Below are 56,040 nucleotides of genomic sequence, written 5' to 3'. Positions count from 1 at the left end.
ACGCAAGGTTGGATCTGCCTGCAGTACCGGCCCACGCGTGGCCTGGCTTTCCGCGCTTAAACGAAAAATGCCGTCGTCACCGCGCTGCACTTCGCTGCCCGTGGCTTTCACCAGTTTCAGACGCCCCACTGGCGCAACCGTATTTGCCGGATCGCCCGGATTCAGCGCCGAGATTGTGCCATCGGCAGCAATAGTGATTTCCGCCCCTTCCGGCACAGCAATTGGCCCCGCCTCGCCTATCACCGGATGCCCCTGAATTATCAGTTGCCCGGTGGGATCAACCTGAATGCTGCCATTACGCGTATACCCTTCGCTACCGTCAGCGGTCTGCACGGCCAGCCAGCCATCCTGCTGCAACGCAACGTCCAGCGGGCGCGAGGTGTAATCCATCTTGCCGGGCGTCATGTCTGCACCCGGCGTTGACGCCGTTACCAGCGTGCGCGTAGGCAGTGAAAGCCCTTCCACCGGCACTGCGCGCAAGGCGTTTAACTGCGCGCGAAAACCGGGCGTTGAGGCATTGGCCAGATTACTGGCAGTTACCGCCTGTTGATTCAGCGTCTGGCTGGCTGCTCCCATCGCGGTATAAATTGCGTGATCCATTGAGCTATCCCGTCAGCGATTAGCGTAAGTTAACCAGCGTGTTGAGGATCTGGTCCTGGGTTTTGATGGTCTGGGCGTTAGACTGATAGTTACGCTGGGCAACGATCATATTGACCAGTTCTTTACTGAGATCGACGTTGGACGCTTCCAGCGCACCGTTGGTCAGGGTGCCAAAGTTGCCCGTCCCGGCTGTCCCCAACAGTGCCACGCCAGAAGATTGCGTCGCAGACCAGACGTTGTCGCCTTCGGATGCCAGACCTTCGTTGTTGGCAAAGTTCGCCAGTACAATCTGCCCCAGCAGTTGGGTTTGTTCGTTGGAATAGTTGCCGACAACCGTACCGTCATCATTGATTTGATAACTCACCAGATCGCCCGGTTTGTAGCCGTTCTGGGTGGTTGCCACAATGTTGTTAGCACCGGTATTTTGCTGCATGGAGTTGAGGAAACTCAGGCTAAACGTGGCGGGATCTGCGCCGTTAATTGCGCCAGTGGAAATATTCGCTGTTGGATCTGAGGTCAGAACGCCATTGGCATTAAACACCAGTGTTGTCGCTGTCTTCGCAATGCTGTTTGGATCACTACTATCCTGGGTGTAGACCTGCCAGTTATTATCCCCGGTCTTCACAAAGTAGACGCTCATGTCATGAGCATTACCCTGACTATCGAAAACAGTCACCGAACCTTTTTTGTTATAGCTATCCGCATTGCTGGCATCAAATGCGTTAACAGAGGGAAGCGGATCACTGGAATTCAGGTTGATCTGCATCGACGCCGTGGTGGTAGTTTTCGCTGCCATCAGGGTATTCGGGATCGAAATATTGGTCGGATTCGCCCCTTGCTGAATAGTCGGCGGCGTACCGGTTGCCGGGTAACCCGTCAGCTGTAAACCTTGCATATTCACCAGGTTACGGTTTTCATCCAGCTTAAATTGTCCGTTACGGCTGTAGAACACCGAACCGTTGCTGTCTACCAGACGGAAAAAACCGTTCTGGCTGATAGCAACGTCCAGACCACGCCCGGTGTTGGTGGTCGTGCCATCGGTAAAGTCCTGAGTGATACCGGCAACTTTTACCCCCAGTCCCACTTTCGAACCGGCAAACATATCGGCAAAAGAGGCCGTGCCTGATTTAAAGCCGTAGGTGGCGGAGTTGGCGATATTGTTGCCAATAACATCGAGGTTGGTGGCGGCAGCGTTTAATCCGCTAACCGCTTGAGAAAAGGCCATGACTGACTCCTGAAATGTGAAGGCTTAAATTATCTGCCGTACTTCGTCGAGGGTGGTGGTGCCGTAAGTGCCGAGATCCAGCGTATTACCGTTGTTGCCGCGGATCACACCCTGCACCAGAGCAAACTGCAACGGCTGGGCAACCAGTTGTGTACCACCGTTACTGGCGCTAATCGCTACGTTGTAAGAACCGTTCGGCGCAGTGCTGCCGTCAGTCAACGTACCGTCCCAGGTGAAACTGTGGACTCCGGCAGTCAGTTCACCGATATCAATGGTACGGACAACCGCACCGTTTTTATCGGTGATGGTGGCCGTAACTTTGTCTGCCGCCTGTTGCAGCTCAACACCAAACGGCGTGGTCGTGGTCATAGCCCCTTCTTCACTGCCGGTTCCCGCAAGAACAGTGGTGCCGGGGATCATCACGCCGTGACCGATCAGGTTACTGGCCTGTAACGACTGGCTGTTATCAATCTGTCCGGAAATAGATCCGAGCGTGGTATTGAGTTTTTCAATCCCGCTGACCGTGCTGATTTGAGCCAATTGCGACGTCAGCTCGTTGTTTTCCATTGGATTGGTCGGGTCCTGGTTTTTCAGCTGCGCCACCAGCAAAGTCAGAAAACTGCTTTGTAAATCTGCGGCGTTGCTGCCCGTGAGCGAACTACTACTGGTGGTGCTGACGCCGGTATTTGTCGGATCGGTGGTGGTTACCGCAATGGACATAGCTTTCTCCTTTATTGGCCGAGCGTAAGGGTTTTCAGCATCATGCTTTTCACCGTGTTGAGCACTTCAACATTGGCCTGATAGCTGCGTGACGCCGACATGGTGTTAACCATCTCCCCGACGACATCAACGTTTGGCATTTTCACGTAGCCCTTTGCATCCGCTAGCGGATTACCCGGTTCATAAACCAGTTTGTCCGGGGCCTGACTTTCTATAACATCGGCCACCTTTACGCCGCCTGTCGCAGCACCTGGCGCAGCGTTAACCTGGAATACCACCTGTTTTGCCCGATATGGCTGTCCATCGGGACCGGTCACGCTATCAGCATTCGCCAGATTACTGGCCGCCACGTTCAGGCGCTGGGATTGGGCAGTTAACGCCGACCCGGCGATATCAAAAATATTCAGCAGTGCCATCCGTTAATTTCCGCTCTGTAAAACGTTCATCATGCCTTTGATCTGCCCGCTCAACGCGCTAAGGCTCATCTGGTATTGCAGGCTGTTATCGGCAAACTGGGTGCGTTCACGATCCATATCGACAGTATTACCGTCAAGCGAAGGCTGGTCCGGAATACGGTATTGCAGTTCTGCGGTAGGAGGCGTCAGCGCCTGCGCCGGAATGTGTTGCGTTGAGGTCATCGTCAGTGCAACCACACTTGTTGCATCCCGTCCACGTTGCATGACTTTTTTAAGTTCACTGGCAAAATCGATATCGCGAGCCTGATAACCAGGGGTATCGGCATTGGCGATGTTTGCTGCCAGCACTTCCTGACGCTGGGCGCGCAGATTGAGCGCCTCTTGTTGAAAACGTAAGGCGGCGTCGAGCTTATCGAGCATATCTCCTCCGCAGGTATCAAAATTCTGCCATCAGCTTAAATGCCTTTACGCGCGCGTTATCGGCGGAATAAACGCAAAATGGGTCGCTATTTATGCCGTTGATGGTCATTGCGGACAGGTACAATTCACGTTGTAGAAATGGCTGGGGGGCGAAAATGCTGGCAATAAAACGTCGCGTGGCGATCATCGCGATACTGTTCAGTCCGTTAAGTGCGGCGAGCAATCTCACATCGCAATTGCACACCTTTTTTAGCGCCCAGCTCGCGGGGGTAAGTGATGAGGTTCGTGTTTCTATTCGTACAGCGCCCAATCTACTACCGCCGTGCGAGCAGCCATTGCTTTCGATGAGCAATAATTCCCGCCTGTGGGGCAATGTGAATGTGTTGGCTCGCTGCGGTAACGACAAACGATATTTACAAGTTAATGTGCAGGCTACAGGAAATTATGTGGTTGCCGCGATGCCCATTGTGCGGGGAGGAAAACTGGAAGCTGGCAATGTCAAACTGAAACGCGGCAGGCTGGATACCCTGCCACCGCGTACGGTGCTGGATATCAATCAACTTGTTGATGCCGTTAGCCTGCGCGATATATCACCCGATCAACCTATCCAGTTAACCCAGTTTCGCCAGGCATGGCGGGTAAAAGCGGGACAACGCGTCAACGTGATCGCCAGCGGTGATGGGTTTAGCGCCAACGCAGAAGGTCAGGCGCTGAACAATGCTGCCGTCGCACAGAATGCGCGGGTGCGCATGGTATCGGGACAGGTGGTCAGCGGCGTTGTTGATGCAGATGGGAATATTCTTATAAACCTGTAAGCTGTTAAAGATTACCCGTCCCTTGCCGATAAATAAGCAACACATGATAAAAGCGCCCTCAATGAGGAATAAACCATGAGTATTGACCGCACTTCACCTCTGAAGCCCGTAAGCACCGTTCAACCGCGTGAAACCACTGACGCGCCGGTAACGAATACCCGGGCGGCAAAAACAACCGCCGCCACCAGCACCAGTGTGACGTTAAGCGACGCGCAAGCAAAACTGATGCAACCCGGCAGCAGTGATATCAATCCTGAACGTGTCGAAGCGTTAAAGCTGGCGATTCGTAACGGTGAACTAAAAATGGACACCGGCAAAATTGCCGATGCGCTGATCAACGAAGCGCAGCAAGACTTGCAGAGTAACTGATCGTATGACGCGTCTTGCAGAGATCCTCGACCAGATGTCCGCTGTGCTTAACGATCTCAAAACGGTAATGGATCAAGAGCAGCAACATCTCTCAATGGGGCAGATCAACGGCAGCCAGTTGCAATGGATTACAGAACAAAAAAGCTCACTGCTGGCGACGCTGGATTACCTCGAACAGTTACGCAGGAAAGAACCCAATTCAGCAAATAGCGTTGATATTAGTCAACGCTGGCAGGAAATTACTGTGAAAACGCAGCAACTACGTCAAATGAATCAACATAACGGCTGGTTACTGGAAGGACAGATTGAGCGCAATCAACAGGCGCTGGAAATGTTGAAACCGCATCAGGAACCGACGCTATATGGGGCGAACGGTCAGACCTCAACAACCCATCGCGGCAGTAAAAAGATTTCGATCTGAAGATTATCTCCGGCCTGCACTGCAGGCCGGAATGCATTGTTACACCGTCCGGCGGGCAAATTCTTTAACTTTGAAGCCCAGTACCGCCAGTGCAGCGAAGTACGCGGCAATCCCCGCCAGCACGACCGCCATTAAACGCAGTAAGCGCCAGGGCATGGTACCCAATGACCACTCCGGCATGATATGTAACATACCTAAAAGCACGCCCGACATCACCAGTACCGCCACTACCAGACGCAACAGAAACGCCATCCAGCCAGGTTGCGGGGTAAAGATTTTCTGCTTACGCAACTGCCAGTAAAGCAGCGAAGCATTCAGACACGCCGCCAGACCAATAGAAAGTGACAGCCCGGCATGTTTCAACGGACCGATAAACGCCAGGTTCATCAATTGCGTTAAAATCAGCGTAACGATGGCAATTTTCACTGGCGTTTTAATGTCCTGGCGGGAATAAAAGCCAGGAGCCAACACTTTCACTACAATCAGGCCAATCAAACCCACCGAGTAGGCAATTAACGCCCGCTGGGTCATCAGCGCATCAAAGGCGGTAAATTTACCGTACTGGAACAGCGAAACGGTTAACGGACCGGAAAGAATGCCCAACGCAACCGCACTCGGCAGCGCCAACAGGAAACAAAGACGCAGCCCCCAGTCCATCAAACGGTTGTATTCATCATGATTGCCACTGGCAAAACTTTTCGACAGCGACGGCAGCAAAATGGTGCCAAGCGCCACGCCCAGTACACCGGACGGAAACTCCATTAAGCGGTCGGCGTAATACATCCAAGACACCGAACCGGAAGCAAGAAACGAGGCAAAAATGGTGTTGATGATTAAGGAGATCTGGCTCACAGAGACGCCAAGGATCGCCGGTCCCATCTGTTTCACCACGCGCATTGCTCCGGCATCGTGGAAGTTAATGCGTGGCAAAACCAGCATGCCGATCTTCTTCAGATGCGGTAGCTGATACACCAGCTGCAGGATGCCGCCGACCGTAACAGCCCAGGCCAGCGCCAGCACCGGTGGATTAAAGTACGGCGCGGCAAACAGCGCAAAGCCAATCATGCTGATATTGAGCAATGTCGGGGCAAACGCCGGAATTGAGAAGCGGTTCCAGGTATTCAGAATCGCTCCCACCAGCGACGCCAGGGAGATCAGCAAGATATAGGGAAAGGTTATCTTTAGTAGCTGGCTGGTCAGGGCAAATTTGTCGGCAGTGTCAGCGAAGCCAGGCGCGGTCACCATGATCACCCACGGTGCAGCGAGCATGCCAGCGACCGTCACAACCGCCAGCGCAAGTGTCAGCAGGCCAGAAACATAAGAGACAAAGACCCGCGTGGCGTCTTCACCCTGCTTGCTTTTATATTCCGCCAGAATCGGTACAAATGCCTGGGAAAATGCCCCTTCGGCAAAAATACGGCGCAACAAGTTAGGAAGTTTAAAAGCGACGAAAAAGGCGTCGGTTGCCATCCCTGCGCCAAAGATTCTGGCGACAATTGCGTCACGTGCGAAGCCAAGCACACGCGAAAACATGGTCATCGAGCTGACGGCGGCCAGCGATTTTAATAAATTCATCGGTGTTCTAATCCAGACCCACGGGCAAAACGCCTGCAAGGCAGGCGCTGAAAGAGGCGAATAGTCTACCTGGATTATGGTGAATTGCTACCGCCAGATGTTACAGGGTTTATTCACTCATCGCATCGCGCCAGATCTTGTCAATGATACGTTGCGCCAGCACGGCCTGTTCGCCGGCGGTTTGCGGAACTGTCTGATTTTGCACGCATTCAATGAAGTGCCGCGCACAGCCGACAAATCCACGTTGCTCAAGCGTACTCTGCCAACCAGGAATCGGTTTATGCACTACGCCCTGCCCGCGCTCCTCACGCCATTCGCGCATATCCGTAATGTCGATGAGCGCACCATCAGTCACGGCCTGCACGGTTTCACGCTGACTTCCGGCACGGCGATGCATACAGGTGGTGATCTGCAAAGGACCGGCCGAAAAATGGTGCTCGGCAAACAGCATTTCGCCAGCGTCATTAGTCAGTAGCGTACCGCCATCCAGAGAGGCTTTACCGCCCGACAACCACAGCGCGGTATCCACCACATGCAGATAATCATCCAGCAACGTGAAATAAAGATCGTGTGGCCCGACGCTATTGCTACGATGTTTATCCATTCTTAGCGAGGCTGCGGTGGCGAGTTGCTTTTTTAACTCACCGTAGAGTGGTGCGAAACGACGGTTAAAACCGACCATCAACGTCAGTTTTTTCCGCGCCGCCAGTTCCACCAGCCGTTCAGCATCGCGCAGATTTTCTGCCAGCGGTTTATCGACACAGACATGTACCCCCGCATTGAGTAACGTACTGACCACGTCAAAGTGGCTGGCGGTGCTGGAATGCACAAAAACCGCATCGCAACTGGCGGCAAGGCTGGATAACGAATCGGCATAAGGAATGCGCCAGCTGTCACAAATTGGCAGGGCTTTGGCGCGCGTAGGCGACCACGCACCTTGTAACGTCCAGTCAGACGCTGCCGCCAGCACCGGTAACCACGCTTTTTGCGCAATGCCGCCTAATCCCACTACACCGATACGTAATTTTTTCACTTTAATCTCCCAGGTGGGCCAGCAACGAATCAAGACGCTGTTTCAGTTCTGCCACTTCGATTTCCAGGGCTTCGACGCGGGCCTGTAAATCACCGTCAACCGCGTTCGACATATCCGTTACCGCCGGCTGATCCTCTACCTCACCACTGAAAAGATGCATGTAGCGGCTTTCACGTTTACCCGGTTCGCGGGCCAGACGCACCACAAAAGGACCATCTTCGCGATTTGCCAGTTGTTCCAGCGTCGACTCCACTTCCGCCATATCGCTGAATTCATACATTCGCGCGGCGCGGCTGCGCAGTTCACCCGGCGTCTGGGCACCACGCAATAACAACGTGGTGATTAACGCCACTTCTGCGGCGCTCAGTTTCAGATCGCCAAATTCTGAATTACAAAAACGTTGCTCATATTTGGTGACCCGATTACCAAAACCGCTCACCGTGCGTAGATAATGACGTTTGACCAGATTATCCAGCTGTTCCTGCACTTCAGATTCACTCAGATTCATAACCGGTTCACGGTTCGTTTTCTGATTACAGGCCGTGACTACACCATTGACTGAGAGCGGGTATTGCTCCGGCGTGGTCACCTGCTTTTCCAGCAAGCAGCCAATCACGCGAGCTTCCAGGGCAGTAAGTTGATATTTCATGAGATTCTCCTTAGCGGCCGGGCGTCCAGTCTGGGGTAGTTAATGCCGTCAGTACGTGATCGCGCCATTGTCCATCAATCAACAGATAGTCTTTCGCATAGCCTTCTTTTTCAAAACCCAGTCGCGCCAGTAAATCACCGCTGCGTTTATTGTGCGGCATATAATTAGCCATAATGCGATGAATATGTTGGGTGCGCTGCATATAACGAATGGCTGCGGTCAGGGCTTCAAACATGAGTCCTTTGCCCTGCCATTTTTGCCCAATCGAATAACCGAGATAGCAGGCATGAAAAGAGCCACGAACAACATTGGAAAAATTGGCAACGCCAATAATCTCTTTTTCGTCCGGGTCGAATAAGCCAAAGTAGAAAGCTGAACCTTGTTTATGAAATTCGTTAATCATCCCTAGCCTGGCCTGCCAGCCTGATGGATAACAGTGGCTTTCGTCGCGCACTGGCTCCCAGGGCTTGAGGAAATGGCGATTCTCTGCGTAATAATCCGCCAGACGCCAGGCATCACGATCATGCACCAGACGCACGACCAGTCGGTCTGTGGTTAAGCGCACTTTTGGCACGTTACTGCGATAGCCAAACATTCTATACCTACTCCTTCCCGTAACGTCTTTAATACGCTGTAAGTATTACTATACCTGCGCAACCAGACCCTGTGAAAAGTCCAGAATGCCATTTTCTGCATTATTCACATATTTGATAAAAACTCTCTATCAAAGCGACGTTTTGATAAAAAAATATTGTCCCCGAAGTGATGGGAAAAGTCTTAGCGGCAATGCAGAATAGAAAGTGCTCATCTTTTATTTCCCGGGAGGGGAAATGTCCCGCGTGTCGCAGGCGAGGAACCTGGGTAAATATTTCCTGCTCATCGATAATATGCTGGTCGTGCTGGGGTTCTTTGTTGTCTTCCCGCTGATCTCTATCCGCTTCGTTGATCAAATGGGCTGGGCCGCCGTCATGGTCGGTATTGCCCTCGGCCTACGCCAGTTTATTCAGCAAGGTCTGGGTATTTTCGGCGGAGCAATTGCCGACCGCTTTGGTGCCAAACCGATGATTGTTACCGGTATGCTGATGCGTGCCGCCGGATTCGCCACAATGGGTATCGCCCACGAACCGTGGCTACTGTGGTTTTCATGCCTGCTTTCGGGACTCGGCGGCACGTTGTTTGATCCTCCGCGTTCGGCGCTGGTGGTGAAATTAATCCGTCCACAGCAGCGTGGTCGTTTTTTCTCGCTGTTGATGATGCAGGACAGTGCCGGTGCGGTCATTGGCGCATTGTTGGGGAGCTGGCTGTTGCAATACGACTTTCGCCTGGTCTGCGCCACAGGGGCAGTTTTGTTTGTGCTGTGTGCAGCGTTCAATGCGTGGTTGTTACCGGCATGGAAACTCTCCACCGTACGCACGCCCGTTCGCGAAGGCATGACCCGCGTGATGCGCGACAAGCGTTTTGTCACCTATGTCCTGACGCTGGCGGGTTACTACATGCTGGCTGTACAAGTGATGCTGATGCTGCCAATTATGGTCAACGACGTGGCTGGCGCGCCCTCTGCCGTTAAATGGATGTATGCCATTGAAGCGTGTCTGTCGTTAACGTTGCTCTACCCTATCGCCCGCTGGAGTGAAAAGCATTTTCGTCTGGAACACCGGTTAATGGCTGGGCTGTTGATAATGTCATTAAGCATGATGCCAGTGGGCATGGTCAGCGGCCTGCAACAACTTTTCACCCTGATTTGTCTGTTTTATATCGGGTCGATCATTGCCGAGCCTGCGCGTGAAACCTTAAGTGCTTCGCTGGCAGACGCAAGAGCTCGCGGCAGCTATATGGGGTTTAGCCGTCTGGGTCTGGCGATTGGCGGCGCTATTGGTTATATCGGTGGCGGCTGGCTGTTTGACCTGGGCAAATCGGCGCACCAGCCAGAGCTTCCGTGGATGATGCTGGGCATTATTGGCATCTTCACTTTCCTTGCGCTGGGTTGGCAGTTTAGCCAGAAACGCACCGCGCGTCGTTTGCTTGAACGCGACGCCTGATTTGATACTCCCCCCTGACTCCTCCATACTGAAAGTGAACTGACAGCCAAATGGAGGAGTCACGTGAAGCTATACATTTACGATCACTGCCCTTACTGCCTCAAAGCCCGCATGATTTTCGGCCTGAAAAATATCCCCGTCGAATTACATGTTCTGCTCAACGACGACGCAGAAACACCCACCCGGATGGTCGGTCAAAAACAGGTTCCCATTCTGCAAAAAGATGACAGCCGCTATATGCCAGAAAGCATGGACATCGTTCACTATGTCGATAAACTCGACGGCAAACCGTTACTGACCGGCAAACGTTCCCCTGCCATTGAAGAGTGGCTGCGCAAGGTCAATGGCTACGCCAACAAACTGCTGTTGCCGCGTTTTGCCAAATCGGCATTTGATGAGTTTTCTACTCCTGCCGCGCGCAAATATTTCGTCGACAAGAAAGAGGCCAGCGCGGGTAATTTTGCCGACCTGCTGGCCCACTCTGACGGTCTGATTAAGAATATCAGCGATGATTTACGTGCGCTGGACAAACTGATCGTCAAACCGAACGCCGTGAATGGCGAACTTTCGGAAGATGATATTCAGCTATTTCCGCTGCTGCGTAATCTGACGCTGGTAGCCGGAATTAACTGGCCAAGCCGCGTTGCTGATTACCGCGATAATATGGCGAAACAGACACAAATCAATTTGTTATCATCAATGGCGATTTAATCCTGACCCGCCGCGGCAGCCTGTATTCGCGGGTTGCCGCCGTTTTCAGTTTTTTCTGCTGGCGCGTTTATCGCTGGTGACACATGCTGCGTTGTGTCAGGATATTGACGCGGATTTCATGTCGAGGACTACCATGAACAAGTTTTTATTTGCCGCTGCATTGATCGTCAGTGGCCTGCTCGTTGGCTGTAATCAACTCACCCAATACACCATCACCGAACAAGAAATTAACCAGTCGCTTGCGAAACATAATAATTTCTCAAAAGATATCGGTTTACCCGGCGTGGCTGACGCCCATATTGTTCTGACAAACCTGACCAGCCAAATTGGTCGCGAAGAGCCGAATAAGGTTACCCTAACCGGAGACGCCAATCTGGACATGAACTCCCTGTTCGGTAGCCAGAAAGCGACCATGAAACTGAAGCTGAAAGCGCTGCCCGTGTTTGATAAAGAAAAAGGCGCGATCTTCCTGAAAGAGATGGAAGTGGTCGATGCGACGGTACAACCGGAAAAAATGCAAACAGTGATGCAAACGTTGCTCCCCTATTTGAACCAGGCATTACGCAATTACTTTAACCAGCAACCTGCTTACGTCCTGCGCGAAGATGGCAGCCAGGGCGAAGCAATGGCGAAGAAACTGGCGAAAGGCATTGAAGTGAAGCCAGGCGAAATTGTCATTCCGTTTACTGATTAATCACGAGGGCGCATTCGCGCCCTTTATTTTTCGTGCAAAGGAAAACGTTTCCGCTTATCCTTTGTGTCCGGCAAAAACATCCCTTCAGCCGGAGCATAGAGATTAATGACTGCACCATCCCAGGTATTAAAGATCCGCCGCCCAGACGACTGGCACCTTCACCTCCGCGATGGCGACATGTTAAAAACTGTCGTGCCGTATACCAGCGAAATTTATGGACGGGCTATCGTAATGCCCAATCTGGCTCCGCCCGTGACCACCGTTGAGGCTGCCGTGGCGTATCGCCAGCGCATTCTTGACGCCGTACCTGCCGGGCACGATTTCACCCCGCTGATGACCTGTTATTTAACAGATTCGCTGGATCCTAATGAGCTGGAGCGCGGATTTAACGAAGGCGTGTTCACCGCTGCAAAACTTTATCCGGCAAACGCAACCACTAACTCCAGCCACGGCGTTACGTCAGTTGACGCAATCATGCCGGTACTTGAGCGCATGGAAAAAATCGGTATGCCGCTACTGGTGCATGGTGAAGTGACACATGCAGATATCGACATTTTTGATCGTGAAGCGCGCTTTATAGAAAGCGTGATGGAACCGCTGCGCCAGCGCCTGACCGCGCTGAAAGTCGTTTTTGAGCATATCACCACCAAAGACGCTGCCGACTATGTCCGTGACGGAAATGAACGGCTGGCTGCCACCATCACTCCGCAGCATCTGATGTTTAACCGCAACCATATGCTGGTTGGTGGCGTGCGTCCGCACCTGTATTGTCTACCCATCCTCAAACGCAATATCCACCAACAGGCATTGCGTGAACTGGTCGCCAGCGGTTTTAATCGTGTATTCCTCGGAACGGATTCTGCGCCACATGCACGTCATCGCAAAGAGAGCAGCTGCGGCTGCGCGGGCTGTTTCAACGCCCCAACCGCGCTGGGCAGTTACGCTACCGTCTTTGAAGAGATGAATGCTTTGCAGCACTTTGAAGCATTCTGTTCTGTAAACGGCCCGCAGTTCTATGGCTTGCCGGTCAACGACACATTCATCGAACTGGTACGTGAAGAGCAACAGGTTGCTGAAAGCATCGCACTGACTGATGACACCCTGGTGCCATTCCTCGCTGGGGAAACGGTACGCTGGTCCGTTAAACAATAAAAATCGTAGCTTCCTGTTGTCATTAGGTTATTTTGCCTGTATAAATAACCAGTATATTCAACAGGGGGCTATTATGCGAATTGAAGTCACCATAGCGAAAACTTCTCCATTGCCAGCTGGGGCTATTGACGCCCTGGCTGGCGAACTTTCCCGCCGTATTCAGTATGCGTTTCCTGATAATGAAGGCCACGTATCGGTACGTTATGCCGCAGCGAATAATTTATCGGTTATTGGCGCAACAAAAGAAGATAAACAGCGCATTAGCGAAATTCTCCAGGAAACGTGGGAAAGCGCCGATGACTGGTTTGTCAGCGAATAATATGCAGTGATTTTTGTTTTTGCCGGGTCGCCCCGGCTTTTTTATTTTACTTACAAATTTTGAGTACAAAATTTCTACACTTCCTCAAAATAATTGCACAATATGCTAAAAAAATATGAATGACATGCTGTTTTATTGTTCATATAAATCTTAAAAGCAGAAATTTATCTGTTCCCCCCTTTAAAAATTCGGTGAATACCCTTACTTATTGGTATACTGAAGTTGCTTCAGATAAAAACGCATTGAACCTCGAATAACGTTGTCTAGTAACACGAATTAGGGGGCCATGATGGAAAAAAATAATGAAGTCATTCAGACTCATCCGCTCGTAGGGTGGGACATCAGCACCGTTGATAGCTATGATGCGCTGATGTTGCGTTTGCACTACCAGACCCCAAATAAGTCCGAGCAGGAAGGGACTGAAGTTGGTCAGACGCTCTGGTTAACCACTGATGTTGCCAGACAATTTATTTCGATATTAGAAGCAGGAATCGCCAAAATTGAATCCGGTGATTTCCAGGTAAACGAGTATCGGCGTCATTAACATGACATGACCATCCACCCAAAAGGCACCTCACCGGTGCCTTTACCATTTCTGGGTTGTATATCTGCATTCAGTTAATTACTCTGCTTAAACCATGAGGGCAGAGAGAAAAAAATGAAATACGATCTCATCATTATTGGCAGCGGTTCCGTAGGCGCTGCCGCCGGGTATTATGCAACCCGCGCCGGTTTAAACGTGCTAATGACCGACGCCCATATGCCACCACATCAACACGGCAGCCACCACGGCGATACGCGATTAATTCGCCATGCTTATGGTGAAGGCGAAAAGTATGTCCCGCTGGTCCTCCGCGCGCAAACACTGTGGGATGACCTCTCCCGCCACAACGAAGATGATCCCATTTTTGTACGCTCTGGTGTCATTAACCTCGGCCCGGCTGACTCCGCATTTCTCGCCAACGTCGCCCACAGCGCCGAACAGTGGCAACTCAATGTTGAAAAGCTCGATGCGCAAGGGATTATGGCCCGCTGGCCGGAAATACGCGTCCCGGACAACTACATCGGCTTATTTGAGACTGATTCCGGCTTTTTACGCAGCGAACTGGCGATTAAAACCTGGATCCAACTGGCGAAGGAAGCGGGCTGTGCGCAGCTGTTCAACTGCCCGGTCACCGCAATTCGTCATGACGATGATGGCGTAACTATTGAAACGGCAGACGGTGAGTATCAGGCGAAAAAAGCGATTGTCTGCGCGGGAACATGGGTAAAAGACCTACTCCCGGAGCTGCCTGTCCAGCCCGTACGCAAAGTATTTGCCTGGTATCAGGCCGATGGCCGCTATAGCGTGAAGAATAAATTCCCGGCATTTACCGGTGAACTGCCCAATGGCGATCAATATTATGGTTTTCCGGCAGAAAACGACGCGTTGAAGATTGGCAAACATAACGGAGGCCAGGTTATCCATTCAGCGGATGAACGTGTTCCGTTTGCGGAAGTGGTCAGCGATGGTTCGGAAGCCTTCCCGTTCTTGCGCAATGTGTTGCCGGGTATCGGTTGCTGCCTGTACGGCGCTGCCTGCACCTATGATAATTCGCCTGACGAAGATTTTATTATCGATACCCTACCCGGCCACGATAATACACTGCTCATTACCGGCCTGAGTGGGCACGGTTTTAAATTTGCGTCAGTTTTAGGGGAAATAGCTGCCGATTTTGCGCAAGACAAAAAAAGCGATTTTGATTTGACGCCATTCAGGCTTTCCCGCTTCCAATAATCATCATTACGGCCTCCAGAATGAGGCCGTTTTTACAGGAGTATTTAATGCGTCGGCTGTTGCACTATCTCATCAATAATATTCGCGAGCATCTGATGCTTTATCTTTTTCTCTGGGGATTGTTGGCAATTATGGATCTGATCTATGTGTTTTATTTTTAGTTTTCCGCACTGACATAAACTGACAAATATTTAATCTCCCTTTCATATAGCGTGAAAAATTGAATGAGATTATTCCTGCTTCAACAGCACTCACCAGACATCTCTGATGCTGAACCCACTAAACTTATGAAGATTCTTTCATTATTAATTCAAAATTATTGAAATAAAAATAAATATCATTCGATTTGTTATTTTTGTGTTGCAATTCATTCTCCGACACGCCATTTTCTTTCTCTCGCAAAGTCGTTTTGGATGCACTTATGTCATTCACAAATACCCCTGAACGCTATGGTGTTATATCTGCGGCCTTACATTGGATAAGCGCAATTATTGTCTACGGCATGTTTGCTTTAGGTCTGTGGATGGTCACGCTCAGTTATTACGATGGCTGGTATCACAAAGCACCCGAACTGCATAAAAGCATCGGTATTTTGTTAATGATGGGGCTGGTTATTCGCGTTCTGTGGCGCGTCATATCTCCACCGCCGGGTCCGCTGCAGAGTTATTCTCCCATGACTCGTCTTGGCGCAAAGGCTGGACATCTCGCATTGTACTTATTGCTGTTCGCCATCGGCATCAGCGGCTATCTGATCTCAACTGCCGATGGTAAACCGATCAGCGTTTTTGGCTGGTTTGACGTCCCCGCGACCCTCGCCGACGCTGGCGCACAGGCTGACTTTGCCGGTGCCCTGCATTTTTGGCTCGCGTGGAGCGTCGTAGTACTGTCCGTTATGCATGGATTTATGGCCCTGAAGCATCATTTCATCGATAAAGACGACACTCTGAAGCGCATGCTGGGAAAGTCGTCATCTGACTATGGAGTATAAAAAATGAAAAAAAGCCTGCTTGGTTTAACCTTCGCTTCCCTGATGTTCTCTGCCGGTTCAGCGGTTGCCGCCGATTACAAAATTGACAAAGAAGGTCAGCACGCCTTTGTTAACTTCCGCATCCAGCATCTTGGCTATAGCTGGTTATATGGCACCTTTAAAGATTTCGACGGTACTTTTACCTTTGATGAAAAAAATCCGGCTGCCGATAAAGTGAATGTGACAATTAACACCACCAGCGTCGATACTAATCACGCCGAACGCGATAAACATCTTCGCAGTGCAGATTTCCTCAATACTGCAAAATATCCACAGGCAACATTCACCTCCACCAGCGTGAAGAAAGACGGTGACGAATTGGATATTACCGGCGATCTGACGCTGAATGGCGTAACCAAACCCGTCACGCTGGAAGCGAAATTAATTGGTCAAGGCGACGACCCGTGGGGTGGTAAACGTGCAGGCTTCGAGGCCGAAGGCAAAATTAAGCTCAAGGACTTCAATATCAAAACAGATTTAGGTCCAGCTTCTCAGGAAGTGGATCTGATTATTTCAGTGGAAGGCGTACAGCAGAAGTAAGAGTGAAATGTTGCCGGATGGCACGCATCCGGCAATGATATTTATTCTGTTGGATCAGGAATGCCCAGTGTTGTATTCAGACGTCCACGAGACTTATTAAAGATCTTATTGCCATTTTCACGTCCTGCCCGACGGCGTCGCTGTTCTTCAGGCGGTAACGCGCTTTCTTCGCAGCAAATCTCACTACAACAACCTTTGTATTTTTCCGCACATACTGGACACTGAATAAAAAGCAGGTGGCAGCCATCATTTTTACAGTTGGTATGGCTGTCGCACGGCGCACCGCACTGGTGGCAATACGCGATAATCTCATCAGATATACGTTCGCCCATCCGCTCGTCAAAAACAAAATTTTTGCCAATAAAACGTACCGGTAAACCCTGCTCGCGCGCCTTGCGGGCGTATTCAATAATTCCGCCCTCGATATGCCAGACTTTATTGAATCCGTTATGTTTCATCCAGGCACTGGCCTTTTCACAACGAATGCCGCCGGTGCAGTACATAACGATTTTTTTATCTTTATGTGCCTGCATCATCTCGACTGCTTTTGGCAGCTGCTCACGGAAGGTATCTGCCGGAATTTCCAGCGCGTTTTCAAAGTGCCCCACTTCATACTCATAGTGGTTACGCATGTCGATAAACAATGCATCGGGATCGTCAAGCATGGCGTTCACTTCCGCCGCTTGCAGATACTCACCCACATTGCTGGCATCAAAGTGAGGATCGTCAATACCGTCGGCAACGATACGATCGCGGACCTTCATGCGCAGTACCCAGAAGGATTTCCCGTCATCATCCAACGCGATATTCAGGCGTAAGCCCTCTAAAGCCGGGTCGAAGGCATAAAGCTGCGCGCGAAATGTTTCAACATTGCTCGCAGGTACGCTGATTTGCGCGTTAATGCCCTCATGCGCCAGATACACTCGCCCAAAAACATTCAGCGCGGTAAACAGCTGATATAAAGCGTCACGGGTCGCCTTAGGATCGGCGATGTGGAAATACTTATAAAACGAAATGGTGGTTCGCGGTTCGCTCTCAGCCAACATTTTGGCTTTTAACGCGTCGTTGGAAATGCGGTTGTGTAACACTGGCATGGTGTACGGTTCCTGCGAGATGAGAAAGTAAAAATCCGCGGCATGATATAGCAATTATCGATAATTAACATCCACACATTTTACGCTACATTTGCGCATTAAAAATTATTTGTTATTTACAAGCGCGGCAATTTCGCCCAGTCTTCAGTCACAAATTTTGGTTGCGGACGAAAAAATGCGACAATACATACAATTGCCCGTATAGGTTGAAAAACAGGATTGATATGACGAATCTACCCAAGTTCTCCACCGCACTGCTTCATCCGCGTTATTGGTTAACCTGGTTGGGTATTGGCGTACTTTGGTTAGTCGTGCAATTGCCCTACCCGGTTATCTACCGCCTCGGTTGTGGATTAGGAAAACTTGCGTTACGTTTTATGAAACGACGCGCAAAAATTGTGCATCGCAACCTGGAACTGTGCTTCCCGGAAATGAGCGAACAAGAACGCCGTAAAATGGTGGTGAAGAATTTCGAATCCGTTGGCATGGGACTGATGGAAACTGGCATGGCGTGGTTCTGGCCGGACCGCAGAATCGCCCGCTGGACGGAAGTGATCGGCATGGAACACATTCGTGACGTGCAGGCGCAAAAACGCGGCATCCTGTTAGTTGGCATCCATTTTCTGACACTGGAGCTTGGTGCGCGGCAGTTTGGTATGCAGGAACCGGGGATTGGCGTTTACCGCCCGAACGATAATCCACTGATTGACTGGCTACAAACCTGGGGCCGTTTGCGCTCAAATAAATCGATGCTCGACCGCAAAGATTTAAAAGGCATGATTAAAGCCCTGAAAAAAGGCGAAGTGGTCTGGTACGCACCGGATCATGATTACGGCCCGCGCTCAAGCGTTTTCGTCCCGTTGTTTGCCGTTGAGCAGGCTGCGACCACGACCGGAACCTGGATGCTGGCACGGATGTCCGGCGCATGTCTGGTGCCCTTCGTTCCATGCCGTAAGCCAGATGGCAAAGGGTATCAGTTGATTATACTGCCGCCAGAGTGTTCTCCGCCGCTGGATGATGCCGAAACCACCGCCGCGTGGATGAACAAAGTGGTCGAAAAATGCATCATGATGGCACCAGAGCAGTATATGTGGTTACACCGTCGCTTTAAAACACGCCCGGAAGGCGTTCCTTCACGCTATTAAATCTTCCATGCTGGATGCTTCAGAATGGCATCCGGCATTACCACAGCAAATCCCCCTGATTTAGCGATAAAAGCTCTCTGGATTGCGCCCCCTGGAAGTCGGGCGCATAATTAGTGTGCTTATCTTTTCTTCTTATGTTCACCGCGCCTGGCGCACCAACAGCGGATTGCTATGTCACCCTGTGAAAATGACACCCCTATAAACTGGAAACGAAACCTGATCGTCGCCTGGCTAGGCTGTTTTCTTACCGGTGCCGCCTTCAGTCTGGTAATGCCCTTCTTACCCCTCTACGTTGAGCAGCTTGGCGTTACCGGTCACTCCGCCCTGAATATGTGGTCCGGTATTGTCTTCAGCATTACATTTTTATTTTCGGCCATCGCCTCACCGTTTTGGGGTGGACTCGCCGACCGTAAAGGCCGAAAACTCATGCTATTACGCTCTGCTCTCGGCATGGGCATCGTGATGGTGTTGATGGGACTGGCACAAAATATCTGGCAGTTTTTGATCCTGCGGGCGCTTCTTGGTTTACTTGGCGGATTTGTCCCCAACGCTAATGCTCTTATCGCCACACAAGTACCGCGTAATAAAAGCGGCTGGGCGCTGGGTACGCTCTCCACAGGCGGCGTTAGCGGCGCGTTGCTCGGCCCAATGGCTGGCGGTTTGCTCGCTGATAGCTACGGCTTACGTCCGGTATTCTTTATTACCGCCAGTGTGCTCATACTCTGCTTTTTCGTCACCCTGTTTTGCATCAGAGAAAAATTCCAGCCGGTCAGCAAAAAAGAGATGCTGCATATGCGGGAAGTGGTGACATCACTTAAAAACCCGAAACTGATACTCAGCCTGTTTGTCACCACGTTAATCATCCAGGTGGCGACGGGCTCAATTGCCCCCATTCTGACGCTGTATGTCCGCGAACTGGCGGGTAACGTCAGTAACGTCGCTTTTATCAGTGGCATGATCGCCTCGGTGCCAGGCGTGGCGGCTCTGCTGAGTGCACCACGACTCGGCAAACTTGGCGATCGAATCGGCCCCGAAAAGATCCTGATTACGGCGCTGATCTTTTCTGTACTGCTGTTGATCCCAATGTCATACGTTCAGACGCCATTACAACTTGGGATTTTACGTTTTTTGCTCGGTGCCGCCGATGGTGCACTACTCCCCGCCGTACAGACACTGTTGGTTTACAACTCGAGCAACCAAATCGCCGGGCGTATCTTCAGCTATAACCAGTCGTTTCGTGATATTGGAAACGTTACCGGACCATTGATGGGAGCCGCGATTTCAGCGAACTACGGTTTCAGAGCGGTATTTCTCGTCACCGCTGGCGTAGTGTTATTCAACGCAGTCTATTCATGGAACAGTCTACGTCGTCGTCGAATACCCCAGGTATCGAACTGATTTTTCGCCTTTCATACTTGCAAAAGCGGAGAATCAGCTATCCTTTTCCCTGAAACCTCATCAACTCAAAGGGAGAATCGTGATGACCATGTACGCAACGCTTGAAGAAGCCATTGACGCTGCACGCGAAGAATTTCTTGCAGACAACCCCGGCATCGACGCCGAAAACGCGAATGTGCAACAGTTCAATGCCCAAAAATACGTTTTGCAGGACGGCGACATCATGTGGCAAGTTGAGTTTTTTGCCGACGAAGGGGAAGAAGGTGAATGTTTACCCATGCTTAGCGGTGAAGCTGCGCAAAGTGTCTTTGACGGCGACTATGATGAGATAGAGATCCGCCAGGAGTGGCAGGAAGAGAATACATTACATGAATGGGACGAGGGGGAATTTCAGCTTGAGCCACCGCTGGATACCGAGGAAGGACGCGCAGCAGCTGATGAGTGGGATGAACGTTAATCACTCATACGGGCCATGATGAATGTCGATCGGCAGCAGTAAAGTATCAAAAACCAGGGAGAATGGCAGATCAAGGATCGTGACATAACGCCAGGCGGAGTCACGCACATCCCATTGCACACCGGGATAATATTGGTTGCCATGCCCCTGCCCCGGTATAGTGCGACTAATGATGCTGCCACAGCCACTCAGCAAGGTCACCATGATGCTCACCACAATTAAACGCATTTGATACCTCTTCCGTAAAAAAATACCGGCATAACGCCGGTATTTTTATTGGCTCGTTGTTTTTGCCGGATGCGGCGTGAACGCCTTGCTCGACCCACAAAATTTTGCAAAATCAATAATTTGCAGGAACAATGTAGGCCTGATAAGCGTAGCGCATCAGGCAACTACGTTTTTATTGCGAAGCCGCATCCGGTTTACGCAATGCCAGTGGATTGAGCTTTATCCCTTCGTAATAACTCACCCATGAAGAATATCTCTCAGGGGAATTCCAGACGCGGAAATGCAGACGGGCCATCGTCACCGGATCGCTTAGCAGCACCAGGCGACGATCGCGATTCAGCTTCTCTGGCGTCTCGTTCAGCGCCTGTTCAACGTGGCGGTCACGGGCGATTTCCAGCACCTTACTGGCCCGGTGACGCGCGGTCGCCATTGCGGTTGCCAGAGCGTTAAATGACGGGTTAAACACTGCGTGCATAAAGCCATCGTCAAGGGAGCGTTGGCGATTCATCTCAAGGAACCGATCGGTATCAACCAGCACCTGCGGCGGTGAATACTCTTCCGGGATCAGGAACAGTTTCCAGCGTTTGGTGCGCAGACCAACGGTGGCACGGCTGGAAATCACCGAAACAAACGGTGACAGGATCAACGAGAAGACAATCGGTGCCAGCCAGAACAGGAAACGCAGATCCAACCACGCCATCCCAACAGCCCACACTAACCCTAACAGCAGCTGTGAGCCGTGGCGTTTGAACGCTTCACCCCAGGAAGTGGAGTCATCATCACGCTGCGGTGAATTCCACACCACTTCCCAGCCAAGGAACGCGCTGACGACGAAGACCGTATGGAACAGCATGCGTACCGGAGCCAGCAGCACGGAAAACAGCACTTCCAGCAGCAACGATAATGTAACGCGCCAGAAGCCGCCGTATTCTTTCGTTCCTTTGCACCAGATAAGCAAAATGCTCAATAACTTCGGCAGGAACAACAGCACCATGGTCGAAGCAAAAAGTGCAATCGCCAGCTCAGGACGCCACTGCGGCCACACCGGGAATAACTGCCGTGGTTGCAGGAAGTATTGCGGTTCGGTCAACGCATGCACTACCTGCAATGCAGTAGAGAGCGCGAGGAACATAAACCACAACGGAGCGGAGAGATAAGACATCACGCCCGTCAGGAACACCGCACGGTGAACCGGATGCATACCCTTCACCAGGAACAGACGGAAGTTCATCAGGTTACCGTGGCACCAGCGGCGGTCACGTTTTAGCTCATCAAGCAAGTTAGGCGGTAATTCTTCATAAGAACCCGGGAGATCGTAAGCAATCCAGACTCCCCAACCTGCACGGCGCATCAACGCCGCTTCCACGAAGTCATGTGACAGGATTGAACCGGCAAAGGAACCTTCGCCCGGCAGCGGAGCCAGTGCGCAGTGCTCGATAAACGGTTTCACGCGGATAATCGCGTTATGTCCCCAGTAGTGCGACTCGCCAAGTTGCCAGAAGTGCAAACCGGCTGTAAACAGTGGCCCATACACGCGGGTCGCGAACTGCTGACAGCGCGCATACAGCGTATCCATACCGGACGCTTTCGGCGACGACTGAATGATCCCGGCGTTCGGGTTGGCTTCCATCAGGCGCACCAGGCCGCACAAACAATCACCGGTCATTACCGAGTCAGCATCCAGCACCACCATGTAGCTGTACTGGCTGCCCCATCGACGGCAGAAGTCATCGATATTACCGCTTTTACGCTTCACGCGACGACGGCGGCGGCGATAGAAAATCTGACCTTCGCCACCGACTTCAGCGATAAGCTCCATCCAGGCTTTTTGCTCTGCGACGCAGATATCCGGGTTATAACTGTCACTCAGAATGTAAACATCAAAGTGTTTGGCATTCCCGGTGGCTTTTACTGATTCCCACGTTGCACGCAAGCCAGCAAAAACACGGTTCACGTCTTCGTTACAGATAGGCATGATCAACGCCGTGCGATGCTCCGGGTTTAATGGTTCATCGCCAACTGTCGACGCAGATATACTGTATTTATCGCGACCAATAAGCAGTTGCAGGAAGCCCATCAACGCCGTCCAGAATCCGGCGGACACCCAACAGAACAGTACCGCAAAGAGGATCAGGATACCGGTTTGCAGCATATAAGGCAGAAGCTGCATGAAGGAAACCCACACATCCTGACCAACCATATCCATAGGATTAATCAGCGCCCAACCCTGATAAGGAAGAATGGTCTTCATATACCAGGTCGCGACGACAGTTTGCGCGAGCGTCAGGATCAACAGAATGTAACGGCGGATAGTACCGACGGTACGCCACTTTTGCTCGCTCTCCTGCTCTTCTTTGGTCAAACGAGCCAGATAGCGCGGCGTTACATCGCGTCCACGCAGGCGATCCCAGAAACGGCCTACAGGGTTGGTACGCCACGGGTCGGGAAACATCGAGGAGCGTTTTGCTTCTGGCATCGCCTTAAGCTGATCGCGCCCTTCATCATCTTTAATTAACTGTCCATCAGCAAGTGAATCTGGCCAGGCTTGTTCCAGACGCGCCTTTACCGAGCCTTGCGGGGAGTCATCCTCCCGCGCCCAAGTGCGGTGTTCGGCATCCAGCGCCTGATGAACGGCGCGGATATCAGTCTTCGGCAATGCCGCTTTCTCGCTTGCGGCGATGGGCATTGCGTCAATGTACTCAGTTGTCTTATTCATTGGCAGGTAACTGGTAGCTCCAGGTTTCACTCAACGTCTGATCGGCATTCACCAGCGCAGCACGCATTTCAGTGGTTTTCTTGGCATCTTTCACTTTCACACGCATCACCAGACGCCAGCCTTTGGTAACCGGGTTATAGCGCACCGTGCTTTCCACTATCTCACCATTATCACCAATGCTGGTTTGCGCTGTGACCGGGGTATCCTCTGGCAGTTTTTTCATCTCTGCGCCGGTAAAATCGACCACAAAGGCGATAGTACCGTCAGGCTGGCGAATCAGGTTCGACTGCTTCACATCCCCCGTTGAACGACGCGTTTGTTGCACCCATGCGTTATCTGGCGCATGCAGTTTGTCTTCATCACGGCTGAAGGTGATGGTGTATTTAAAGTTCATCTCTTTACCCGGCTCCGGCAGCTGATCCGGCGTCCAGTAAGCGACGATGTTATCGTTGGTTTCATCGTTGGTTGGAATTTCCACCAGCTCAACGCTGCCTTTGCCCCACTCCCCTTTCGGAGTCACCCATGCGCTTGGACGGAGATCGTAACGATCATCAAGATCTTCAAAGCGGGAGAAATCACGACCGCGCTGCAACAGACCGAAGCCTTGCGGGTTTTCCATCGAGAAGCTGCTGACCGCTAAATGTTTCGGGTTATTCAACGGACGCCAGATCCATTCGCCATTACCAGCATGGATAGACAGACCGTTAGAGTCGTGCAACTCCGGACGATAGTTATTTGCAGGCGACGGTTGGTTCGGCCCAAACAGGAACATACTGGTTAACGGTGCAACCCCCAGTTTGCCGACTTTATCGCGCAGATAGATTTTCGACTGCACATCCACAACCGTGTCACGCCCTGGCATAACTACGAATTTGTAAGCACCTGTCGCGCGCGGCGAGTCAAGCAATGCATAAATGGTTAAACGTTTATCAGTCGGTTTTGGACGCTCGATCCAGAACTCTTTGAAGCGTGGAAATTCTTCACCCGATGGCAAGGCGGTATCAATTGCCAGGCCGCGGGCAGAAAGGCCATAAACCTGACCTGCACCAATCACGCGGAAATAGCTGGCCCCGAGCATGCTGACGATTTCATCGTTTTTATCTTTGCTGTTGATCGGGTAAAGCACTTTAAAACCGGCGAAACCAAGGTCTTTTACCGTGTCTTTGTCATGCTGAACATCGCCGAAAGTGAAATAATCCGGGCTGTATTTGATTCGTTTGACTGCGGTGGCAGTCACTTCATTTATTTTGACCGGGGTATCGAAGTACATACCCTGATGGTAGAACTCGAGTTTGAATGGGGTCTTCAGATTGTTCCAGTACGCTTTGTCATGATTAAACTGGATCTGCTGATAGTCCGCGTATTTCATGTCGCGGAAAACGGAGGGCAAGTTGCTTTTAGGCGCCTCATAGCCTTTCCCGGCTAAGGATTGAGCTTGCTTTGCGACATCATCAATACTGAAAGCCCAGCTTGAAGAGGTATACAGGGTTAACATTACTGCAGCACTCAACCAACGCATTTTCATCATTTGTAGTTTATGTTTCATAATTAGTAAGCACTTCCCCCTTTGTGTGCTTATATCGATCCGATCTATTTTAATGGATAACCAGCCATTCCGACAACAGAATCCCGGTATCGTTCAGCACGCTGGCTCATGGATTAAGCACCTGATTGCAACCGTTTTCACTTTCCGTGCTTCTCCTAAAGACAGAAGCATCGACTTCGTGTAGGGTTTGCCAGCAAATTTATTTATCAACCGTCTTACAGACGCTTCCATTCTGGTTAGTGGTAGCGATGATGCTATGCATAAAAACCTTGAAGCCTGCGTCTGGCGCGGTCAGGTCGGTGTCGCTATGGCAACAAGCCTAAAGGCATAACCCGACAGGGATAAGACGAAAAATCCGAGATTAGTTAACCATATATGAATCCAGTACCCGCGCAACGTGAATATTTCCTCGACTCCATCCGCGCCTGGCTGATGTTGTTAGGGATCCCTTTTCATATTTCTTTAATCTATTCGAGCCATACATGGCATGTGAATAGCGCCGAACCGTCATTGTGGCTGACCCTTTTTAATGACTTCATCCACTCGTTCCGCATGCAGGTATTTTTCGTTATATCCGGCTACTTTTCCTACATGCTTTTTTTACGCTATCCCTTGAAAAAATGGTGGAAAGTACGTGTCGAACGTGTAGGTATCCCGATGTTAACAGCCATCCCCCTACTGACATTACCGCAATTTATTATGCTGCAATACGTCAAAGGGAAAGCGGAAAGTTGGCCTAGGCTATCATTGTATGACAAATATAATACGTTGGCCTGGGAATTAATATCACACCTGTGGTTTTTACTGGTGTTAGTAGTCATGACGACGCTGTGCGTATGGATATTTAAACGCATCAGAAATAATTTAGAAAATTCTGATAAAACGAATAAAAAATTCTCGATGGTAAAACTATCGGTGATTTTTTTGTGCCTCGGCATCGGTTATGCGGTAATAAGAAGAACGATTTTTATTGTGTATCCGCCCATTCTGAGTAATGGCATGTTCAATTTTATTGTCATGCAAACGCTATTTTATTTGCCGTTCTTTATCCTAGGCGCACTGGCTTTCATTTTCCCTCATCTTAAAGCCTTGTTTACCACGCCGTCTCGTGGCTGTACCCTTGCAGCAGCATTGGCGTTTGTCGCTTATTTACTCAACCAGCGCTATGGCAGTGGCGATGCCTGGATGTACGAAACCGAGTCGGTGATCACCATGGTCCTCGGTCTGTGGATGGTGAATGTGGTCTTCTCCTTTGGCCACCGTTTGCTAAACTTCCAGTCAGCGCGGGTGACTTATTTTGTTAACGCATCGCTGTTTATCTATCTGGTTCACCACCCGTTAACGCTGTTTTTCGGCGCATACATTACACCGCACATCACCTCCAACTGGCTTGGTTTTCTCTGTGGCCTGATATTCGTTGTAGGGATTGCGATAATTCTGTATGAAATTCATTTACGCATCCCGTTACTGAAGTTTTTGTTCTCTGGTAAACCGGTTGTCAAGCGTGAGAACGATAAAGCACCAGCCCGTTAAGCCACGCTTATAATAACCATTCCACGGGCAATATCGACGCCAGTCTGACCATAACCCGCTTCCAGAAACTGGTGGCGGGTTCTTTTTTGAGAATAATCTCTTTCTTTGCATGACGATCAACCCAGTTGATCCGTCCCCACCTGTCCAGACGGAGCTGCCAGGCCGCATCATACTGGCTCTGAATAAAGCGTTTATCAATTAACTGTGCCAGCGTTTCGCTCTCTATCACGAACCCCATTTCAGTATTGAGCAATGTCGAACGCGGATCGAAATTGAAAGAGCCGATAAACACCGTTTTACCATCGATGCTAAAGGTTTTAGCATGCAGGCTGGCACCGGAATTACCGGTTATGCCGCGATCGTGTAACGTACTACTTTGTTCACGCGTCGGCTTGAGTTCATATAATTCCACGCCGTAGCGGAGCAATTTTTTGCGCCAGCGTGCGTATCCGGCATGGACGACAGCAACATCGTTAGCGGCAAGAGAATTGGTTAGGATCGCAATCTTTACCCCTTTTCTCACCATCCGTAAGAGTTGCGCCACACCTGCGCGTGTCGGTACAAAATAGGAAGAGATAATATCGATGCGTTCACTGGGTGAGCCCATGATATCGAACAGGCGCTGCGGTAACAGTGAATGCCGTTTTGCCTTGCCTTCCCCTTTCGCCGGATCATCACTTAATAAACGTGTTTTCGCCCAGATAAGCGGCAACGTTCCATCAACCAGATGATTTATAAACGGACTGGATTCCATTTTGCGTAAGTAACGATGCGTCATAGCATCGTTATGCCAGGAGGCGGGTAACTCGATGCGATCCGCCATTTCACCTTCCGGGACATCCAGCACCTGCTGTAAGGGTGAAACCGATTTGCAATACCAGTAGCGGGCGAAATCATCGGCAACGTCCTCTACCACGGGTCCTATTGCCATGACATCTAAATCCGAAAAAAGTGGCTCTTCCCCTGCCCCAAAATAGGCATCACCAATATTTCGACCTCCCACCAGCGTCACCACGCCATCGACAGTGAAACTTTTATTGTGCATACGGCGATTGAGACGGGAAAAGTCGGTGATATAACCAAGCGGACGTAGCAAGCGAAACGAGAAAGGATTAAAAAGCCGGACTTCAATGCGGGGATGACTGTCAAGCAAGCGTAAAATGTCGTCAAGTCCGGGTGTATTGTTGTCGTCCAGCAACAAACGGACGCGAACGCCACGCTTTGCTGCGGCTAACAGGGCGGAAAACAGTAACCGACCCGACATATCGTCCTGCCAGATGTAATACTGAACATCCAGCGTATGCTCTGCCATTTCGGCCAGACGATACCGGGCGGCAAACGCATCCAGACTTTTCTCCAGAGGGAAAAGACCACACTGACCGGGATGTTGCGAACACAGTGGCAGCACCGCGCTCGCCAGCCGGGGCAAATCATTCATCTCCTTGTTGGGTAAGGAGTCTTTCGTAGAGGTGGGCGTTTTCTTCATCATAACAGACAAAGTATACCTGTTCGGGTAAAGCGTGACGGGTAATAAATTCTGAAACGGTTTTTACTGCGATTTCAGCCGCTGCCGCACGAGGGTAACCATAAACCCCAGTACTGATTGCAGGAAAAGCCACTGACGTATAGCTGTTTGCCGCCACCAGTCGTAGGCTATTGAGATAGGCATCCTGCAAAAGCTGGTCTTCGTTTTGTTCACCACCACGCCAGACTGGCCCGACGGTGTGCACTACGGCTTTAGCGGGAAGATCGCCTGCAAGCGTAATAACGGCATGCCCCGTAGGGCAATCGCCCTGCTGTTGCCTGACTTTTAAACAGGCATCCAGCAGCGCCGGACCCGCTGCGCGATGAATGGCCCCATCGACGCCGCCGCCTCCCATTAATGACGGATTAGCCGCATTCACAATCACATCAACGGCCAGTTTGGTAATATCACCCTGCACAACATGAATACGCGTTTTCATAACGCCTCCTTACACCTTCTTGTTTCTTAAGTGTACAGCAGGCTTTTTGGTTAAATCGCATTTTTCTGCTCAGCAAGGTGAGTTGTTCAGAAACTTAGTTATATTCGATGTTCATTACAGCCAGCTTTTTCTGTTTATCAAGATACTGCACTTTTACTGAGGCTATTTGCGCGTTTTTGACATTGCCGCTCATTAACGCTTTGCTGGAATAGGTTCTGCCCGGAACAGAGCCATTCTGTGGGCAGTTCATTTCTACGGGTGATGACTGGGTGCTGACGTCACATGCCGGTTCCACAATTTGGCCATAAAAGTGGATCACGCCCCCTTGCGCGCTGCTTCCTGCGATGGCAATAAAAGGAAAAAACATACTGCCGAGCATTAGAGAGTCTAAAAAAGGTCTGAACATTTATTCTATTTCCTCAATGATTAGTCATCCTTGAGGGTTGTGTTATCCATACTTTCAGGTTGGCTGATCCGCAGCAGACCATTCTCTCCAGATTCATCTTATGCTCGATATTTCAACAAATTAAGACTTTTCTGAAGAGGGCGGCCATTGTTGTGATAAATGAAGTGACTGTCCATCAGAAACAGTAACAACTATTTTCACCCGATCGTCCGGGGAAATATTTAAACTCAACTTCGTCAAAGCAATGGGTTGATTAGCAGGCAATGAGAGGGTCTTTTCTTGCTTCGTCTGACTTTGCCCTGAACTGCCTTCGCGCAGGGACAATATTTGTACTCTGCACAGACAAGATTGAGTAAGAGTGACTTCAGGAATAATGGTGTACATATCCCCTTGCTGGGTCGTATTAAAGGTTATCTGACTGGAAAGTGCCGCAAGGAGTAATAACGCATTCATATTCTTCTCCCGAAAAAAAACAGGGCTTGCGCCCTGTTTCTTTAATACAGAGGATGTATTAGTACTGATGAGCGGTCGCGTTGTTACCAAAGCCAACCTGAGTGACGTTAACGCTGGAGTTAGATGCAGTCTGGTCAACAGCAGCACCGTTACCGCCACCGAACTGTTTAACAGTCATAGTAGAATCTTTACCATTCCACTGATCAAGAGTAGCGCTGTTGCCGAAACCACGCTGAGTCAGATCGATTGAGCTGTCATCAGAACCTTGGCCAACATCTGCGCCGTTACCGCCGCCGTGCTGGGTAATGGTCAGATCAGAGTTACGGGCGTCAGCTTGCAGAGCAAGAGCAGAGTTACCGCCACCGTACTGGTAAATGTTCAGCTCTGAATTTGGGCCGCTATTATTACCGCCACCACCGTGGTTACCGCCGCCGCCGTACTGAGGAACAACACCTGCCAGAGCGCTACCAGAGAATACGATTGCTGCAATTGCTGCTACTTTTAAAAGTTTCATGTAAAACCCCCATCGGATTGATTTAAAAGTCGAATGGAAATTAACGTTGTGTCACGCGAATAGCCATTTGCGACTGTCTCTGCACTACAATTGCCGTTTTTTGAGTACCATACTGTGTAATATTTGCTTTATTACCAGAACCTTTCTGGATAATCATCGCAGTATTACCATAAGCACCTTGCGAAATACTGGCATCGTTGGCATTGCCCGCCTGATCAATATATGCAAGGTTATAATCTCCTGTCTGGTCAATCTTTGCCCGGTTGCTACTACCTTCTTGCGCAACAACCGCCAAAAGTTTTGAGCCTCCCTGCCGTAACTGAGCACTATTATTAGTCCCAGCTTGACCAATTATGGCTGCCTGATTAAATGAAGACTTACTCAATTCATTTACCGCGAAGTTATATTCTGAATTAGCTAAATCATAACCTGCTGCGGCTGCAATCCCAGGCGCACCCAGTATTGTTAACATCATAAATAACAATTTGTTTTTCATGTTGTCACCCTGGACCTGGTCGTACATTTAAGAAATTAAATCATTTCAACTTGGTTGTTAACGCAACCTGTATTTTGTTAACGCTGCGTTACGATGGAAAGTATGTCTGCGGAAATATTTTTAATAACTCACCCGCGCGTTGTATTTTTCTTTTTTTGTTCATACCAAAGTATTAAAACCCACGTAAATACGCTGTTATCTACGCAAAAAAATATTTTGTTTTCTTTTAAATCTCCGTTTTCCGCAATCAAAAATCACCAGACAGCCATTCTTCTTGCCCGTCGCTGATTGCTGCGATATGTCTTGCGCACAAGCCGTGACAAACCTCGTCTTTTTGCAGTAAAAAATTGTCCACGGAGGTGTGGAGAAAAAACAAGAACGTTTTACATGACGAAAGGACTACACCGAAATATTTTTTATATGCATTATTAGCAAGTTAGCACCATTTGTATGATTTTTTAAAATTGTGCAATAAAAACCAAATGTACAACTTTTCTATCATTTCTAAACTTAATAAAACCTTAAGGTTAACATTTTAATATAACGAGTTACATTTAGTTACATGTTTAACACTTGATTTAAGATTTGTAATGGCTAGATTGAAATCAGATGTAATCCATTAGTTTTATATTTTACCCATTTAGGGCTGATTTATTACTACACACAGCAGTGCAACATCTGTCAGTACTTCTGGTGCTTCTATTTTAGAGGCAGCTGTCAGGTGTGCGATCAATAAAAAAAGCGGGGTTTCATCATGTTTAATGAAGTCCATAGTATCCATGGTCATACATTATTGTTGATCACTAAACCTTCTTTGCAGGCGACAGCTCTCTTGCAGCACCTTAAACAATCGCTGGCAATTACAGGAAAATTACATAATATTCAACGTTCTCTGGACGATATATCTTCAGGCTCTATTATTCTTCTGGATATGATGGAAGCGGATAAAAAGCTTATCCATTATTGGCAGGATACTTTGAGCAGGAAAAACAACAATATCAAAATATTGTTGCTAAATACGCCTGAAGATTACCCGTACCGCGACATTGAAAACTGGCCTCATATCAACGGCGTTTTTTATGCCATGGAGGATCAAGAACGTGTTGTCAATGGGTTGCAAGGCGTCCTGCGCGGCGAATGCTACTTTACGCAAAAGCTTGCCAGCTACCTGATTACGCATTCGGGTAACTATCGTTATAACAGCACGGAATCAGCCCTCCTTACTCATCGGGAAAAAGAGATCCTGAATAAGCTGCGTATCGGCGCGTCTAATAACGAGATCGCTCGTTCGTTGTTCATCAGCGAAAATACGGTTAAAACGCATCTTTATAACCTTTTCAAGAAGATAGCTGTAAAAAACCGGACACAAGCGGTTTCCTGGGCAAACGATAACCTCAGGCGATAAAGCCATGAAACGTTATTTACGCTGGATTGTGGCGGCAGAATTTCTGTTCGCCGCAGGGAATCTTCACGCCGTTGAGGTAGAAGTCCCGGGATTGTTAACTGACCATACTGTTTCATCTATTGGCCATGATTTTTACCGAGCCTTTAGTGATAAATGGGAAAGTGACTATACGGGTAACTTAACGATTAATGAAAGGCCCAGTGCACGATGGGGAAGTTGGATCACTATAACGGTCAATCAGGACGTTATTTTCCAGACTTTTTTATTCCCGTTGAAAAGAGACTTCGAAAAAACTGTCGTCTTTGCACTGATTCAAACTGAAGAAGCACTAAATCGTCGCCAGATAAATCAGGCGTTATTAAGTACGGGCGATTTGGCGCATGATGAATTTTAAATAAAAAATTGTTCGGAGGCTGCAATGCGTGTCAAACATGCAGTAGTTCTACTCATGCTTATTTCGCCTTTAAGTTGGGCTGGAACCATGACTTTCCAGTTCCGTAATCCAAACTTTGGTGGTAACCCAAATAATGGCGCTTTTTTATTAAATAGCGCCCAGGCCCAAAACTCGTATAAAGATCCGAGCTATAACGATGACTATGGTATTGAAACACCCTCAGCGTTAGATAACTTTACTCAGGCCATCCAGTCACAAATTTTAGGTGGGCTACTGTCGAATATTAATACCGGTAAACCGGGCCGCATGGTGACCAACGATTATATTGTTGATATTGCTAACCGCGATGGTCAATTGCAGTTGAACGTGACAGATCGTAAAACCGGACAAACCTCGACCATCCAGGTTTCGGGTTTACAAAATAACTCAACCGATTTTTAAGCCCCAGCTTCATAAGGAAAATAATCATGCAGCGCTTATTTCTTTTGGTTGCCGTCATGTTACTGAGCGGATGCTTAACCGCCCCGCCTAAAGAAGCAGCCAGACCGACATTAATGCCTCGTGCTCAGAGCTACAAAGATTTGACCCATCTGCCAGCGCCGACGGGTAAGATCTTTGTTTCGGTATACAACATTCAGGACGAAACCGGGCAATTTAAACCTTACCCGGCAAGTAACTTCTCCACTGCTGTTCCGCAAAGCGCCACGGCAATGCTGGTCACGGCATTGAAAGATTCTCGCTGGTTTATACCGCTGGAGCGCCAGGGCTTACAAAACCTGCTTAACGAGCGCAAGATTATTCGTGCGGCACAAGAAAACGGTACGGTTGCCATTAATAACCGAATCCCGCTGCAGTCTTTAACGGCGGCAAATATCATGGTTGAAGGTTCGATTATCGGTTATGAAAGCAACGTTAAATCGGGCGGGGTTGGGGCAAGATATTTTGGGATCGGTGCCGACACGCAATACCAGCTTGATCAGATTGCCGTGAACCTGCGTGTCGTCAATGTGAGTACCGGTGAGATCCTCTCCTCGGTGAACACCAGTAAGACGATACTTTCCTATGAAGTTCAGGCCGGGGTTTTCCGCTTTATTGACTACCAGCGCTTGCTGGAAGGGGAAGTGGGTTACACCTCGAACGAACCCGTTATGCTGTGCCTGATGTCGGCTATCGAAACAGGGGTCATTTTCCTGATTAATGATGGTATTGACCGTGGTCTGTGGGATTTGCAGAACAAAGCAGAACGGCAGAACGACATTCTGGTGAAATACCGCCATATGTCGGTTCCACCGGAATCCTGACAGATAAAAAAGCCGGAATTATCATCCGGCATTTTACGGTTTAAGCGAAAGCGTGAGTGCCCCTCACGCTTTATTTTTGATTTCCTGCTCACGGTGCGCCGTCTTTGCACTACGCGCCGCCAGCCACAGGCCGCTGTTTTTCATTGCGTAACCAAATATCAGCCCAAGCGCCAGCGAAGGTAACACCAGTTTCCAGTCACCCTGCCCGGCAAACGTCGCGCATGCGCCTATAAACGTCCCCGGAACAAATGAAAGCAGCAGCTGTTTGGCCTGAATACACATCAGAAACGCGACAATACCGGTTATGACATAACCGAGAATTTCCAGATGTGGTGCCAGTGCACTACCGTAAATAATGACCATCGCCCACACCACGCCACTAAGCAGGGTTGCAGCGGAGATCGCCAGCCCTTTCAGCCCACCTTGCGGGCAGGCAAAGTAGGCCGTACAGCCCAGGAAGCCCGCCCAGCTTAGTAAGCCCAGGGAAACAGCCACCCATCCCCAGATACCGGAGAGAATGCCTGTTGTGATTGCAATAGAGAGAAGTATGTTCATGCCGCGCATGATAGCAGAAAACGCGGCCATGAATGAGATCGAGCACACATTTTATGCAACAACAAATTATCTATTGCAGTTATGAGTGATGCAGATCACATTTACTCTTCAGAATCTTCTTCCAGCTCGTCCCACATTGCACTAATAGCATCGCGGGTTAGCGGTGCCATGGTGCGCCAAAAAGGCGTAGTTGCATGGGCCTCCACTTTACCAAGGAACGCACCACACCAGGGTAACAGATACTCACTGAACAGTGTTTCCAGTGCTTCGCTCTCATCTTCCGTTGACTGATCTTCCAGCCAGGAAGCCGCGAGCAGCAATGTGCCGATGTGATCGGCTGGCGTATCCGCTAATGGCATCCCCCGTTCGGAAAGAAAAGCGCGCACTTCCGCTTCCGTCGCGCCCTCAACCCATGCGCTACGATATGGCGGCACAGCACATTCATCGCCGATAAACAACGCATTGTAATCGGCAGAGACTTGCGTCATATCACAGCTTTTCTGCAAACGTGTCAGCAACTCATCCTGCTCCAGTGGCCAGTTCGCAGCCAGTTTCCCCTCACGAATCAGGGTAAACAGCGGCACCAGTAAAGGATCTTGTGGTTGGCGGTAATAGAGCGAACCCAGCACACGACAGAGGATAGAAAACTCGTTCATTAATATATTTCCATTACTAGTAATTAAAGGTCTGCAAATTCCGCAATCGGTGCCATACCGCGAGATTCAAGGAAGTTCAGTAAGCGGCGCGGAGAAACATTCAAAATGCGCTCTGGCGGAAAATCTACCGCGTCGAGGATTTTAAGACACTCTTCAAATTCACCCATGGTAAACGCGGTGTGAGAATCCGAGCCTAATGCCACCCAACCTCCAGCGTCACGTACCGCTGCGGCTACCGCACGACAGTTGTCTTCACTGCCCTTACGTGAGTGTAAAAATGAGGAATTATTGATTTCCAGCGCCACCTGATGTTTCGCGGCTGCTTCAGCAACGGCTTTAACATCTATTTTATATTTCGGATTTCCGGGATGGCTTATTATATGCACATTGCCGCTGGCGATAGTGGCGATCATCGCTTGTGTATTGGTCGCTTTGTCATGCGGCGCAAAAACCGGCTCATGAAAACCGGCAATAATCAGATCCAGCGAATCAAACATTTTGCCGCTGCAATCAATTTCACCATCAACATTTTTAATGTTAGCTTCGATGCCGCGCAGGATCCCAACCCCATCAACCACTCGCGGCCAGATACGCATGTTAATGAAGTGCCAGTGATGCGGCGCATCTTCCATATCCGGGCCATGATCGGTGATAGCAAAAAGTTTAATGCCCTTTTGTTTGGCCTGGGCAATGTAATCACTCAATGTGCTATATGCATGCGTGCTGCCAACGGTATGCATATGAAGGTCGACGGGATACATAACTCTCTCCTGTATTCAATTCCCGCCAAGGATAGCAGGAAACCTGATGCTTTATTAGTAGCCGCGTGCGCGGTCGACTTGCCCGCAGACCCTCCCCCCTTTTTCGAGCTGGGCAATGGTGCGCGAAATGTAATCCACAGCTTCAGCGGGACGGGTAATCGCGGCGACATGTGGTGTTATCGTCACGCGTGGATGTTGCCAGAGCGGACTTTCCGGCGGTAAGGGTTCACGATTAAAAACATCCAGCATTGCGCCTTTAACTTTGCCGCTATCCAGCGCCGCGAGCAGGTCATCTTCCACGACATGAACACCACGCGCCAGGTTGAGGAGATACGCGCCATCCGGTAATTTTTCGAGTAATTGTTGATTAATAATGCCGACGGTTTCAGGTGTATTCGGTAACAAATTAATCAATACCCGACATTGGATCAGAAATGCAGACAGTTCTTCCCGTCCGGCAAAGCTTTGCACGCCAGGCCACGATTTACGGGTTCGACTCCAGCAACGCAGCGGAAAGCGCCAGGTTTGCAGACTCTGAGCAACTTTACTGCCCAGTACGCCTGCGCCCAAAATGCCGATGGTAAAATCTTCCCGATGATATTCAGGAAGCGGTTGCCAATGCGAACTATTTTGCTGGATGCGATAATCGTCAAAACGTCGAAACCAATGCAGCACCTGACTGACAGCATATTCCTGCATTTGCTCGCCCATACCGGTATCTTCCAGGCGAAAAAGTGGAACAGAAGGCTTCAGCATTTCAGGGTGTGCCTGTAGCTTGCTCAAAATAGAATCAACACCGGCCCCGAGTGCGAACACCGCTTTAAGATCGCGCCCTGCCAGCATTTCAACTGGAGGATGCCAGACTAAAGCATAATCAGCAGAGTCATTATCTCCGCTTTTCCATGCTCTGACTCTTGCCTGAGGAATAGCTTTGCGCAGTGCCTCAATCCACCATTGGGTATCGAACGTTGGGTGATAAAAGATGATATCCATACTGACTCCCGAAAAGCGTTGCGCGAAATTTATTCGCACTTATCGTTATGATCTACAAAAGCCACCAGCATAACAAATCCGTGGTCGGTGGCAAAAAAAGCAAATTTCGCTTATTAAAACTGCATATTGATTGAAGTTTGAATAATCGAGCGATTTTTTAAAAAAGTTTGTTGACCTCAGGTCATGATTTCCCTAAATTAGCGCCCGTTACAGCAAGACAGGAACGACAATTTGGTGAGGTGTCCGAGTGGCTGAAGGAGCACGCCTGGAAAGTGTGTATACGGCAACGTATCGGGGGTTCGAATCCCCCCCTCACCGCCATATTTAAAGAAGAGCTCGTACGAAAGTACGGGCTTTTTTTCGTATATTGCATACACCGGGGGATCAGAAGCCCCGATCGGGGTTCGACAACTGGCGACAGCCAGTTGGACAGACCGTGAACGCAGCGAGCGGGCTGCCCGCAGGGCGAGCGAAGCGAGTCAATCCCCCCCTCACCGCCATATTTAAAGAAGAGCTTGTACGAAAGTACGAGCTTTTTTTTCGTATATTGCACACACCGGGGGGATGAGAAGCCCCGACCGGGAGACTTAGTTAATGCAACGGTTCACCCTTTGTCGCCGCGGCTAATGGGCGCATTTTGTCACGGGTATCCCAGACCGGAGGGATTTCATCCAATTTAGTGACAGAAGCTCGTACAAAAGGCACCCGTGCAATAGTCATAATCGTATTCAACCAACGGTCACGAATAATGCGATCTGCCCTTTCATGACTCGGATCATCCAGCTCAATAACACAGACTATTTTATTGTTCTTCTTTGAAACCAGAACATAATCCATTGCCATTCCATTATAAATTGCAAAGAAACGCTTTCTTTCTTCTTCGCTAAACTCGGGTTGTTCTGGAAAGTTGATCAAGCGCCCCAGAGAGACCTGGCAATGGATATGACAATAATGTCCAAACCATTTCTCCAGATTATCAAAATAGATTTTTTCACAACGCGTAATTAACCACTCTTTTCCTTCCAATAAAATACCTTCGGCAACCATTCCCTGGAACAACTCATCTCGTTCTTGCCAACGAGAGTCACGATAGATTTTCTGCGGTGTATAGCTCCTTGTCGACGCCTTAACAGCAGGGGAAGTTGCAGAGGAAGGAACTGGTTGCGATTTAGTGATGATTACCGATGAGGCAACTTTTCGGAGTGTCAATTTTCTGGCAACAGCAAAACCGGCGACAAATGCAATTGTCAAACAAGTTACAAAAACCATAAAGCTCATAATTAATCTTCACCTATCCATGTTGATTATATTTCATTACTAACGCTACTCGCTGTAGCGAGTTACATGCCAACAATTCAACGATCTATATATAGTTAGTATCATGTTTTGATTATTACAACCATACCTATTTTGCCATTGCGACTTGCCGTCCACAAAAAATAACAACACACAATATTAGCCAAAAATTTAATTAAGATTAACCTTATATTTTTAATATTATCCCTAAAAAATAAAATCAGGAGAATATATTCGGTGTTAATCAGTCAGTCAAATTTTGGCTCATTGTTGATTAAACCTCATACGCAAAATTGGCACCAGACCTCCTGTACAGGTTGAATGGCTGGAAAAAGATAGGCAAAAAACTCTCCGCGCTGGCGGCATTACATTGGTCGCGTGCTATGACGAAAAATGCCTGGTAAAAGCATCTAAACCAGAATTAATTTCAGCTTATCAACACGCTCAAAGTCGCCCCCCAGAACGTTAACCTGAAGTAAAAGTCTTTGCTGTTAATGAAATAAAACAAAGCCCGGTTCGCCCGGGCTCTGCACCGATAATACACTTAACTGTATGCATGTAGCGTACGTTGGCAAAGTGCCGAACGTACGCAATCCTCTTTACCGAATCGGACGATCCCGACCATTTCATCCTCTTCGAAACGTTCCAGCGCGTCACTTAATCCGGAGCACACGCCGCGAGGCAAATCGCATTGCGTGATATCACCGTTGACGATAACCGTCACGTTCTCCCCGAGGCGGGTTAAAAACATTTTCATTTGCGCGGCAGTCACATTCTGCGCCTCGTCAAGAATGACGACTGCATTTTCAAAGGTACGTCCACGCATATAGGCGAACGGCGCAATTTCCACCTTCCCTATTTCTGGTCGCAGGCAGTACTGCATAAAGGAAGCCCCTAAGCGCCGAACCAGCACATCGTAGACCGGGCGAAAATAGGGAGCAAACTTTTCTGCGATATCACCAGGTAGGAAGCCAAGATCTTCATCGGCTTGCAGAACTGGACGGGTGACGATAATCCTGTCGACATCCTTATGTATCAGGGCCTCTGCCGCTTTTGCTGCGCTGATCCAGGTTTTTCCGCACCCAGCTTCGCCCGTGGCGAATATCAGCTGCTTACTCTCAATAGCCTTCAGATAGTGCAATTGCGCTTCATTTCGCGCGAGGATGGGCGAAGTATCGCGACTGTCGCGGGCCATACCAATGGCTTCTACGCCGCTCATTTGCACAAGCGAGGTGACCGATTCTTCTTCACGCTGCTTATGGCTGCGCGAATCCCGTCTCAGCACACGTTTTGCCTCGCGACGAGCTTTGATCACTGCTTTTTGTCTTCCCATGGAGAGCACCTTGAGTTGTTTGTATTCATCACACGCGCCGTTGGCAGCGCGATTATGCGCACGAACATCAGAGGGTTGGCTTCCTTGTAAGCCATAGTTTGCTTTTGGATAAAATGCCGAAAAACGGCTACGCACACCGTTTGCGGCGTCGGTAACACGAGTAAAGAGAGGAAGTGAGAAAAATACAGAGTGACGAAGTTGCTACCGGAGGAGAAATCTCCGCGAGTGGTGGAGCCTTGCTTAACAAAACATTGTCCAGAACAGGACGTTACCATCCGCGATCTCCATAGTGACTGACTATCACTGCCGGGAACTTCCGCTGCTACTTAATAATTACAACAGATCTCGCATTCATTGCAACAATATATTCACTTATATTTAACTATAAAACACCATTTCAGTGACATTAGTTTCTACTGGAAAGATGACAGAGTGATGACAGAGATGAAAAAAGCTGTGTGCTTTCAGCAGGATTCGCATCAGTAATCAATGCATGAACGCCGGATGCGGCGTGACCGCCTTATTCAGCCTACCGAACCCGCACCGATTGTAGGCATGATAAGACGCGCAAGCGTCGCATCAGGCATCAACGCACGAACGCCGGATGTGGCACGAACGCCTTATCCGCCTAAAAACATTAAACCCGCAATAACGCGCTTCCGAGATAATCATTCGCGTCCTTCACTCCCGGCAGCGCAAAAAAATAACCGCCGCCGATGGGTTTAACGTATTCCTCCAGCGCTTCGCCATTGAGCCTTTTTTGTACTGTCAGGAAGCCTTTTTCCAGATCATGTTGGTAGCAGACAAACAGTAGCCCCATATCCAGTTGCCCGGAGTTGGTGACGCCCAGTGAATAACTGTAGCCACGACGCAGCATCAGGCTGGACTCACTCTCTGGCGTGCGGGGATTCGCCAGCCGGATATGGCTGTCCAGCGCGATCACCTTCCCTTCCGGATCGCTGGCGTAATCGGGAACATCATGCTCATGCTGCATTCCCAGCGGCGCACCGGTTTGCTTATCACGACCAAATATCGTCTGCTGCTCTTTCAGCGGCGTTCTGTCCCAAAATTCCACCCGAAACTGAATCAAGCGTACTGCCTGATAGCTGCCACCGATTGTCCACGCAGGCTCCTGCTGATCTGCCGTCACCCACACCACTTTTTGCATCAACTTCGCATTCTGGCTATCGGGATTGGCGGTGCCGTCTTTAAAGCCCAGCAAATTTATCGGCGTCTCTTTGCCTTTACTACGCGCTGCGTGGTCGGAAATAAACCCTTCCCGCTTCCAGCGCACGCTGAGCAAATCCGGCGTGTGTTTGATGATATCGCGCAGCGCATGGATCACCGTGTCCTGGGTGTTGGCGCAAATTTGTAGCAACACATCACCATGACATAACGCCGCATCCAGCGAGTCGTTGGGGAAACGCGTCATTTTCTGCAACTTTTTCGGCATCTGCGGTGTAAGGCCAAACCGCTCATCAAACAATGAGTGGCCCACCGATAACGTGATGGTGAGATTATCGGACGCAATGTAGCCGCCAAGAATGCCGGAATCGAGTGGTGGCAGGCGCGGATTTGGCGTTTCTGGTGCCGCTCCGCCCTGAGTCAGAAAAGCAAAACGCTGAGTCAACAAGCGAAACAACCGTTCAAGATCGGTTTTATCGCTGGCAAGCACATCAAACGCCACCAGCATCATTGCCGCCTGCTGCGGCGTCAGAATACCCGCCTGATGTTCGCCATAAAACGGCTGCGCTTCACTGCGCGCATCCGGTGAAAGCGTCCCCGGCGCACTTTGCGTTTTTTGAGCATGCGCTACCGGACAACTTCCTGCCAGCGCCAGCGCGCCAATCCCTTTCAGTAAACGTCGGCGTGACGGTTCATTCACGCCGTTTTCATCTTCATACTGCATAACGCTTAATCCAGTCCCAGCACACCACGAAGTTGCGCCAGATCTTCCGCCAGCGCAGTAATCGGCCCTTTCAGCGCATTACGGTCGGCATCGGTCAGCTTGTCGTAAGTTTCATAACCGTCTTTGGTTCGGTATTTCGCCAGAATGGTATCGACCTTTTTGAAATTGGCATCGACTTTTGCCAGCAGTTCCGGGTTGGCCTTTTGCAGTTGTGGACGCAGCAGATCGACAATTTTCTGCGAGCCTTCAACGTTAGCCTGGAAATCCCACAGATCGGTGTGGCTGTAGCGATCTTCTTCACCGCTGATTTTGCTGGCTGCCACTTCCTCAATCAGTCCGGCTGCACCGCCGACCACTTTTGAAGGTGGGAAAGCCAGTTCACTGATGCGTTTTTGCAAATCGACCACATCGGTATAAAGCTGGTCGGCATACTTATCCATCCCTTTAGTGGTGTTATCGCCAAACAATGCTTTTTCCAGACGGTGGAAACCGGTGAATTTTGGATCGGCGGCTTTTTGCTCGTAATCATCTTCACGGGCGTCAATGCTGCCATCCAGATCGGAGAACAGTTCAGCAATCGGTTCAATGCGCTCATAGTGCTGGCGCGTCGGCGCATACAGTGCTTTCGCTTTTTCGATATCGCCTGCTTTAATCGCGTCGGTAAAGGCTTTGGTGTCGGTCACCAGCTGCGTGGTTTCCGCCATGACATACGCTTTATATGCAGTAATTGCACCACCAAGACTTAACAGCGCATCACTTTGCGCCGCATCCGCCGTTGCCTCACCTTTGACGATCAACTTCCCTTTCGGGTTAGTCAGCAGACCGCAGGTCATATCGTATTCGCCAGGCTGTAAATTCGCCGTCATTTTCTGGCTAAAGCCAGGGGCGATATTTTCCCGCTCTTCCACCACCATCACGCCTTTGAGGATCTCCCACTCCAGCGCCTTCTGGCTGTGGTTCTGAATAATGAACTGTGTTTTACCGGCATTAACCGTAATGGTCATCGGCTCGCACTGCTTATCCGTTACGGTCACTTTGACTTGCGGAATATCAGCGGCGTTAGCCATAAAAGCAGAAGAGAACAGCGCAGCCACGCTCAACTGCAATGCGTTACGGCGGAAGTTAATGGTCATGACGAGACTATCCCTTTAAAGTATGTTGTAACTAAGCAAGAGTTTGCGTCGTATTTGTTACGCGGAGCGAGACGCTGTCGCCCCTGCGCGTGGTGGCAGAGCAAATGCCACCAGCGCCGGGATGAGATAAATAAACCAGACGGCGACTTCGCTGACACTCGGCGCTTCCTGATAGCCAAAAATCCCTTCCATCAGCGTGCCAAACAGCGAGTGAGTTGAGAGCACCGCGCTCATATCGAAGGCGATTTCCTGAAAGTGGTTCCACAATCCGGCTTCATGAAATGCGCGAATGGCACCAGCCGCCAGCCCTGCGGCGACGAAGAGAATAAACAGGCTGGTCCATTTAAAAAATGCACCAAGATTGAGGCGAATACCGCCCCAGTAGAGCAGGAAGCCAAGCACCACGGCTGTAGCAAGACCGAGCATTGCACCCAGCGGCGGCCAGATCCCGACATCTTGTTGAAACGCCGCCAGCAGGAAAAAGACCGACTCCAGCCCCTCCCTTGCAACGGCAAAAAAGACCATCATCACCAGCGCCCAGCCATGATGATTTCCACGCTGCAATGCGCTGTCGACTGCCTGCTCCAGTTGTACTTTGACGTTGCGCGACACTTTGCGCATCCAGAAAACCATCCAGGTAAGGATCACCACGGCGATCACCGCCACGATACCTTCAAACAGTTCCTGTTCTTTTTGTGGAAATTCGCCGGTGGTTTCGTTAATGAAGATACCCAAGCCCAGGCACAACGCAGCGGCAAGCAACACGCCAATCCACATCACACCAATCCATCGGCCTCGCTGGGTACGCTTAAGATAGCTGGCAATCAAACTGACAATCAGCGCGGCTTCAAGTCCTTCGCGCAACATAATGAGAAATGGAACAAACATGCCACCCACCCTTAAACGTTTTTCTGAGTCAATCTATGCAAAGAAAAGTAAATCGCAGTGATATCGATTATCATTACGACAAAGAAAAATACAAGCGAAATGTTTATAAAATGATGTTGGATTGTAAACAAAGAGAGGTAATGCCAGGGGATATAAACGATTATTCCAGGTACAAAGATGGGATTGTTTACAACGAGCCAGGTGTTCTTGCCAGATGCCGCGTAAATGCCTTATCCAGCCGACAAAACTGTCCAGACTCAATGCATCAGAGCTTCCATGTAAAACTGATAAGCGGGTGTATCAAGCAATTTCGTCCATTCGCGATTATCAAATCTAACTTTTTGCCCGGAACATAATAACAGCTCGGGTGTTGGTGGCGTCAAAATCGCTGAAGCGTTCCCCGAAGGCCGGGGCAGCCCACATGGATGTGGGCTGAGGGCGCGTCTTACAGGACGTTACCTCGCGCCCGACCCGGTAGCCGAAGGGGATAAGCTGAAGGTACCGCGCAGCGGCGATTTTGTTTGCCAGAGCCCGGGGGTGCAGGGGGCGGCGGCGATTGGCCGCCCCCTGCGCGCTCCCTGCACCATTCAATTTATATGGCGAGGCACATTAAGGGAGCGCAACCCGCTGCTGAAGCCAAACAAAACCGCCGCAGGCTAAGTCCCTTAGCTTTCCTGCAACCGTGACGGCGGAGCCGAATGATAGTGCGCATCGGCCTCGGCAAAGCGTTTTTGCATCGCCGCTGACGGCGCTTTACCCAGCAAACTAAACACTACAATCCCGATACTACCAAAGATAAAGCCCGGAATAATTTCGTACAGACCCAGCCAGCCGAACTGTTTCCAGACGATAACCGTCAGCGCACCGATGATCATCCCCGCCAGCGCACCGTTGCGCGTCATGCGTGACCACATCACCGAGAACAGCACCACCGGACCAAACGCCGCGCCAAAGCCTGCCCACGCGTAGCTCACTAAGCCCAGCACGCGGTTTTCCGGGTTTGCCGCCAGCGCAATCGCCACCAGCGCCACCACCAGCACCATCACACGCCCTACCCACACCAGCTCTTTCTGGCTGGCATGTTTACGCAGAAACGCTTTGTATAAATCTTCGGTAATCGCACTGGAACATACCAGCAGCTGGCAGCTTAAGGTTGACATTACCGCCGCCAGAATCGCCGACAGCAGAATCCCGGCAATCCACGGGTTAAACAGAATTTGCGCCAGTTCGATAAACACGCGTTCAGCGTTCTGATTTACCGCACCTGCTACCGCCGGGTGCTCATTAAAGTAAGCAATACCAAAGAAGCCAACAGCCACCGCCCCTGCCAGGCAGAGGATCATCCAGGTCATACTGATACGACGCGCATGGACAATGCTGTGGTGAGAATCCGCCGCCATAAAACGCGCCAGGATGTGCGGTTGCCCGAAGTAACCCAGTCCCCAGCCCATCAGCGAGATAATGGCAACAAAGTTCAGCCCTTTGAGCATATCCACGTTTTCGATGCTCTTTTGTTTGATCACTTCCAGCGAGTCGCCAAACCCACCAACGCTAATGATTACGATAACCGGCGTCAGTATCAGGGCAAAAATCATCAGGCTGGCCTGTACAGTGTCAGTCCAGCTCACCGCGAGGAAACCGCCAATAAAGGTGTAAAGGATCGTCGCCGCAGCCCCCGCCCACAGAGCCGTTTCGTAGCTCATGCCAAAGGTACTTTCAAACAGACGCGCGCCTGCCACAATGCCCGAAGCGCAATAAATGGTGAAGAACAGCAAAATAACCAGCGCGGAGATAATGCGCAAAATGCGGCTTTTATCTTCAAAGCGCCCGGTGAAATAATCCGGCAATGTTAAGGCGTTATTGTTGTATTCGGTATGCACACGCAACCGCCCGGCCACCAGCTTCCAGTTGATCCACGCGCCTAATGTCAGGCCAATGGCGATCCAGCTTTCGGAAATCCCGGAAAGAAAAACAGCGCCTGGCAACCCCATTAACAGCCAGCCGCTCATATCCGACGCCCCCGCCGATAATGCCGTCACGAATGGCCCAAGACTACGACCGCCCAGAATATAGTCGTCGAAGTTTTTCGTTGATCGCCAGGCGATAAACCCAATCAATATCATGCCAAAGATATAGACACAAAATGTCACCAACATCGGTGTGCTAATAGCCATCTAAAGTCTCCAAAAAATTATTATCGGCAATGTCGAAACTTGCCGTTATATCTGCCACCGGAACGGGGTAACAGAGTTTATGTTTTACCAGGGCGACCGTATCCTGCCGGAAGCGCTGGTTATTCACAATCGATTTAACACACCATTTACATTAAATTTTAGTGCTCAGCGACACTATTTTTCATCAGGTTGCACTCTCTCACATTTTTTGCGGTTGCACCTTTCAAAAATGTTAACTGCCGCAGAGAAAAAGTCTGAGTTATTTTTTTAATCCCTGTCATATCGATTTCTTTTATTAACATTTCATTCATTTTTAAGCTTGCTACGCAGGTCACATTTAACATGGTTGCACAAAGTTGCAACATCATGGATATTTCACGATAACGTTAAGTTGCACCTTTCAGAACAACAGGAGTAATGGCATGGGAACCACCACCATGGGGGTTAAGCTGGACGACGCGACGCGTGAGCGTATTAAGTCTGCCGCGACACGTATCGATCGCACGCCACACTGGTTAATTAAGCAGGCGATTTTTTCTTATCTTGAACAACTGGAAAACAGCGATACTCTTCCGGAGCTACCTGCGCTGCTTTCTGGCGCGGCCAATGAGAGCGATGAAGCACCGACTCCGGCAGAGGAACCACACCAGCCTTTCCTCGACTTTGCCGAGCAAATTTTGCCCCAGTCGGTTTCCCGCGCCGCGATCACCGCGGCCTATCGCCGCCCGGAAACCGAAGCGGTTTCGATGCTGCTGGAACAAGCCCGCCTGCCGCAACCAGTTGCTGAACAGGCGCATAAACTGGCGTATCAACTGGCCGATAAACTGCGTAATCAAAAAAATGCCAGTGGTCGCGCAGGTATGGTCCAGGGGTTATTGCAGGAGTTTTCGCTGTCATCGCAGGAAGGCGTGGCGCTGATGTGTCTGGCAGAAGCGTTGTTGCGTATTCCCGACAAAGCCACCCGGGACGCGTTAATTCGCGACAAAATCAGCAACGGTAACTGGCAGTCACACATTGGTCGTAGCCCGTCTTTGTTTGTTAATGCCGCCACCTGGGGGCTGCTGTTTACCGGCAAACTGGTTTCCACCCATAACGAAGCCAGCCTCTCCCGCTCGCTGAACCGCATTATCGGTAAGAGCGGTGAACCGCTGATCCGCAAAGGTGTGGATATGGCGATGCGCCTGATGGGCGAGCAGTTCGTCACGGGCGAAACCATCGCGGAAGCGTTAGCCAATGCCCGCAAACTGGAAGAGAAAGGTTTCCGTTACTCTTACGATATGCTGGGCGAAGCCGCACTGACTGCCGCAGATGCACAAGCGTATATGGTTTCCTATCAGCAGGCGATTCACGCCATTGGTAAAGCGTCCAATGGTCGTGGCATCTATGAAGGTCCGGGCATTTCAATCAAGCTGTCGGCGCTGCATCCGCGTTACAGCCGCGCCCAGTATGACCGGGTAATGGAAGAGCTTTACCCACGTCTGAAATCACTCACCCTGCTGGCGCGTCAGTACGATATTGGTATTAACATCGATGCCGAAGAGGCCGATCGTCTGGAGATCTCCCTCGATCTGCTGGAAAAACTCTGTTTCGAGCCGGAACTGGCAGGCTGGAACGGCATCGGTTTTGTTATTCAGGCTTATCAAAAACGCTGCCCGTTGGTGATCGATTACCTGATTGATCTCGCCACCCGCAGCCGTCGCCGTCTGATGATTCGCCTGGTGAAAGGCGCGTACTGGGATAGTGAAATCAAGCGTGCACAGATGGACGGCCTTGAAGGTTATCCGGTTTATACCCGCAAGGTGTATACCGACGTTTCTTATCTTGCCTGTGCGAAAAAACTGCTGGCGGTGCCGAATTTAATCTACCCGCAGTTCGCGACGCACAACGCCCATACGCTGGCGGCAATTTATCAACTGGCGGGTCAAAACTACTACCCGGGTCAGTACGAGTTCCAGTGCCTGCATGGTATGGGCGAACCACTGTATGAGCAGGTCACCGGGAAAGTTGCCGACGGCAAACTTAACCGTCCGTGTCGTATTTATGCTCCGGTCGGTACACATGAAACGCTGCTGGCGTATCTGGTGCGCCGCCTGCTGGAAAACGGTGCTAACACCTCGTTTGTTAACCGTATTGCCGACACCTCTTTGCCACTGGATGAACTGGTCGCCGATCCAGTCACTGCTGTAGAAAAACTGGCGCAACAGGAAGGGCAAACTGGATTACCGCATCCGAAAATTCCCCTGCCGCGCGATCTTTACGGTCACGGGCGCGACAACTCGGCAGGGCTGGATCTCGCTAACGAACACCGTCTGGCCTCGCTCTCTTCAGCCCTGCTCAATAGTGCACTGCAAAAATGGCAGTCCTTGCCAATGCTGGAACAACCGGTAGCGGCAGGTGAGATGTCGCCCGTTATTAACCCTGCGGAACCGAAAGATATTGTGGGCTATGTGCGTGAAGCCACGCCGCGTGAAGTAGAACAGGCGCTGGAAAGTGCGGTTAATAACGCGCCAATCTGGTTTGCCACTCCTCCGGCTGAACGCGCGGCAATTTTGCATCGCGCTGCCGTGCTAATGGAAAGCCAGATGCAGCAACTGATTGGTATTCTGGTGCGTGAAGCCGGAAAAACCTTCAGTAACGCCATTGCCGAAGTGCGCGAAGCGGTCGATTTTCTCCACTACTATGCCGGACAGGTGCGGGATGATTTCGCTAACGAAACCCACCGTCCATTAGGGCCTGTGGTATGTATCAGTCCGTGGAACTTCCCGCTGGCGATTTTCACCGGACAGATCGCTGCCGCACTGGCGGCAGGTAACAGCGTGCTGGCAAAACCGGCAGAACAAACGCCGCTGATTGCCGCGCAAGGGATCGCCATTTTGCTGGAAGCGGGTGTACCGCCAGGCGTGGTGCAATTGCTGCCCGGTCGGGGTGAAACCGTGGGCGCGCAACTGACGGGTGATGATCGCGTGCGCGGGGTGATGTTTACCGGTTCAACCGAAGTCGCTACGTTACTGCAGCGCAATATCGCCAGCCGCCTGGACGCTCAGGGTCGCCCTATTCCGCTCATCGCTGAAACCGGCGGCATGAACGCGATGATTGTCGATTCTTCAGCACTGACCGAACAAGTCGTAATAGATGTGCTGGCCTCGGCGTTCGACAGTGCAGGTCAGCGTTGTTCGGCACTGCGCGTGCTGTGCCTGCAAGATGAGATTGCCGACCACACGCTGAAAATGCTGCGCGGCGCAATGGCCGAATGCCGGATGGGTAATCCGGGTCGCCTGACCACCGATATCGGTCCGGTGATTGATAGCGAAGCGAAAGCCAATATCGAGCGTCATATTCAGACCATGCGTAGTAAAGGCCGTCAGGTGTTCCAGGCGGTGCGGGAAAACAGCGAAGATACCCGTGAATGGCAAAGCGGCACCTTTGTCGCTCCGACGCTGATCGAACTGGATGATTTTGCCGAATTGCAAAAAGAGGTCTTTGGTCCGGTGCTGCATGTGGTGCGTTATAACCGTAACCAGCTGCCGGCGCTGATCGAGCAGATTAACGCTTCCGGTTATGGTCTGACGCTTGGCGTCCATACGCGCATTGATGAAACCATCGCCCAGGTCACTGGCTCGGCGCATGTTGGTAACCTGTATGTTAACCGTAATATGGTGGGCGCAGTGGTTGGGGTGCAGCCGTTCGGCGGCGAAGGGTTGTCTGGCACCGGGCCGAAAGCAGGCGGTCCACTCTATCTCTACCGTCTGCTGGCGAATCGCCCGGAAAGTGCGCTGGCGGTGACGCTCGCGCGTCAGGATGCAGAGTATCCGGTCGATGCGCAGTTGAAAGCCGCATTGACTCAGCCGCTAAATGCACTGCGGGAATGGGCAGCAAATCGTCCAGAATTGCAGGCGTTATGTACGCAATATGGCGAGCTGGCGCAGGCAGGAACACAACGATTGCTGCCAGGGCCGACGGGTGAACGCAACACCTGGACGCTGCTGCCGCGTGAGCGCGTATTGTGTATCGCGGATGATGAACAGGATGCGCTGACTCAGCTCGCCGCCGTGCTGGCGGTGGGCAGCCAGGTACTGTGGCCGGATGACACGCTGCATCATCAGTTAGTGAAGGCATTGCCATCCGCAGTCAGCGAACGTATTCAACTGGCGAAAGCGGAAAATATAACCGCTCAACCCTTTGATGCGGTGATCTTCCACGGTGATTCGGATCAGCTTCGCGCATTGTGTGAAGCCGTTGCCGCGCGGGATGGCGCAATTGTTTCGGTGCAGGGTTTTGCCCGTGGCGAAAGCAATATCCTGCTGGAACGGCTGTATATCGAACGTTCGCTGAGTGTGAATACCGCTGCCGCTGGCGGTAACGCTAGTTTAATGACGATCGGTTAAACAGGTAGCCGGAGGATGTTACAACCTCCTCCGGCATCATTAGCGTGGTCGAATCCCCTCAATAATAATCCGCTGCACGTTTTCAACCGTTTGATTGAAAAATACCTCATCGCGCAACGTCGCGCCTGTCACCGCCTCCACCTGAGGGGCGAAATCGGCGTAATGTTGAGTGGAAGCCCAAATCATAAAAATCAAATGCTGCGGGTCAATCGGCGCGAGTTTGCCGCTTTTTACCCAACCGGCAATCAGCGCGGATTTCTCATCAATTAATGCCTTCAAATCGCCCGTCAGTTCATCCATTAACAACGGCGCGCCTGCCAGCATCTCCATACAGAACAGGCGCGAAGCCTGCGGATAATCGCGGGAAACTTCCAGCTTCAGACGGATGTATTCTTTGATCGCCGCCAGCGGGGCGAAATCTTCACGAAACGCTTTTAACGGTGCCAGCCAGATATCGAGAATCTGCCGCAGTACGGCTATATACAGCGCCTCTTTTGACGGGAAGTAATACAGCAGATTGGTTTTTGAAACGCCTGCCAACTCTGCGATCTGCTCCAGCCTTGTGCCGTGAAAACCGAATTGTGAAAAAGTGTCCAGTGCTGCGCTAAGAATCGCTTTTTTCTTCGCGCTTACTGCGCGCGAACGTTTACCCGTTATTTTCACTGCGCCTTGCGTCATGCGCTCTCCCCTCTTGTAGATTGGCAACAGGATAGCAAAACCCCCGCCCGGCCTCGACCTTCTGCACTCTCATCGCGCACGGATGCATGTTTTATGTGCAACTGTTTTGACCGTTTAGTCCACTTTTTTCCAGATATTTCAGACAACCAAACATTAACACATTAATAACATTCGCTTTTTAAAAACTGGCATCCGCTTTGCAAACAAGCCATTACGCGGCTGAAAAGGATATGCAGGATGCAGCGCCCCGTCTGACTTTCACTTTACGAGACGAAGAGAGGTTGATGATGAAAATTGGCGTATTCGTACCTATTGGCAACAACGGCTGGCTCATTTCGACCCACGCGCCGCAGTACATGCCGACCTTTGAACTGAATAAAGCCATTGTGCAAAAAGCGGAGCACTACCATTTCGATTTCGCCCTGTCGATGATCAAACTGCGTGGCTTTGGCGGCAAAACTGAGTTCTGGGATCACAACCTTGAGTCGTTCACCTTGATGGCGGGGCTGGCAGCCGTGACCTCGCGGATTCAGATTTACGCCACTGCCGCCACCTTAACGTTACCTCCGGCAATCGTCGCCCGTATGGCCGCAACCATTGACTCCATCTCTGGCGGGCGTTTTGGCGTCAACCTCGTGACTGGCTGGCAAAAGCCCGAGTATGAGCAGATGGGGATCTGGCCTGGCGATGACTATTTCTCCCGTCGTTACGACTATCTCACCGAATATGTTCAGGTGCTGCGCGACCTGTGGGGCACGGGCAAAAGCGATTTTAAAGGCGATTTTTTCACCATGAATGATTGTCGCGTCAGTCCGCAACCGAGCGTACCCATGAAAGTGATCTGCGCCGGGCAAAGCGACGCTGGCATGGCGTTCTCCGCCCAGTATGCCGATTTTAACTTCTGTTTCGGCAAAGGCGTAAATACACCCACGGCTTTCGCCCCGACCGCTGCGCGGATGAAACAGGCCGCAGAGCAAACCGGGCGCGACGTTGGCTCTTATGTGTTGTTTATGGTGATTGCCGACGAAACCGACGATGCCGCTCGTGCAAAATGGGAACACTACAAAGCGGGCGCGGATGAAGAGGCCTTAAGCTGGCTAACCGAACAAAGTCAGAAAGATACCCGCTCCGGTACAGACACCAACGTCCGTCAGATGGCCGATCCCACTTCGGCGGTAAACATCAATATGGGGACGTTAGTCGGTTCTTACGCCAGTGTCGCGCGCATGTTAGATGAAGTCGCAACCGTGCCTGGTGCCGAAGGCGTGCTGTTGACCTTCGATGATTTTCTGTCGGGAATCGAAAACTTCGGCGAGCGCATTCAACCACTGATGCAGTGCCGCGCCCATCTCCCTGCGCTGACTCAGGAGGTGGCATGATGACGACCTTAACCGCTCGACCGGAAGCCATTACCTTCGATCCGCAGCAAACTGCGCTGATCGTGGTGGATATGCAAAACGCTTATGCCACGCCAGGCGGCTACTTAGATCTCGCCGGGTTTGATGTCTCAACCACTCGCCCGGTCATTGCCAACATTCAAACCGCCGTGACCGCAGCGCGAGCGGCAGGGATGCTGATCATCTGGTTTCAAAATGGCTGGGATGCACAGTATGTCGAGGCTGGCGGCCCCGGCTCACCGAATTTTCATAAATCGAACGCCCTGAAAACCATGCGTAAGCAGCCGCAGCTGCAGGGGAAATTGCTGGCGAAAGGCTCCTGGGATTATCAACTGGTGGATGAACTGGTGCCGCAGCCTGGCGATATTGTGCTGCCGAAGCCGCGCTACAGCGGTTTCTTCAATACGCCGCTGGACAGCATTTTGCGCAGCCGTGGAATACGCCATCTGGTTTTCACCGGTATCGCTACCAACGTCTGCGTCGAATCGACGCTACGCGATGGCTTTTTTCTGGAGTATTTCGGCGTGGTGTTGGAAGACGCAACACACCAGGCGGGGCCGGAATTTGCACAGAAAGCCGCGTTATTCAATATCGAAACCTTTTTTGGCTGGGTCAGCGACGTCGAAACGTTCTGCGACGCGCTTTCTCCCACGTCCTTTGCTCGTATCGCTTAAGGAGTTTAACGATGCCAAAATCCGTAATTATTCCCGCTGGCAGCAGCGCACCGCTGGCCCCCTTCGTTCCCGGCACGCTGGCTGATGGCGTGGTGTATGTCTCCGGTACGCTGGCTTTTGATCAACATAATAACGTGCTGTTTGCCGATGACCCAAAGGCGCAAACCCGCCACGTTCTGGAAACCATCCGCAAGGTGATCGAGACGGCGGGTGGCACGATGGCGGACGTGACCTTCAACAGCATCTTTATTACCGACTGGAAAAATTACGCCGCGATTAACGAAATCTACGCCGAGTTTTTTCCGGGTGATAAACCGGCGCGATTCTGCATTCAGTGCGGACTGGTAAAACCTGACGCACTGGTGGAAATCGCCACAATTGCGCATATCGCCAAGTGAGACCGCGATGAAACTTTCACTCTCACCTCCCCCTTATGCTGATGCGCCCGTAGTGGTGTTGATTTCGGGTCTTGGCGGTAGCGGCAGTTACTGGTTACCGCAACTGGCGGTGCTGGAGCAGGAGTATCAGGTAGTCTGTTACGACCAGCGCGGCACCGGCAATAATCCCGACACGCTGGCAGAAGATTACAGTATCGCCCAGATGGCAGCGGAACTGCATCAGGCGCTGGTAGCCGCAGGGATTGAGCGTTACGCGGTGGTCGGCCATGCGCTCGGTGCGCTGGTGGGAATGCAGCTGGCGCTGGATTATCCCGCGTCGGTAACTGTGCTGGTCAGCGTTAACGGCTGGCTACGAATAAACGCCCATACGCGCCGCTGTTTTCAGGTTCGCGAGCAGTTACTACATAGCGGCGGCGCGCAGGCATGGGTGGAAGCCCAGCCATTGTTCCTCTATCCCGCCGACTGGATGGCGGCCCGCGCACCTCGCCTGGAAGCTGAAGACGCGCTGGCACTGGCGCATTTTCAGGGCAAAAATAATTTACTGCGTCGACTTAACGCCCTCAAACGCGCTGACTTTAGTCGCCATGCGGATCGCATCCGCTGCCCGGTGCAAATCATCTGCGCCAGTGATGATCTTCTGGTGCCAACAGCATGTTCCAGTGAACTTCATGTCGCCCTGCCCGATAGCCAGAAAATGGTGATGCGCTATGGCGGACACGCCTGCAACGTGACCGATCCCGAAACGTTTAATGCTCTGTTACTCAACGGGCTTGCCAGCCTGTTACATCACCGTGAAGCCGACCTGTAAGGAATTGCTATGAACGAAGCCGTTAACCCAGGTGCGCTTAGCACCCTGTTCACCGATGCCCGCACTCACAACGGCTGGCGGGAGACACCCGTCAGTGATGAGACGTTACGGGAGATTTATGCCCTGATGAAATGGGGGCCGACATCAGCTAACTGTTCTCCGGCACGGATCGTGTTTATCCGCACTGCAGAAGGAAAAGAACGTCTGCGCCCGGCGCTTTCCAGCGGCAATCTGCAAAAAACCCTGACCGCGCCCGTCACCGCTATCGTCGCCTGGGACAGTGAATTTTATGAACGGTTACCACAGCTGTTTCCTCACGGCGATGCCCGCAGTTGGTTTACCTCCAGCCCACAACTTGCCGAAGAAACAGCGTTTCGCAACAGTTCCATGCAGGCGGCCTATCTGATCGTCGCCTGCCGGGCGCTGGGGCTGGATACCGGCCCGATGTCGGGCTTTGACCGTCAATACGTTGACGACGCCTTTTTTGCGGGCAGCACGCTGAAGAGCAATCTGCTGATTAATATCGGCTATGGCGATTCCAGCAAACTTTTTGCGCGCCTGCCACGTCTGTCCTTTGAAGAAGCCTGCGGGCTGTTGTAAGGAGCAAACAATGAACATTGTCGATCAACAAACCTTTCGCGATGCGATGTCCTGTATAGGCGCGGCGGTCAATATCATCACTACGGACGGTCCAGCCGGGCGCGCCGGGTTCACCGCCAGCGCCGTCTGCAGCGTGACCGATACGCCGCCCACATTACTGGTGTGCCTGAATCGTGGGGCGTCCGTCTGGCCGGTATTCAATGAAAATCGAACGCTGTGTGTAAATACACTTAGCGCCGGGCAGGAGCCGCTTTCAAACCTTTTTGGCGGCAAAACGCCCATGGAACACCGCTTTGCCGCCGCCCGCTGGCAGACTGGTGTGACCGGATGCCCGCAACTGGAAGAAGCACTGGTTTCGTTTGACTGCCGTATCAGCCAGGTGGTGAGCGTCGGCACCCACGACATTCTGTTTTGCGCCATCGAAGCGATTCATCGTCACGCCACCCCCTACGGGCTGGTGTGGTTTGATCGCAGTTATCACGCGCTGATGCGCCCTGCTTGTTAACCTCCTTAAGGAGACAGCTGATGGCAATGTTCGGTTTTCCTCACTGGCAGTTAAAATCGACCTCTACAGAGAGCGGCGTGGTCGCGCCGGATGAACGATTGCCGTTTGCTCAGACGGCAATAATGGGCGTTCAACACGCGGTGGCGATGTTTGGCGCGACGGTGTTAATGCCTATTCTGATGGGGCTGGATCCCAATCTTTCCATTTTGATGTCGGGGATCGGCACGTTACTGTTTTTCTTTATTACCGGCGGGCGCGTCCCCAGTTATCTCGGCTCCAGCGCGGCTTTTGTCGGCGTGGTGATTGCCGCGACGGGCTTTAACGGTCAGGGCATTAACCCGAATATCAGCATTGCGCTGGGCGGGATTATCGCCTGTGGGCTGGTTTATACCGTCATTGGCCTGGTGGTGATGAAAATCGGTACGCGCTGGATTGAACGGCTAATGCCGCCGGTGGTGACGGGTGCGGTGGTGATGGCGATTGGCCTGAACTTAGCGCCTATCGCAGTGAAAAGTGTATCGGCTTCGGCCTTTGATAGCTGGATGGCGGTAATGACGGTGCTGTGTATTGGGCTGGTAGCGGTATTTACCCGTGGCATGATCCAGCGGTTATTGATTCTCGTAGGATTAATTGTCGCCTGTCTGCTGTATGGCGTGATGACCAACGTTTTAGGGCTGGGAAAAGCCGTCGATTTTACTCTCGTCAGCCATGCTGCCTGGTTCGGTTTGCCACATTTTTCCACTCCTGCTTTTAATGGTCAGGCAATGATGCTGATTGCGCCCGTGGCGGTGATTCTGGTGGCGGAAAACTTAGGCCATCTCAAGGCGGTCGCCGGGATGACCGGACGCAATATGGATCCGTATATGGGACGGGCATTCGTCGGTGATGGTCTGGCAACGATGCTTTCCGGCTCTGTCGGCGGTAGCGGCGTCACCACCTATGCTGAAAATATCGGTGTGATGGCCGTGACCAAAGTCTACTCGACGCTGGTGTTTGTTGCTGCTGCCGTCATCGCCATGCTGTTGGGCTTTTCGCCGAAATTTGGCGCGCTGATCCATACCATTCCGGCCGCGGTGATTGGTGGTGCATCAATTGTTGTGTTCGGGCTGATTGCCGTCGCAGGCGCAAGGATCTGGGTACAAAACCGTATCGATTTAAGCCAGAACGGTAATTTGATTATGGTCGCAGTAACCTTAGTGCTGGGCGCGGGTGATTTTGCTCTCACGCTGGGCGGTTTTACGTTGGGAGGGATCGGTACAGCAACCTTTGGCGCGATTTTACTCAATGCGTTATTAAGCAGAAGGTTGGTTGACGTTCCACCGCCAGAAGTTATTCATCAGGAGCC

Annotated in this window: 60 protein-coding genes and 1 tRNA gene (2 of these 61 cut by a window edge); 30 read left to right on the top strand and 31 right to left on the bottom strand. The window is 50.9% G+C overall.

What is annotated here, in order from left to right; genetic code table 11:
* The 5 genes in view from flgF to flgB are tightly spaced (at most 24 nt apart) and all read right to left on the bottom strand, a layout consistent with a single transcriptional unit that may run on beyond the window.
* Positions 1–600 carry the 5' portion of a flagellar basal-body rod protein FlgF gene (gene flgF / locus ACJHX7_RS01675; RefSeq protein WP_000349305.1) on the bottom strand. The gene continues 156 nt to the left of window position 1, outside the view, so the window shows 600 of its 756 coding nt (coding positions 1–600); it begins with the start codon at positions 598–600; its stop codon lies beyond the left edge, outside the window.
* 19 nt (positions 601–619) lie between these two features.
* Complete coding sequence (gene flgE / locus ACJHX7_RS01670; protein WP_000885855.1) at positions 620–1,825, bottom strand: flagellar hook protein FlgE; 1,206 nt, start codon at positions 1,823–1,825, stop codon at positions 620–622.
* A gap of 24 nt (positions 1,826–1,849) precedes the next feature.
* Positions 1,850–2,545: a flagellar hook assembly protein FlgD gene (flgD, locus tag ACJHX7_RS01665; RefSeq protein WP_094029802.1), complete on the bottom strand. Its 696-nt coding sequence runs from the start codon at positions 2,543–2,545 to the stop codon at positions 1,850–1,852.
* An 11-nt stretch (positions 2,546–2,556) separates the two neighbouring features.
* Positions 2,557–2,961: a flagellar basal body rod protein FlgC gene (gene flgC / locus ACJHX7_RS01660; RefSeq protein WP_001196460.1), complete on the bottom strand. Its 405-nt coding sequence runs from the start codon at positions 2,959–2,961 to the stop codon at positions 2,557–2,559.
* 3 nt (positions 2,962–2,964) lie between these two features.
* Positions 2,965–3,381 (bottom strand): flagellar basal body rod protein FlgB, encoded by a 417-nt coding sequence (gene flgB, locus ACJHX7_RS01655; protein ID WP_000884702.1) that lies wholly within the window; start codon positions 3,379–3,381, stop codon positions 2,965–2,967.
* A 155-nt stretch (positions 3,382–3,536) separates the two neighbouring features.
* On the opposite strand from flgB, the gene flgA reads away from it, so the two are divergent.
* The 3 genes from flgA (at position 3,537) to flgN (ending at position 4,986) form a co-directional block, all read left to right on the top strand.
* Positions 3,537–4,196, top strand: a complete 660-nt coding sequence (gene flgA, locus ACJHX7_RS01650) for a flagellar basal body P-ring formation chaperone FlgA (protein WP_000879684.1) — start codon at positions 3,537–3,539, stop codon at positions 4,194–4,196.
* A 75-nt stretch (positions 4,197–4,271) separates the two neighbouring features.
* The gene (flgM, locus tag ACJHX7_RS01645) at positions 4,272–4,565 is read left to right on the top strand and encodes a flagellar biosynthesis anti-sigma factor FlgM (protein ID WP_000020883.1); all 294 of its coding nucleotides are present in this window, start codon (positions 4,272–4,274) and stop codon (positions 4,563–4,565) included.
* Between the two features lie 4 nt (positions 4,566–4,569).
* Positions 4,570–4,986 (top strand): flagella biosynthesis chaperone FlgN, encoded by a 417-nt coding sequence (flgN, locus tag ACJHX7_RS01640; RefSeq protein WP_000197351.1) that lies wholly within the window; start codon positions 4,570–4,572, stop codon positions 4,984–4,986.
* Between the two features lie 39 nt (positions 4,987–5,025).
* Here flgN and murJ read toward each other — a convergent pair whose 3' ends face one another.
* From murJ to rimJ, 4 genes are all read right to left on the bottom strand, one after another.
* Positions 5,026–6,561 (bottom strand): murein biosynthesis integral membrane protein MurJ, encoded by a 1,536-nt coding sequence (gene murJ, locus ACJHX7_RS01635; RefSeq protein ID WP_001050672.1) that lies wholly within the window; start codon positions 6,559–6,561, stop codon positions 5,026–5,028.
* Between the two features lie 109 nt (positions 6,562–6,670).
* Complete coding sequence (locus tag ACJHX7_RS01630) at positions 6,671–7,594, bottom strand: Gfo/Idh/MocA family protein (RefSeq protein WP_094029803.1); 924 nt, start codon at positions 7,592–7,594, stop codon at positions 6,671–6,673.
* A gap of 1 nt (position 7,595) precedes the next feature.
* Positions 7,596–8,243, bottom strand: coding sequence for a YceH family protein (locus ACJHX7_RS01625; protein WP_000877116.1), 648 nt, complete (start codon positions 8,241–8,243; stop codon positions 7,596–7,598).
* 10 nt (positions 8,244–8,253) lie between these two features.
* Positions 8,254–8,838 carry a ribosomal protein S5-alanine N-acetyltransferase gene (rimJ, locus tag ACJHX7_RS01620; RefSeq protein ID WP_000468186.1) on the bottom strand — a complete coding sequence of 195 codons (585 nt, stop codon included), beginning with the start codon at positions 8,836–8,838 and terminating at the stop codon, positions 8,254–8,256.
* A 235-nt stretch (positions 8,839–9,073) separates the two neighbouring features.
* Here rimJ and mdtH point away from each other — a divergent pair, with 235 nt between their 5' ends.
* The 10 genes from mdtH to ACJHX7_RS01570 all read left to right on the top strand — a co-directional run bounded on the left by mdtH (position 9,074) and on the right by ACJHX7_RS01570 (position 16,502).
* Entirely contained in the window at positions 9,074–10,282 is a 1,209-nt protein-coding gene (gene mdtH / locus ACJHX7_RS01615; RefSeq protein WP_000092207.1) for a multidrug efflux MFS transporter MdtH, read from the top strand.
* Between the two features lie 63 nt (positions 10,283–10,345).
* Positions 10,346–10,993, top strand: a complete 648-nt coding sequence (grxB, locus tag ACJHX7_RS01610; RefSeq protein WP_000780912.1) for a glutaredoxin 2 — start codon at positions 10,346–10,348, stop codon at positions 10,991–10,993.
* Positions 10,994–11,126: 133 nt separating this feature from the next.
* Positions 11,127–11,687, top strand: a complete 561-nt coding sequence (locus ACJHX7_RS01605) for a lipoprotein (RefSeq protein ID WP_001295443.1) — start codon at positions 11,127–11,129, stop codon at positions 11,685–11,687.
* Between the two features lie 105 nt (positions 11,688–11,792).
* The gene (gene pyrC, locus ACJHX7_RS01600; RefSeq protein WP_000126543.1) at positions 11,793–12,839 is read left to right on the top strand and encodes a dihydroorotase; all 1,047 of its coding nucleotides are present in this window, start codon (positions 11,793–11,795) and stop codon (positions 12,837–12,839) included.
* 73 nt (positions 12,840–12,912) lie between these two features.
* On the top strand, positions 12,913–13,158 hold the full coding sequence (dinI, locus tag ACJHX7_RS01595) for a DNA damage-inducible protein I (RefSeq protein WP_001217754.1): 246 nt from the start codon (positions 12,913–12,915) through the stop codon (positions 13,156–13,158).
* A 289-nt stretch (positions 13,159–13,447) separates the two neighbouring features.
* On the top strand, positions 13,448–13,702 hold the full coding sequence (bssS, locus tag ACJHX7_RS01590) for a biofilm formation regulator BssS (RefSeq protein WP_000414438.1): 255 nt from the start codon (positions 13,448–13,450) through the stop codon (positions 13,700–13,702).
* A 114-nt stretch (positions 13,703–13,816) separates the two neighbouring features.
* Complete coding sequence (gene solA / locus ACJHX7_RS01585) at positions 13,817–14,935, top strand: N-methyl-L-tryptophan oxidase (protein ID WP_032171107.1); 1,119 nt, start codon at positions 13,817–13,819, stop codon at positions 14,933–14,935.
* 47 nt (positions 14,936–14,982) lie between these two features.
* Positions 14,983–15,096 carry a YceO family protein gene (locus tag ACJHX7_RS01580; protein WP_001253418.1) on the top strand — a complete coding sequence of 38 codons (114 nt, stop codon included), beginning with the start codon at positions 14,983–14,985 and terminating at the stop codon, positions 15,094–15,096.
* Between the two features lie 260 nt (positions 15,097–15,356).
* Positions 15,357–15,923: a cytochrome b gene (locus tag ACJHX7_RS01575; RefSeq protein WP_032171105.1), complete on the top strand. Its 567-nt coding sequence runs from the start codon at positions 15,357–15,359 to the stop codon at positions 15,921–15,923.
* 3 nt (positions 15,924–15,926) lie between these two features.
* Positions 15,927–16,502, top strand: coding sequence for a YceI family protein (locus ACJHX7_RS01570; protein ID WP_000749261.1), 576 nt, complete (start codon positions 15,927–15,929; stop codon positions 16,500–16,502).
* A gap of 41 nt (positions 16,503–16,543) precedes the next feature.
* Here ACJHX7_RS01570 and ACJHX7_RS01565 read toward each other — a convergent pair whose 3' ends face one another.
* A complete protein-coding gene (locus ACJHX7_RS01565) occupies positions 16,544–17,596 on the bottom strand; it encodes a rhodanese-related sulfurtransferase (RefSeq protein WP_001330242.1) in 1,053 nt (350 codons plus the stop codon).
* A gap of 224 nt (positions 17,597–17,820) precedes the next feature.
* On the opposite strand from ACJHX7_RS01565, the gene lpxL reads away from it, so the two are divergent.
* The 3 genes from lpxL to ACJHX7_RS01550 all read left to right on the top strand — a co-directional run bounded on the left by lpxL (position 17,821) and on the right by ACJHX7_RS01550 (position 20,596).
* Positions 17,821–18,741 (top strand): kdo(2)-lipid IV(A) lauroyltransferase, encoded by a 921-nt coding sequence (lpxL, locus tag ACJHX7_RS01560; protein WP_094029804.1) that lies wholly within the window; start codon positions 17,821–17,823, stop codon positions 18,739–18,741.
* A gap of 171 nt (positions 18,742–18,912) precedes the next feature.
* Entirely contained in the window at positions 18,913–20,139 is a 1,227-nt protein-coding gene (gene mdtG / locus ACJHX7_RS01555) for a multidrug efflux MFS transporter MdtG (RefSeq protein WP_000074164.1), read from the top strand.
* A gap of 82 nt (positions 20,140–20,221) precedes the next feature.
* On the top strand, positions 20,222–20,596 hold the full coding sequence (locus tag ACJHX7_RS01550; protein WP_000180063.1) for a MysB family protein: 375 nt from the start codon (positions 20,222–20,224) through the stop codon (positions 20,594–20,596).
* Here ACJHX7_RS01550 and ACJHX7_RS01545 read toward each other — a convergent pair whose 3' ends face one another.
* The 3 genes from ACJHX7_RS01545 to mdoG form a co-directional block, all read right to left on the bottom strand.
* Positions 20,597–20,824, bottom strand: coding sequence for a YceK/YidQ family lipoprotein (locus tag ACJHX7_RS01545; RefSeq protein WP_001237205.1), 228 nt, complete (start codon positions 20,822–20,824; stop codon positions 20,597–20,599). It lies immediately after the preceding gene.
* 172 nt (positions 20,825–20,996) lie between these two features.
* Positions 20,997–23,540, bottom strand: a complete 2,544-nt coding sequence (mdoH, locus tag ACJHX7_RS01540; protein WP_001304473.1) for a glucans biosynthesis glucosyltransferase MdoH — start codon at positions 23,538–23,540, stop codon at positions 20,997–20,999.
* Positions 23,533–25,068 (bottom strand): glucans biosynthesis protein MdoG, encoded by a 1,536-nt coding sequence (mdoG, locus tag ACJHX7_RS01535; protein ID WP_001300662.1) that lies wholly within the window; start codon positions 25,066–25,068, stop codon positions 23,533–23,535. Before mdoG ends, mdoH begins: the two co-directional genes overlap by 8 nt.
* A gap of 393 nt (positions 25,069–25,461) precedes the next feature.
* Between mdoG and mdoC the strand changes: the two genes are divergently transcribed.
* Positions 25,462–26,619 (top strand): glucans biosynthesis protein MdoC, encoded by a 1,158-nt coding sequence (mdoC, locus tag ACJHX7_RS01530; RefSeq protein ID WP_001070362.1) that lies wholly within the window; start codon positions 25,462–25,464, stop codon positions 26,617–26,619.
* Between the two features lie 7 nt (positions 26,620–26,626).
* On the opposite strand, the gene clsC is transcribed toward mdoC, so the two are convergent.
* From clsC to csgB, 6 genes are all read right to left on the bottom strand, one after another.
* A complete protein-coding gene (gene clsC, locus ACJHX7_RS01525; RefSeq protein WP_001307714.1) occupies positions 26,627–28,108 on the bottom strand; it encodes a cardiolipin synthase ClsC in 1,482 nt (493 codons plus the stop codon).
* A complete protein-coding gene (ymdB, locus tag ACJHX7_RS01520) occupies positions 28,050–28,583 on the bottom strand; it encodes an O-acetyl-ADP-ribose deacetylase (RefSeq protein ID WP_000857405.1) in 534 nt (177 codons plus the stop codon). Before ymdB ends, clsC begins: the two co-directional genes overlap by 59 nt.
* A gap of 94 nt (positions 28,584–28,677) precedes the next feature.
* Positions 28,678–28,989 (bottom strand): type 1 fimbrial protein, encoded by a 312-nt coding sequence (locus tag ACJHX7_RS01515; protein ID WP_000489565.1) that lies wholly within the window; start codon positions 28,987–28,989, stop codon positions 28,678–28,680.
* Positions 28,990–29,109: 120 nt separating this feature from the next.
* Positions 29,110–29,442: a curli assembly chaperone CsgC gene (csgC, locus tag ACJHX7_RS01510; protein ID WP_000992818.1), complete on the bottom strand. Its 333-nt coding sequence runs from the start codon at positions 29,440–29,442 to the stop codon at positions 29,110–29,112.
* 58 nt (positions 29,443–29,500) lie between these two features.
* Positions 29,501–29,956 (bottom strand): curli major subunit CsgA, encoded by a 456-nt coding sequence (gene csgA, locus ACJHX7_RS01505; protein WP_000771435.1) that lies wholly within the window; start codon positions 29,954–29,956, stop codon positions 29,501–29,503.
* Positions 29,957–29,996: 40 nt separating this feature from the next.
* A complete protein-coding gene (gene csgB / locus ACJHX7_RS01500; protein WP_001360656.1) occupies positions 29,997–30,452 on the bottom strand; it encodes a curli minor subunit CsgB in 456 nt (151 codons plus the stop codon).
* Positions 30,453–31,206: 754 nt separating this feature from the next.
* Between csgB and csgD the strand changes: the two genes are divergently transcribed.
* The 4 genes from csgD to csgG are packed head-to-tail and all read left to right on the top strand — an operon-like array spanning position 31,207 to position 33,552.
* Positions 31,207–31,857, top strand: coding sequence for a biofilm master transcriptional regulator CsgD (gene csgD, locus ACJHX7_RS01495; protein ID WP_000481500.1), 651 nt, complete (start codon positions 31,207–31,209; stop codon positions 31,855–31,857).
* A gap of 4 nt (positions 31,858–31,861) precedes the next feature.
* On the top strand, positions 31,862–32,251 hold the full coding sequence (csgE, locus tag ACJHX7_RS01490) for a curli production assembly/transport protein CsgE (protein WP_000833288.1): 390 nt from the start codon (positions 31,862–31,864) through the stop codon (positions 32,249–32,251).
* Between the two features lie 24 nt (positions 32,252–32,275).
* Positions 32,276–32,692, top strand: coding sequence for a curli production assembly/transport protein CsgF (gene csgF, locus ACJHX7_RS01485; protein WP_001264096.1), 417 nt, complete (start codon positions 32,276–32,278; stop codon positions 32,690–32,692).
* A gap of 26 nt (positions 32,693–32,718) precedes the next feature.
* Complete coding sequence (gene csgG, locus ACJHX7_RS01480) at positions 32,719–33,552, top strand: curli production assembly/transport protein CsgG (protein ID WP_001189321.1); 834 nt, start codon at positions 32,719–32,721, stop codon at positions 33,550–33,552.
* 63 nt (positions 33,553–33,615) lie between these two features.
* Here csgG and ACJHX7_RS01475 read toward each other — a convergent pair whose 3' ends face one another.
* From ACJHX7_RS01475 to ghrA, 4 genes are all read right to left on the bottom strand, one after another.
* Positions 33,616–34,107 (bottom strand): DUF1097 domain-containing protein, encoded by a 492-nt coding sequence (locus tag ACJHX7_RS01475; protein ID WP_001300785.1) that lies wholly within the window; start codon positions 34,105–34,107, stop codon positions 33,616–33,618.
* Between the two features lie 101 nt (positions 34,108–34,208).
* Positions 34,209–34,763, bottom strand: coding sequence for a molecular chaperone YcdY (ycdY, locus tag ACJHX7_RS01470; RefSeq protein WP_001001921.1), 555 nt, complete (start codon positions 34,761–34,763; stop codon positions 34,209–34,211).
* 23 nt (positions 34,764–34,786) lie between these two features.
* Complete coding sequence (ycdX, locus tag ACJHX7_RS01465; protein WP_094029805.1) at positions 34,787–35,524, bottom strand: zinc-binding phosphatase; 738 nt, start codon at positions 35,522–35,524, stop codon at positions 34,787–34,789.
* 54 nt (positions 35,525–35,578) lie between these two features.
* Positions 35,579–36,517, bottom strand: a complete 939-nt coding sequence (gene ghrA, locus ACJHX7_RS01460; RefSeq protein WP_410231513.1) for a glyoxylate/hydroxypyruvate reductase GhrA — start codon at positions 36,515–36,517, stop codon at positions 35,579–35,581.
* A 233-nt stretch (positions 36,518–36,750) separates the two neighbouring features.
* Here ghrA and ACJHX7_RS01455 point away from each other — a divergent pair.
* Positions 36,751–36,838, top strand: a tRNA-Ser gene (locus tag ACJHX7_RS01455).
* A gap of 270 nt (positions 36,839–37,108) precedes the next feature.
* Here the strand turns inward: ACJHX7_RS01455 and ACJHX7_RS01450 are convergent.
* The 7 genes from ACJHX7_RS01450 to ACJHX7_RS01420 form a co-directional block, all read right to left on the bottom strand.
* Positions 37,109–37,795, bottom strand: a complete 687-nt coding sequence (locus ACJHX7_RS01450; RefSeq protein WP_001361396.1) for a DUF2726 domain-containing protein — start codon at positions 37,793–37,795, stop codon at positions 37,109–37,111.
* A 562-nt stretch (positions 37,796–38,357) separates the two neighbouring features.
* Complete coding sequence (phoH, locus tag ACJHX7_RS01445) at positions 38,358–39,146, bottom strand: phosphate starvation-inducible protein PhoH (RefSeq protein WP_000533533.1); 789 nt, start codon at positions 39,144–39,146, stop codon at positions 38,358–38,360.
* A gap of 637 nt (positions 39,147–39,783) precedes the next feature.
* Complete coding sequence (efeB, locus tag ACJHX7_RS01440) at positions 39,784–41,055, bottom strand: iron uptake transporter deferrochelatase/peroxidase subunit (protein WP_001199158.1); 1,272 nt, start codon at positions 41,053–41,055, stop codon at positions 39,784–39,786.
* A 5-nt stretch (positions 41,056–41,060) separates the two neighbouring features.
* A complete protein-coding gene (gene efeO / locus ACJHX7_RS01435) occupies positions 41,061–42,188 on the bottom strand; it encodes an iron uptake system protein EfeO (protein ID WP_032171097.1) in 1,128 nt (375 codons plus the stop codon).
* Between the two features lie 57 nt (positions 42,189–42,245).
* Positions 42,246–43,076: an iron uptake transporter permease EfeU gene (efeU, locus tag ACJHX7_RS01430; RefSeq protein WP_000497942.1), complete on the bottom strand. Its 831-nt coding sequence runs from the start codon at positions 43,074–43,076 to the stop codon at positions 42,246–42,248.
* Between the two features lie 665 nt (positions 43,077–43,741).
* The gene (putP, locus tag ACJHX7_RS01425; RefSeq protein WP_001018486.1) at positions 43,742–45,250 is read right to left on the bottom strand and encodes a sodium/proline symporter PutP; all 1,509 of its coding nucleotides are present in this window, start codon (positions 45,248–45,250) and stop codon (positions 43,742–43,744) included.
* A 158-nt stretch (positions 45,251–45,408) separates the two neighbouring features.
* Positions 45,409–45,618: a hypothetical protein gene (locus ACJHX7_RS01420; protein WP_000979516.1), complete on the bottom strand. Its 210-nt coding sequence runs from the start codon at positions 45,616–45,618 to the stop codon at positions 45,409–45,411.
* 54 nt (positions 45,619–45,672) lie between these two features.
* Between ACJHX7_RS01420 and putA the strand changes: the two genes are divergently transcribed.
* Positions 45,673–49,635, top strand: coding sequence for a trifunctional transcriptional regulator/proline dehydrogenase/L-glutamate gamma-semialdehyde dehydrogenase (putA, locus tag ACJHX7_RS01415; RefSeq protein WP_001571241.1), 3,963 nt, complete (start codon positions 45,673–45,675; stop codon positions 49,633–49,635).
* Positions 49,636–49,674: 39 nt separating this feature from the next.
* On the opposite strand, the gene rutR is transcribed toward putA, so the two are convergent.
* Entirely contained in the window at positions 49,675–50,313 is a 639-nt protein-coding gene (rutR, locus tag ACJHX7_RS01410; protein WP_001571240.1) for an HTH-type transcriptional regulator RutR, read from the bottom strand.
* Between the two features lie 287 nt (positions 50,314–50,600).
* Here rutR and rutA point away from each other — a divergent pair, with 287 nt between their 5' ends.
* The 7 genes in view from rutA to rutG are tightly spaced (at most 20 nt apart) and all read left to right on the top strand, a layout consistent with a single transcriptional unit that may run on beyond the window.
* Positions 50,601–51,692, top strand: a complete 1,092-nt coding sequence (gene rutA / locus ACJHX7_RS01405) for a pyrimidine utilization protein A (RefSeq protein ID WP_122992039.1) — start codon at positions 50,601–50,603, stop codon at positions 51,690–51,692.
* Positions 51,692–52,384: a peroxyureidoacrylate/ureidoacrylate amidohydrolase RutB gene (gene rutB / locus ACJHX7_RS01400; RefSeq protein WP_024175781.1), complete on the top strand. Its 693-nt coding sequence runs from the start codon at positions 51,692–51,694 to the stop codon at positions 52,382–52,384. Before rutA ends, rutB begins: the two co-directional genes overlap by 1 nt.
* A gap of 11 nt (positions 52,385–52,395) precedes the next feature.
* The gene (gene rutC / locus ACJHX7_RS01395; protein ID WP_001126780.1) at positions 52,396–52,782 is read left to right on the top strand and encodes a 3-aminoacrylate deaminase; all 387 of its coding nucleotides are present in this window, start codon (positions 52,396–52,398) and stop codon (positions 52,780–52,782) included.
* A gap of 7 nt (positions 52,783–52,789) precedes the next feature.
* Complete coding sequence (rutD, locus tag ACJHX7_RS01390; protein WP_094029808.1) at positions 52,790–53,590, top strand: pyrimidine utilization protein D; 801 nt, start codon at positions 52,790–52,792, stop codon at positions 53,588–53,590.
* Positions 53,591–53,599: 9 nt separating this feature from the next.
* A complete protein-coding gene (locus ACJHX7_RS01385) occupies positions 53,600–54,190 on the top strand; it encodes a malonic semialdehyde reductase (RefSeq protein WP_094029809.1) in 591 nt (196 codons plus the stop codon).
* Between the two features lie 10 nt (positions 54,191–54,200).
* Positions 54,201–54,695 (top strand): NADH-dependent FMN reductase RutF, encoded by a 495-nt coding sequence (gene rutF, locus ACJHX7_RS01380; RefSeq protein WP_001028079.1) that lies wholly within the window; start codon positions 54,201–54,203, stop codon positions 54,693–54,695.
* A gap of 20 nt (positions 54,696–54,715) precedes the next feature.
* Positions 54,716–56,040 carry the 5' portion of a pyrimidine utilization transport protein G gene (gene rutG, locus ACJHX7_RS01375; protein WP_001240610.1) on the top strand. It continues 4 nt past the right edge of the window, so the window shows 1,325 of its 1,329 coding nt (coding positions 1–1,325); the start codon lies at positions 54,716–54,718; the stop codon falls past the right edge of the window.

This window comes from Escherichia sp. WS1451, assembly GCF_046487365.1.
Taxonomy (GTDB): domain Bacteria; phylum Pseudomonadota; class Gammaproteobacteria; order Enterobacterales; family Enterobacteriaceae; genus Escherichia; species Escherichia coli.
The sequence above is the reverse complement of the archived record's forward strand: the minus strand, read 5'-3'. Positions and strand labels throughout refer to the sequence as shown.

What these genes read in the sequence shown, in the direction of transcription:
- solA (WP_032171107.1), top strand. Translation starts at nt 13,817, where the DNA reads ATGAAATACGATCTCATCATTATTGGCAGCGGTTCCGTAGGCGCTGCC.
- ACJHX7_RS01545 (WP_001237205.1), bottom strand. Translation starts at nt 20,824, where the DNA reads ATGCGTTTAATTGTGGTGAGCATCATGGTGACCTTGCTGAGTGGCTGT.
- csgC (WP_000992818.1), bottom strand. Translation starts at nt 29,442, where the DNA reads ATGAATGCGTTATTACTCCTTGCGGCACTTTCCAGTCAGATAACCTTT.
- ACJHX7_RS01550 (WP_000180063.1), top strand. Translation starts at nt 20,222, where the DNA reads ATGACCATGTACGCAACGCTTGAAGAAGCCATTGACGCTGCACGCGAA.
- ACJHX7_RS01605 (WP_001295443.1), top strand. Translation starts at nt 11,127, where the DNA reads ATGAACAAGTTTTTATTTGCCGCTGCATTGATCGTCAGTGGCCTGCTC.
- ACJHX7_RS01570 (WP_000749261.1), top strand. Translation starts at nt 15,927, where the DNA reads ATGAAAAAAAGCCTGCTTGGTTTAACCTTCGCTTCCCTGATGTTCTCT.
- putA (WP_001571241.1), top strand. Translation starts at nt 45,673, where the DNA reads ATGGGAACCACCACCATGGGGGTTAAGCTGGACGACGCGACGCGTGAG.
- ghrA (WP_410231513.1), bottom strand. Translation starts at nt 36,517, where the DNA reads ATGGATATCATCTTTTATCACCCAACGTTCGATACCCAATGGTGGATT.
- csgF (WP_001264096.1), top strand. Translation starts at nt 32,276, where the DNA reads ATGCGTGTCAAACATGCAGTAGTTCTACTCATGCTTATTTCGCCTTTA.
- mdtG (WP_000074164.1), top strand. Translation starts at nt 18,913, where the DNA reads ATGTCACCCTGTGAAAATGACACCCCTATAAACTGGAAACGAAACCTG.
- flgA (WP_000879684.1), top strand. Translation starts at nt 3,537, where the DNA reads ATGCTGGCAATAAAACGTCGCGTGGCGATCATCGCGATACTGTTCAGT.
- ACJHX7_RS01565 (WP_001330242.1), bottom strand. Translation starts at nt 17,596, where the DNA reads ATGCCAGTGTTACACAACCGCATTTCCAACGACGCGTTAAAAGCCAAA.
- clsC (WP_001307714.1), bottom strand. Translation starts at nt 28,108, where the DNA reads ATGATGAAGAAAACGCCCACCTCTACGAAAGACTCCTTACCCAACAAG.
- flgM (WP_000020883.1), top strand. Translation starts at nt 4,272, where the DNA reads ATGAGTATTGACCGCACTTCACCTCTGAAGCCCGTAAGCACCGTTCAA.
- rimJ (WP_000468186.1), bottom strand. Translation starts at nt 8,838, where the DNA reads ATGTTTGGCTATCGCAGTAACGTGCCAAAAGTGCGCTTAACCACAGAC.
- mdoC (WP_001070362.1), top strand. Translation starts at nt 25,462, where the DNA reads ATGAATCCAGTACCCGCGCAACGTGAATATTTCCTCGACTCCATCCGC.
- ACJHX7_RS01625 (WP_000877116.1), bottom strand. Translation starts at nt 8,243, where the DNA reads ATGAAATATCAACTTACTGCCCTGGAAGCTCGCGTGATTGGCTGCTTG.
- dinI (WP_001217754.1), top strand. Translation starts at nt 12,913, where the DNA reads ATGCGAATTGAAGTCACCATAGCGAAAACTTCTCCATTGCCAGCTGGG.
- mdoG (WP_001300662.1), bottom strand. Translation starts at nt 25,068, where the DNA reads ATGATGAAAATGCGTTGGTTGAGTGCTGCAGTAATGTTAACCCTGTAT.
- ymdB (WP_000857405.1), bottom strand. Translation starts at nt 28,583, where the DNA reads ATGAAAACGCGTATTCATGTTGTGCAGGGTGATATTACCAAACTGGCC.
- mdtH (WP_000092207.1), top strand. Translation starts at nt 9,074, where the DNA reads ATGTCCCGCGTGTCGCAGGCGAGGAACCTGGGTAAATATTTCCTGCTC.
- rutA (WP_122992039.1), top strand. Translation starts at nt 50,601, where the DNA reads ATGAAAATTGGCGTATTCGTACCTATTGGCAACAACGGCTGGCTCATT.
- rutD (WP_094029808.1), top strand. Translation starts at nt 52,790, where the DNA reads ATGAAACTTTCACTCTCACCTCCCCCTTATGCTGATGCGCCCGTAGTG.
- csgG (WP_001189321.1), top strand. Translation starts at nt 32,719, where the DNA reads ATGCAGCGCTTATTTCTTTTGGTTGCCGTCATGTTACTGAGCGGATGC.
- flgB (WP_000884702.1), bottom strand. Translation starts at nt 3,381, where the DNA reads ATGCTCGATAAGCTCGACGCCGCCTTACGTTTTCAACAAGAGGCGCTC.
- ACJHX7_RS01515 (WP_000489565.1), bottom strand. Translation starts at nt 28,989, where the DNA reads ATGTTCAGACCTTTTTTAGACTCTCTAATGCTCGGCAGTATGTTTTTT.
- rutF (WP_001028079.1), top strand. Translation starts at nt 54,201, where the DNA reads ATGAACATTGTCGATCAACAAACCTTTCGCGATGCGATGTCCTGTATA.
- pyrC (WP_000126543.1), top strand. Translation starts at nt 11,793, where the DNA reads ATGACTGCACCATCCCAGGTATTAAAGATCCGCCGCCCAGACGACTGG.
- flgE (WP_000885855.1), bottom strand. Translation starts at nt 1,825, where the DNA reads ATGGCCTTTTCTCAAGCGGTTAGCGGATTAAACGCTGCCGCCACCAAC.
- ycdX (WP_094029805.1), bottom strand. Translation starts at nt 35,524, where the DNA reads ATGTATCCCGTCGACCTTCATATGCATACCGTTGGCAGCACGCATGCA.
- efeU (WP_000497942.1), bottom strand. Translation starts at nt 43,076, where the DNA reads ATGTTTGTTCCATTTCTCATTATGTTGCGCGAAGGACTTGAAGCCGCG.
- csgA (WP_000771435.1), bottom strand. Translation starts at nt 29,956, where the DNA reads ATGAAACTTTTAAAAGTAGCAGCAATTGCAGCAATCGTATTCTCTGGT.
- rutR (WP_001571240.1), bottom strand. Translation starts at nt 50,313, where the DNA reads ATGACGCAAGGCGCAGTGAAAATAACGGGTAAACGTTCGCGCGCAGTA.
- murJ (WP_001050672.1), bottom strand. Translation starts at nt 6,561, where the DNA reads ATGAATTTATTAAAATCGCTGGCCGCCGTCAGCTCGATGACCATGTTT.
- ACJHX7_RS01385 (WP_094029809.1), top strand. Translation starts at nt 53,600, where the DNA reads ATGAACGAAGCCGTTAACCCAGGTGCGCTTAGCACCCTGTTCACCGAT.
- ACJHX7_RS01475 (WP_001300785.1), bottom strand. Translation starts at nt 34,107, where the DNA reads ATGAACATACTTCTCTCTATTGCAATCACAACAGGCATTCTCTCCGGT.
- ACJHX7_RS01450 (WP_001361396.1), bottom strand. Translation starts at nt 37,795, where the DNA reads ATGAGCTTTATGGTTTTTGTAACTTGTTTGACAATTGCATTTGTCGCC.
- mdoH (WP_001304473.1), bottom strand. Translation starts at nt 23,540, where the DNA reads ATGAATAAGACAACTGAGTACATTGACGCAATGCCCATCGCCGCAAGC.
- efeO (WP_032171097.1), bottom strand. Translation starts at nt 42,188, where the DNA reads ATGACCATTAACTTCCGCCGTAACGCATTGCAGTTGAGCGTGGCTGCG.
- flgC (WP_001196460.1), bottom strand. Translation starts at nt 2,961, where the DNA reads ATGGCACTGCTGAATATTTTTGATATCGCCGGGTCGGCGTTAACTGCC.
- csgB (WP_001360656.1), bottom strand. Translation starts at nt 30,452, where the DNA reads ATGAAAAACAAATTGTTATTTATGATGTTAACAATACTGGGTGCGCCT.
- putP (WP_001018486.1), bottom strand. Translation starts at nt 45,250, where the DNA reads ATGGCTATTAGCACACCGATGTTGGTGACATTTTGTGTCTATATCTTT.
- rutB (WP_024175781.1), top strand. Translation starts at nt 51,692, where the DNA reads ATGACGACCTTAACCGCTCGACCGGAAGCCATTACCTTCGATCCGCAG.
- ycdY (WP_001001921.1), bottom strand. Translation starts at nt 34,763, where the DNA reads ATGAACGAGTTTTCTATCCTCTGTCGTGTGCTGGGTTCGCTCTATTAC.
- ACJHX7_RS01580 (WP_001253418.1), top strand. Translation starts at nt 14,983, where the DNA reads ATGCGTCGGCTGTTGCACTATCTCATCAATAATATTCGCGAGCATCTG.
- flgD (WP_094029802.1), bottom strand. Translation starts at nt 2,545, where the DNA reads ATGTCCATTGCGGTAACCACCACCGATCCGACAAATACCGGCGTCAGC.
- lpxL (WP_094029804.1), top strand. Translation starts at nt 17,821, where the DNA reads ATGACGAATCTACCCAAGTTCTCCACCGCACTGCTTCATCCGCGTTAT.
- bssS (WP_000414438.1), top strand. Translation starts at nt 13,448, where the DNA reads ATGGAAAAAAATAATGAAGTCATTCAGACTCATCCGCTCGTAGGGTGG.
- csgE (WP_000833288.1), top strand. Translation starts at nt 31,862, where the DNA reads ATGAAACGTTATTTACGCTGGATTGTGGCGGCAGAATTTCTGTTCGCC.
- rutC (WP_001126780.1), top strand. Translation starts at nt 52,396, where the DNA reads ATGCCAAAATCCGTAATTATTCCCGCTGGCAGCAGCGCACCGCTGGCC.
- flgN (WP_000197351.1), top strand. Translation starts at nt 4,570, where the DNA reads ATGACGCGTCTTGCAGAGATCCTCGACCAGATGTCCGCTGTGCTTAAC.
- csgD (WP_000481500.1), top strand. Translation starts at nt 31,207, where the DNA reads ATGTTTAATGAAGTCCATAGTATCCATGGTCATACATTATTGTTGATC.
- ACJHX7_RS01575 (WP_032171105.1), top strand. Translation starts at nt 15,357, where the DNA reads ATGTCATTCACAAATACCCCTGAACGCTATGGTGTTATATCTGCGGCC.
- efeB (WP_001199158.1), bottom strand. Translation starts at nt 41,055, where the DNA reads ATGCAGTATGAAGATGAAAACGGCGTGAATGAACCGTCACGCCGACGT.
- phoH (WP_000533533.1), bottom strand. Translation starts at nt 39,146, where the DNA reads ATGGGAAGACAAAAAGCAGTGATCAAAGCTCGTCGCGAGGCAAAACGT.
- ACJHX7_RS01420 (WP_000979516.1), bottom strand. Translation starts at nt 45,618, where the DNA reads ATGATGTTGCAACTTTGTGCAACCATGTTAAATGTGACCTGCGTAGCA.